Annotated in this window: 42 protein-coding genes (2 of these 42 cut by a window edge); 20 read left to right on the top strand and 22 right to left on the bottom strand. The window is 71.2% G+C overall.

What is annotated here, in order from left to right:
- A protein-coding gene (locus WMF19_RS30505) for a serine/threonine-protein kinase (protein WP_437893593.1) crosses the window boundary here: on the top strand, positions 1-2,429 show its 3' portion. It extends 1,603 nt beyond the left edge of the window; only the last 2,429 of its 4,032 coding nucleotides appear in the window; its start codon lies off the left edge, out of view; its stop codon occupies positions 2,427-2,429.
- A gap of 186 nt (positions 2,430-2,615) precedes the next feature.
- On the opposite strand, the gene WMF19_RS30500 is transcribed toward WMF19_RS30505, so the two are convergent.
- Positions 2,616-4,715: a hypothetical protein gene (locus WMF19_RS30500; protein ID WP_437893592.1), complete on the bottom strand. Its 2,100-nt coding sequence runs from the start codon at positions 4,713-4,715 to the stop codon at positions 2,616-2,618.
- Between the two features lie 436 nt (positions 4,716-5,151).
- Between WMF19_RS30500 and WMF19_RS30495 the strand changes: the two genes are divergently transcribed.
- The 5 genes from WMF19_RS30495 (at position 5,152) to WMF19_RS30475 (ending at position 10,842) form a co-directional block, all read left to right on the top strand.
- Positions 5,152-5,859: an alpha/beta fold hydrolase gene (locus WMF19_RS30495; RefSeq protein ID WP_437893591.1), complete on the top strand. Its 708-nt coding sequence runs from the start codon at positions 5,152-5,154 to the stop codon at positions 5,857-5,859.
- Between the two features lie 116 nt (positions 5,860-5,975).
- Positions 5,976-7,490, top strand: a complete 1,515-nt coding sequence (locus WMF19_RS30490) for an NfeD family protein (protein ID WP_437893590.1) — start codon at positions 5,976-5,978, stop codon at positions 7,488-7,490.
- The gene (locus tag WMF19_RS30485) at positions 7,487-7,960 is read left to right on the top strand and encodes an NfeD family protein (RefSeq protein ID WP_437893589.1); all 474 of its coding nucleotides are present in this window, start codon (positions 7,487-7,489) and stop codon (positions 7,958-7,960) included. The genes WMF19_RS30490 and WMF19_RS30485 overlap by 4 nt, the downstream gene beginning before the upstream one ends.
- 50 nt (positions 7,961-8,010) lie before the next feature.
- Positions 8,011-9,003: a flotillin-like protein FloA gene (gene floA, locus WMF19_RS30480; RefSeq protein ID WP_437323358.1), complete on the top strand. Its 993-nt coding sequence runs from the start codon at positions 8,011-8,013 to the stop codon at positions 9,001-9,003.
- A 180-nt stretch (positions 9,004-9,183) separates the two neighbouring features.
- On the top strand, positions 9,184-10,842 hold the full coding sequence (locus WMF19_RS30475) for a hypothetical protein (RefSeq protein WP_437893588.1): 1,659 nt from the start codon (positions 9,184-9,186) through the stop codon (positions 10,840-10,842).
- Between the two features lie 191 nt (positions 10,843-11,033).
- Here the strand turns inward: WMF19_RS30475 and WMF19_RS30470 are convergent, their stop codons facing one another.
- The 6 genes from WMF19_RS30470 to WMF19_RS30445 all read right to left on the bottom strand — a co-directional run bounded on the left by WMF19_RS30470 (position 11,034) and on the right by WMF19_RS30445 (position 18,880).
- Entirely contained in the window at positions 11,034-11,930 is an 897-nt protein-coding gene (locus WMF19_RS30470; protein ID WP_437323356.1) for a fatty acid desaturase, read from the bottom strand.
- Between the two features lie 809 nt (positions 11,931-12,739).
- Complete coding sequence (locus WMF19_RS30465) at positions 12,740-13,750, bottom strand: FAD-dependent oxidoreductase (protein WP_437893587.1); 1,011 nt, start codon at positions 13,748-13,750, stop codon at positions 12,740-12,742.
- 363 nt (positions 13,751-14,113) lie between these two features.
- Positions 14,114-15,448 carry a formylglycine-generating enzyme family protein gene (locus WMF19_RS30460; protein ID WP_437893586.1) on the bottom strand — a complete coding sequence of 445 codons (1,335 nt, stop codon included), beginning with the start codon at positions 15,446-15,448 and terminating at the stop codon, positions 14,114-14,116.
- Between the two features lie 218 nt (positions 15,449-15,666).
- The gene (gene ilvD / locus WMF19_RS30455; protein ID WP_437893585.1) at positions 15,667-17,583 is read right to left on the bottom strand and encodes a dihydroxy-acid dehydratase; all 1,917 of its coding nucleotides are present in this window, start codon (positions 17,581-17,583) and stop codon (positions 15,667-15,669) included.
- A 216-nt stretch (positions 17,584-17,799) separates the two neighbouring features.
- Positions 17,800-18,036 carry a hypothetical protein gene (locus WMF19_RS30450; RefSeq protein ID WP_272094263.1) on the bottom strand — a complete coding sequence of 79 codons (237 nt, stop codon included), beginning with the start codon at positions 18,034-18,036 and terminating at the stop codon, positions 17,800-17,802.
- A gap of 100 nt (positions 18,037-18,136) precedes the next feature.
- Positions 18,137-18,880, bottom strand: a complete 744-nt coding sequence (locus WMF19_RS30445; protein ID WP_437893584.1) for a class I SAM-dependent methyltransferase — start codon at positions 18,878-18,880, stop codon at positions 18,137-18,139.
- Between the two features lie 978 nt (positions 18,881-19,858).
- Here WMF19_RS30445 and WMF19_RS30440 point away from each other — a divergent pair.
- From WMF19_RS30440 to WMF19_RS30425, 4 genes are all read left to right on the top strand, one after another.
- Positions 19,859-20,374 carry a hypothetical protein gene (locus tag WMF19_RS30440; RefSeq protein ID WP_437893583.1) on the top strand — a complete coding sequence of 172 codons (516 nt, stop codon included), beginning with the start codon at positions 19,859-19,861 and terminating at the stop codon, positions 20,372-20,374.
- Between the two features lie 206 nt (positions 20,375-20,580).
- Positions 20,581-22,428 (top strand): type IV pilus twitching motility protein PilT, encoded by a 1,848-nt coding sequence (locus WMF19_RS30435; protein WP_437893582.1) that lies wholly within the window; start codon positions 20,581-20,583, stop codon positions 22,426-22,428.
- A 1-nt stretch (position 22,429) separates the two neighbouring features.
- Positions 22,430-23,500, top strand: coding sequence for a type IV pilus twitching motility protein PilT (locus tag WMF19_RS30430; RefSeq protein ID WP_272094259.1), 1,071 nt, complete (start codon positions 22,430-22,432; stop codon positions 23,498-23,500).
- 121 nt (positions 23,501-23,621) lie between these two features.
- Entirely contained in the window at positions 23,622-24,437 is an 816-nt protein-coding gene (locus WMF19_RS30425) for an arylamine N-acetyltransferase family protein (RefSeq protein WP_437893581.1), read from the top strand.
- Between the two features lie 96 nt (positions 24,438-24,533).
- Here WMF19_RS30425 and WMF19_RS30420 read toward each other — a convergent pair whose 3' ends face one another.
- Positions 24,534-27,137, bottom strand: a complete 2,604-nt coding sequence (locus WMF19_RS30420; protein WP_437893580.1) for a LamG-like jellyroll fold domain-containing protein — start codon at positions 27,135-27,137, stop codon at positions 24,534-24,536.
- Between the two features lie 649 nt (positions 27,138-27,786).
- The gene (gene cysS / locus WMF19_RS30415; RefSeq protein WP_437893579.1) at positions 27,787-29,325 is read right to left on the bottom strand and encodes a cysteine--tRNA ligase; all 1,539 of its coding nucleotides are present in this window, start codon (positions 29,323-29,325) and stop codon (positions 27,787-27,789) included.
- A gap of 187 nt (positions 29,326-29,512) precedes the next feature.
- On the opposite strand from cysS, the gene WMF19_RS30410 reads away from it, so the two are divergent.
- Complete coding sequence (locus WMF19_RS30410; protein ID WP_437893578.1) at positions 29,513-30,586, top strand: class I SAM-dependent methyltransferase; 1,074 nt, start codon at positions 29,513-29,515, stop codon at positions 30,584-30,586.
- Positions 30,587-30,622: 36 nt separating this feature from the next.
- Here the strand turns inward: WMF19_RS30410 and WMF19_RS30405 are convergent, their stop codons facing one another.
- The 3 genes from WMF19_RS30405 to WMF19_RS30395 form a co-directional block, all read right to left on the bottom strand.
- Positions 30,623-30,829: a hypothetical protein gene (locus WMF19_RS30405; RefSeq protein ID WP_437893577.1), complete on the bottom strand. Its 207-nt coding sequence runs from the start codon at positions 30,827-30,829 to the stop codon at positions 30,623-30,625.
- Positions 30,830-30,915: 86 nt separating this feature from the next.
- Positions 30,916-31,803, bottom strand: coding sequence for a helix-turn-helix transcriptional regulator (locus WMF19_RS30400; protein ID WP_437893576.1), 888 nt, complete (start codon positions 31,801-31,803; stop codon positions 30,916-30,918).
- 119 nt (positions 31,804-31,922) lie between these two features.
- Positions 31,923-33,005: an RNA polymerase sigma factor gene (locus WMF19_RS30395; protein WP_437893575.1), complete on the bottom strand. Its 1,083-nt coding sequence runs from the start codon at positions 33,003-33,005 to the stop codon at positions 31,923-31,925.
- A 350-nt stretch (positions 33,006-33,355) separates the two neighbouring features.
- Between WMF19_RS30395 and WMF19_RS30390 the strand changes: the two genes are divergently transcribed.
- From WMF19_RS30390 to WMF19_RS30380, 3 genes are all read left to right on the top strand, one after another.
- Positions 33,356-34,351, top strand: a complete 996-nt coding sequence (locus WMF19_RS30390; protein ID WP_437893574.1) for a hypothetical protein — start codon at positions 33,356-33,358, stop codon at positions 34,349-34,351.
- A 20-nt stretch (positions 34,352-34,371) separates the two neighbouring features.
- Positions 34,372-36,009: a hypothetical protein gene (locus WMF19_RS30385; RefSeq protein WP_437901695.1), complete on the top strand. Its 1,638-nt coding sequence runs from the start codon at positions 34,372-34,374 to the stop codon at positions 36,007-36,009.
- 556 nt (positions 36,010-36,565) lie between these two features.
- The gene (locus WMF19_RS30380) at positions 36,566-37,588 is read left to right on the top strand and encodes a hypothetical protein (protein WP_437893573.1); all 1,023 of its coding nucleotides are present in this window, start codon (positions 36,566-36,568) and stop codon (positions 37,586-37,588) included.
- 176 nt (positions 37,589-37,764) lie between these two features.
- Here WMF19_RS30380 and WMF19_RS30375 read toward each other — a convergent pair whose 3' ends face one another.
- From WMF19_RS30375 to WMF19_RS30360, 4 genes are all read right to left on the bottom strand, one after another.
- On the bottom strand, positions 37,765-37,911 hold the full coding sequence (locus WMF19_RS30375; protein ID WP_437893572.1) for a hypothetical protein: 147 nt from the start codon (positions 37,909-37,911) through the stop codon (positions 37,765-37,767).
- Between the two features lie 221 nt (positions 37,912-38,132).
- Complete coding sequence (locus WMF19_RS30370) at positions 38,133-38,696, bottom strand: hypothetical protein (RefSeq protein WP_437893571.1); 564 nt, start codon at positions 38,694-38,696, stop codon at positions 38,133-38,135.
- Positions 38,693-39,460, bottom strand: coding sequence for a hypothetical protein (locus tag WMF19_RS30365; protein ID WP_437893570.1), 768 nt, complete (start codon positions 39,458-39,460; stop codon positions 38,693-38,695). The genes WMF19_RS30370 and WMF19_RS30365 overlap by 4 nt, the downstream gene beginning before the upstream one ends.
- Positions 39,457-39,996: a hypothetical protein gene (locus tag WMF19_RS30360; RefSeq protein WP_437893569.1), complete on the bottom strand. Its 540-nt coding sequence runs from the start codon at positions 39,994-39,996 to the stop codon at positions 39,457-39,459. The genes WMF19_RS30365 and WMF19_RS30360 overlap by 4 nt, the downstream gene beginning before the upstream one ends.
- Positions 39,997-40,949: 953 nt before the next feature.
- Here WMF19_RS30360 and WMF19_RS30355 point away from each other — a divergent pair.
- A complete protein-coding gene (locus tag WMF19_RS30355) occupies positions 40,950-41,735 on the top strand; it encodes a hypothetical protein (RefSeq protein ID WP_437893568.1) in 786 nt (261 codons plus the stop codon).
- A gap of 125 nt (positions 41,736-41,860) precedes the next feature.
- On the opposite strand, the gene WMF19_RS30350 is transcribed toward WMF19_RS30355, so the two are convergent.
- Positions 41,861-43,414 carry a serine/threonine-protein kinase gene (locus WMF19_RS30350; protein WP_437893567.1) on the bottom strand — a complete coding sequence of 518 codons (1,554 nt, stop codon included), beginning with the start codon at positions 43,412-43,414 and terminating at the stop codon, positions 41,861-41,863.
- Positions 43,415-43,620: 206 nt separating this feature from the next.
- On the opposite strand from WMF19_RS30350, the gene WMF19_RS30345 reads away from it, so the two are divergent.
- The 3 genes from WMF19_RS30345 to WMF19_RS30335 all read left to right on the top strand — a co-directional run bounded on the left by WMF19_RS30345 (position 43,621) and on the right by WMF19_RS30335 (position 50,078).
- Positions 43,621-47,511 (top strand): serine/threonine-protein kinase, encoded by a 3,891-nt coding sequence (locus WMF19_RS30345; protein WP_437893566.1) that lies wholly within the window; start codon positions 43,621-43,623, stop codon positions 47,509-47,511.
- 215 nt (positions 47,512-47,726) lie between these two features.
- On the top strand, positions 47,727-48,641 hold the full coding sequence (locus tag WMF19_RS30340) for a hypothetical protein (RefSeq protein ID WP_437893565.1): 915 nt from the start codon (positions 47,727-47,729) through the stop codon (positions 48,639-48,641).
- A gap of 513 nt (positions 48,642-49,154) precedes the next feature.
- Positions 49,155-50,078 (top strand): hypothetical protein, encoded by a 924-nt coding sequence (locus WMF19_RS30335; RefSeq protein WP_437893564.1) that lies wholly within the window; start codon positions 49,155-49,157, stop codon positions 50,076-50,078.
- Between the two features lie 52 nt (positions 50,079-50,130).
- On the opposite strand, the gene WMF19_RS30330 is transcribed toward WMF19_RS30335, so the two are convergent.
- The 5 genes from WMF19_RS30330 to WMF19_RS30310 form a co-directional block, all read right to left on the bottom strand.
- Positions 50,131-52,203, bottom strand: a complete 2,073-nt coding sequence (locus WMF19_RS30330; protein WP_437893563.1) for a protein kinase domain-containing protein — start codon at positions 52,201-52,203, stop codon at positions 50,131-50,133.
- A gap of 111 nt (positions 52,204-52,314) precedes the next feature.
- Complete coding sequence (locus WMF19_RS30325) at positions 52,315-52,953, bottom strand: hypothetical protein (RefSeq protein WP_437323339.1); 639 nt, start codon at positions 52,951-52,953, stop codon at positions 52,315-52,317.
- Positions 52,954-52,979: 26 nt separating this feature from the next.
- On the bottom strand, positions 52,980-53,501 hold the full coding sequence (locus WMF19_RS30320; protein WP_272094248.1) for a hypothetical protein: 522 nt from the start codon (positions 53,499-53,501) through the stop codon (positions 52,980-52,982).
- 83 nt (positions 53,502-53,584) lie between these two features.
- The gene (locus tag WMF19_RS30315) at positions 53,585-54,685 is read right to left on the bottom strand and encodes a fibrinogen-like YCDxxxxGGGW domain-containing protein (RefSeq protein WP_437893562.1); all 1,101 of its coding nucleotides are present in this window, start codon (positions 54,683-54,685) and stop codon (positions 53,585-53,587) included.
- Between the two features lie 120 nt (positions 54,686-54,805).
- Positions 54,806-55,978 (bottom strand): PAS domain-containing protein, encoded by a 1,173-nt coding sequence (locus WMF19_RS30310; RefSeq protein WP_437893561.1) that lies wholly within the window; start codon positions 55,976-55,978, stop codon positions 54,806-54,808.
- A gap of 363 nt (positions 55,979-56,341) precedes the next feature.
- Here WMF19_RS30310 and WMF19_RS30305 point away from each other — a divergent pair, with 363 nt between their 5' ends.
- The gene (locus WMF19_RS30305) at positions 56,342-57,241 is read left to right on the top strand and encodes a 1,4-dihydroxy-2-naphthoyl-CoA synthase (RefSeq protein WP_012237941.1); all 900 of its coding nucleotides are present in this window, start codon (positions 56,342-56,344) and stop codon (positions 57,239-57,241) included.
- A gap of 195 nt (positions 57,242-57,436) precedes the next feature.
- Positions 57,437-57,671, top strand: partial view of a glycoside hydrolase family 9 protein gene (locus tag WMF19_RS30300; protein ID WP_437893560.1) — the beginning only. It continues 1,739 nt past the right edge of the window; the window shows 235 of its 1,974 coding nt (coding positions 1-235); its start codon is at positions 57,437-57,439; its stop codon lies off the right edge, out of view.

Below are 57,671 nucleotides of genomic sequence, written 5' to 3'. Positions count from 1 at the left end.
GCCTGTTCGCCGAGCTCGGCAAGCAGCTCAGAGCGCGCCTGCCGCACGCCAAGCTGATCGACCTGCGCGGGCAGGAGCCGACGAGCGGCGTCTCCGACGCGACGCTGAACGATCTCGTGCGCGGGGTGCTCGACGTACCTGACGCGCCGCCGCAGAGCGGCGTCCGCGAGGCCCTCACCGGGCAGCTCGGCCCCGTGCTCGGCGAGGTGCTCGGCTCGGGGCTGGCGATGGCGCTCGGCTGGGTGGACGAGCGGACGGGCAGCGATCTCTACCCCGAGCTCAAGGCGCTCCAGTCCGCGCCGGGCGCGCTGCGCTCGGCGCGCGTTCGGGCGGCGGGCGAGTGTCTGCGCTGGCGAGCGGTGTCGTCGCCCCTGATCGTGATCCTCGACGACGCGCAGTTCGCCCACGACGCGACGCTCGCGGCGCTCGAGTACGCGGCGCTCGAGGACTCGGCCTCGCCGCTGTGGATCTGCGCGATGGGGCGCTCCGCCTTTGCGGAGGCGCACCCTACCTGGGGCGAGCGCGCCGCGCGGCGCGAGAGCATCCGGCTCGGGCCGCTCGATGCCGAGAGCGCGCGAGCGCTGTGCCGGCGGTTGCTCCTGCCAGCCCGCGATGTGCCGGAGCCGGCGATCGAGCGCTTGCTGGAGCGCTCACAGGGGGTGCCGCTGCTGCTCGTCGAGCTCGTGCACGGGCTCAAGCGCGAGGGGATCCTGCGCCGGCATCCGCGGGGCGAGGCGTGGTACCTGGCGACCGATGAGCTCGATCGCTTGCCCATGCTGCCGCTCATCGACCCGCTGGCGCAGGGCGAGCTCGCGGCGCTCGGGCCGGCGCTGGGGGCGCACGCACGGCTCGTCTCGCTGCTCGGCGCCGAGGTGTCGATCGACGAGATCGCGGGTGTGTTGAGCCACCTGGATCGGAGCGGCCATGGTGCGGCCTTTCCGCTCGACGCACGTGTCGGGACCCAGCGGCTGCTCCAAGCGGGCGTGCTGGCCACCGACACGAAGGGCCGGCTCGGTTTCCGGCATGCGCTGGTGCGGGAGGCGATCGCGCGGGGAGTCGACGAAGCGGAGCGGCGGCGGATCCATCGGGCGGCGTACGAGCACCACCGCGAAGCGAACCACGAGAGCCGCGAGCAGCGGCGGTTCAAGCTCGCGTACCACGCGGCCAACGCCGGGCTCGCGGAGATCGCGGAAGAGGCCTACCTGGAGCTGGCCGAGCGGGCGCGGGCGCGGCACGCCTACGTCGAGGCGGAGCTCCACTACAGCCGCGCGCTCGCGCAGCCGGTCGAGGAGCGCGGCGCGCGGAGGAGGGCGGCGTACCGGGGCCGGGGCCTGATGCGCTACCGGCTGGGGCGCTATCACGATGCGCTCGGCGATCTCGATCACGCGCGCGCGATGGCGGTCGAGGGGGGCGGTGATCTCGAGCCGATCGAGATCCTGCTCGACGAGGCCACGGTGCTCGACTGGATGCACGATTATGGGCGCTCGAAGGAGCGGGTGGAGCAGGCGAGCGCGCTCGCGCGGAGCAACCTGCCGCCGGCGCTCACGGCGCGCCTTTCGATGGGGATGGCGCGCTCGCTGCACCGCGAGAGCCGCGAGGAGGAAGCGACGCCGCTGCTCGAGCTCGCGGCGGCGCAGGCCGAGGAGGTCGGCGACGAGGGGTACGAGACGCTGCTGGTGTCGCTGCTCCTGCTGGGCTTCATCTATCAGGGGCTCGGGAAGCTCGACGAGGCAGGGGCTGCGCTGGATCGGGTGGTCCGGATGTGCGAGGCGCGCGGCGACCTCGTGCACCTCGGTCCGGCGATCAACAACCGGGCGCTGCTGCGCGCGTGCCTCGGGGACAACGACGGGATGGTCCTGGACCTGTGCCGCCTTCTCTCCATCGCGCGCGAGCTGGGGCTCGGGGAAATGGAGGTCGCGGGGGAGTTCAACCTGGGCGAGTACCTCTATCTGATGGGCAACCTGGATATGGCGATGCCGCACGTCGAGCGGGCCGTATCGCTGGAACGCCATCAGCGGGGGGAGGAAGCGCGCCCCGTGGTGCAGCTCCTCCTGGCGAGGGTGCTCCTGTACCGGGGAGAAGAGAGCAAGGCGCGAGAGATCATCGAGGCGATCCGGGGTCAGCAGGCGAAGGCCTCGGCGGAGGGGCGCGAGGGCATGGAGATGGCGCCCTCGGAAGAGGTGCAGTGGTCGATGATCGACCTGGCGACACGCGACGCGAGCGCCGAGGCGTGGGACGAGCTGGAGGAGCGGTCTGCCCGGTTCTCCGTGGGGCAGGAGCAGATCGAGGTCATCGAGGCGCGCGCGCGGGCCCTCGCGCGGTGTGGCCGCCACGCGGAGGCGGAGGCGGCGCTCGAGCGGGCGATCGAGGTAGCCGGGCGGATCCCCAATGTCATGCGGGAGCGGCTCCACCGGCAGCGAGGTCGCTAGCCCGGATGCTCGGCGAGCCGCCCACGCCGGCTCGTAATCCACGAGCCCACCGCTGAGCGTACCGGCTTTGCCGACGCGGAGCTCGGCGATGTCGAGCGGGCGGAGTCGATGTTGCGCGCAGCCTGGTAGGAAGGTGGCCGGTCGCGACTGGGGGCCTTGAAGCTCGGTCCCCGCGCAGCCCCGTCCTCACCGCGGGACAGCCGCCGCTGCGCGGCGCGGCGGGGCCTCGCGGTGGGAGACGCCCGTGACGGCGCCCTTCGCGCCCGGATGCGCAGCGGGATCGCCCGTCGCGTCGAACAGGGCGAGCGCCCTCGTATAATCGAGCGCCGCCCCCGCGGTGTCGCCCCGCTCGCAGCGCAGATCGGCGCGCGCGTGGAGCACCGCGGCCTGGCCCGCGCTGTCCCCGAGCTCCTCGAAGAGCCGCAGCGCATCCTCGTAGTCGCGCTGCGCGCCCGGGAGCGCACCCCTCTGGCGGCGCAGGTCGCCGCGCGCCTTGAGCACGGCGGCCTCGCCGCGGCGATCTCCGCTGTCCCGGTACAAGAGGATCGCATTGCCATAGTCGCGCGCCGCGAGCGCCGTCTGCCGCTCTCGCAGGCGCAGGTCGCCGCGCGCCTGCCACGTGCGCGCATGGGTCTGCTCGCACCCGAGCGCCCGGAGGAGATCAGGCTGCGCGAGCACCTCGCGCGCGGCGCGGGCGTGGGAGCTCGGGCCGCGACGCTCATCGCGGCTGCTTGGCGGGGGCGAGCGGAGCTGGCTGAGGACGCGCTCCTCCACGCCCTCGAGGATGTAGAGCGCGCGATCGTAGTCGCGCGCGGCGCCCGCGAGGTCCCCCTCCTTGAAGCACAGATCGCCCTGCGCCTTCAGCACGTTGGCCTCGCCCAGGCGATCGCGGCAAGCCCTGAGGAGCGTGAGCGCGCACCCGTAGTCGCTCGCCGCCCCCGCCAGCTCGTCCTGGTCGAGCCGGAGGTTGCCGCGCGCGAGCAACCCCATCGCCTCTCCGGCCTTGTCCGACGCCGCCTTGAACAGCGACAGCGCCCGCTCGTGATCGCGCGAGGCGGCCGCGAGGTCTCCCTGCCGCCGGCGCACGTCGCCGCGGAGCAGGAGCGCCGTCGCCTGGCCGCGCCCGTGCGTGGCCGCCTCGAACGCGGCGAGCGCTTCGCTGTAGTCCGCGACGGCGGCCTCGAGCGCGCCCTCGCCGAGGCGCCGGTTGCCGCGCGCGAGCAGCTCCTTTGCGCTGCGGAAGACCTCGTCGTCGGCCGGCGGCGAGCTCCGCGCCGCCGCGCGCTGCGCGTTCGCGCGCACCGCCTTGCGGAGGACGTCGCGGTGACCCGGGCGGCCGCGCTCGCGAGCGGCCGGCGTCGCGCGGAGCGTCCCGAAGGTGCCGCGCCGCTTGCTCGCGAGCTCGGAGCGTCGCGCGCTCTCGAGCGCCGCGAGCGCGCGCTCGCGCAGCTCCGGGAGCGCGTCGCCCGAGAGCCGCGCCGCCTCGTCGAGCAAGCGCTGCTGGAGCTCGGCCGGCAGCCCGAGGTCCACCACCGTGCAGGCATCGACGAGCGCTCGTGCCAGCACCTCGGCGCCGCGCTCGCCGTCCCGGAACGGCGCGAGGTCGAGGGCCGCGAAGAGCTCGCAGGCGACGCGCCGGCGTGACGCCGCCTCCGGCCTCCCCTCGACCGCGGCCGTCCAGAAGAGCAGCGCCTGCATCGCGTCCGCCGAGCCCCGGTGGAGCGCATCCCAGCGCCTCGCGTCGGCCGCCGCGTCCTCGCGGGCCGCGGCGCGCACGGGGGGCGTCATCGTGAAGGTCTGCGAGCCCTGCTCGAGCGACACCACCCGCCCATGCACGAGCAGCTGGAGCGGCCGCGCAGCGGAGGGCGCCGGCTTCCCCGCCGCGGCGGCGACCACCTCCAGCGGGACGCCCGTCGGAGGCAGCACGGCGAGCGCATGCACCACCCGGCGCGCCTCCTCGCCGAGCGACTCCAGCGCGTCGCCGAGCACCGCGCCCATGATCTCCCCCTCGGGTCCCCCCGGATCCAGCTGCGCTGCGTTCTTCCGCAAATACACCTCGGCCGACATCCCTGTCCGCCGCAGCGTGGCTGCGGCGATCTCGATCGCGGCCGGCAGATATCCGAGCGCAGCGACGAGCGCGTAGGCCCACTGGACCTCCGCAACGGGCGGCGCGTCCGTCCCCCATGCACCCTGGGAGAGGACGGACATCGCAGCGGATACGGAGAGCGCCGAGACGCTGAGCTCGGGCGGCTTCCGATCTCCGGACGTGGAGCGGAACCTCAACATATCGCCTCTGTCATTCCAGAAGAGCTGGTTATCCGAGCAGGCGCCGTCCGGCTCTCGGCCCGCGGCGACATGCCTGCTGGCCCCCAATCAGCCTGGAGATTGCTATGTCGAAGCCTGTGTCGAGGAGCTTAGCGCGGCGCGCGACAGGCTCAACGGCCTTCCAGGTTTTCACGCGATCCCCGCGGCGAATTCGCGGCGAACCAGCCCGCGCTGGCACGTGTCCGGCAACGGCTCGCCGATCATGGGAAAGCGCGTTCGACGAAGCGGAACGACGGGATCCTGCGCCGGACGCTCGCTCCTCGTCGCCGGCTCGTATGTCCCGCGGTCGGGTCGAGGAGAGAAGATCCTGCCCATCTCCGCGGGCCCCGCGGCGAGGCGGGCTGCTCGGGCGGAAGGCCGTGGGCGTGAGATCTGGGTCGGAGACGAGATCCTTTATGTGACCGAGACGGGCACCGGCAAGCCCGCGGTGCTTCTGCCCAGCATGCTGATCGACGGCGCGACTTACCGGCCCACGGTCGAGGCGATGGCGCGCCACGCGCGGGTGCTCGTCGTGGAGCTGCCCGGCTCGGGCCGCGCCTCGCCGCTCCGCGCGCCGTGGACCCTGGAGCGGTATGCGCGCTGCGTCGCCGAGGCCTTGCGGGCTTTGCGCCTCGAGCGCGTCACGCTGATCGGCCACTCGCTGTCTGGCGCCGTGGCGCTGGTCGTCGCGGCGCTGTACCCCGAGCGGCTCTCCGGGCTCGTGCTCGTCGATTCCATCGGATTCAACCCGCCGGGCTCGGTCCTTTCGCTCGTCCTCGCGCGCGCGGCCGAGGTGGCGCTGGCGCCTCGCTTCATCGCGCGGGGGGCGCCTGCTCTCCTCCATAACCTGCTCTTCCACACGCGGAGCGCGCTGAGCCTCCTGCGGATCGCCGCGACCGCGGATCTGAGCGGCCATGCGGCGCGCGTGCGCGTGAGGACGCTGCTCGCCTGGGGCGCGCGCGATCTCACGGTGCCGATCGGCTCGGCCCTCGCCATCCAACGCTTGATCCCCGACTCGACCCTTGTCGTCTCCTCGAAGGGAAACCACGACTGGATCGTGGAGCGACCAGCCGAGTTCGCGGACGCGGTGGCGAGGTTCATGGCTGGCAGCGGCGGAGCCGCCTGAGCAGGGGGTATCGTGGAGCGCCGCCATGCGCTACCCTCGCCATGCCGTTCTTCGGCGTGAACCTCAAGGAGCATGGCGCGCGGCGCGAGCCGAGCCGCCATAGCAGGGAGCGGGGCTTGACTGGTTTGTGGCGCCTGCTGGAACAGGCCGCGAGGTGGGCGCGGCTCGCGACCCCGCTCCTCGCGCTCCTCGCGACGATGGCGCTGTGCCTTCCCGCCCGCGGCGAGACTGCGACGCCCGCGGGGGGCCCGGGTGGCGCGGCCGCGGCGGGGACCCCCGCGCCGCCGGGCCCGCGACCGCTGCCGCCGATCCCCGGCGCGGGGAAGGTCACCGTGGTCGCGATCTCCGGGACGATCGATCTCGGCCTCTCGCCCTTCCTGGAGCGCGTCGTCGCCGCCCAGGGGGAGGGCGACCTCCTCGTGCTCGACATCAGCACGCTCGGCGGCCGCATCGACGCCGCGCTCGCCATCCGGGACGCGCTGCTCCGGGCGCGCGCCCGCACGGTGTGCTGGGTCAACCCGCGCGCCATCTCGGCCGGAGCGCTCATCTCGCTCGCCTGCGATGTCATCGCGGTCGCCCCCGGCGCCACCCTCGGCGCGGCGACGCCCGTGCAGATCGGCGAGGGAGGCGAGATGAAGCCTGTCGCCGAGAAGGTCGTGTCCTACATGCGGAAGGAGATGCGCGCGACCGCGGAGGCGAAGGGGCGGCGCGGCGACATCGCCGAGGCCATGGTCGACGCCGACGTGGAGGTCCCCGGCCTCGATGAGAAGGGGAAGCTGCTCACGCTGGACGGCGCGCAGGCGCTCGCGTGGGGCGTCGCCGAGGTGCAGGCCGGCAGCGAGGCAGACCTCTTCGGCGCCCTGGGCCGCGCCCAGCCCGCGGAGATCATCCGCCCGCGCCCCAGCTTCGCCGAGCAGCTCGCGCGCTTCCTCTCGGATCCCACGCTCTCCGGGGTCCTCATGACCCTCGGGATGCTCGGCATCCTCCTCGAGCTCTACGCGCCGGGCCACGGCGTCTCGCTCGCCGTCGGGCTCTCGTGCCTCGCGCTGTTCTTCTTCGGGCACCACGTCGTGAAGCTCGCCGGCTGGGAGGAGCTCGCGCTCTTCGCCGTCGGCGCGATCCTCATCGCGGTGGAGATCTTGGTCCCGGGGCACGTCGTCCCTGGGGTTGCGGGCGCCGCGTGCGTGGCGAGCGCCCTCCTCCTTTCGCTCCTCGATCTCGAGCGCGTGCCGGTCGACGTCGCCTGGCACGCCGGCTGGCTGCCGCGCGCCCTCGCCTCGGTGTGCGGCTCGCTCGCGGCGACGGCGGCGCTCGCCGTGGCCGCCGCCCGCATCGCGCCGAGGACGCGCTTCGGGCGGCGGCTCGTCCTGGACGCGGCGATCCGCGGCGTCGCCGTCGGAGGGCCTCCCGAGGTCTCCGCGGCGCCCGCGTCGCTCGTGGACCGGCTCGGCACGGCCGCGACCGATCTGCGCCCCTCGGGCAAGGTCGTGCTCGACGGCCGCCGCGTGGAGGCGCTCTCGGAGCTCGGCTACGTCGAGGCCGGCGCCCGCGTGCGGGTGATCCGCGCGGAGGGGGGCCGGGTCGTCGTGAGGGCGATCGCGCGCGGCGCGGACGAGGAGCGCGGAGCGTGACGCCGGCGCTGCTCGTCGTCGCGCTGCTCGTGGCGGGGCTCGTGCTGCTCGCCATCGAGGTGCTGGTCATCCCCGGCGTCGGCCTCGTCGGGGTCCTCGGCGGCGCCGCCGTGCTCGGCGCGGTCGCGCTCGCATGGGCGTCGCTCGGGATCGGCTACGGCCTGCTCGCCCTGGGCGCCGGCGTCTGCGTGACGGGGCTCCTGTTCTGGGCTGTCCCGAGGACGCCTGTGGGCCGCAAGATGGTGCTGCTCGAGACCCAGCGGAGCGGGCGTGGCCCGGACGCGCGGCTCGCCGCGCTTGCCGGCAAGGAGGGCAGGGCGCTCACGCCGCTCCGCCCCGCCGGCACGGTCGAGATCGAGGATCGCGCGGTCGATGTCGTGACCGACGGCCTCTACGTGGAGGCCGGCACGCCTGTGCGGGTCGCGAGCGTGGAGGGGAACCGGGTCGTCGTCGAGCCGCGCAAGCCCTAGAGAGCGCGCGAGAGGCGACCCTTCACGGACAGGGACGGGTGGAGAGGGATATGGAGATCATCTCGGTCATCGTGATCGGCGGGCTCGTGCTCGTCGCCATCGTCGCGACGCTGTACATGGTGCCGCTCCGGCTGTGGATCGCCGCGCAGGCGTCGGGCGCCGGGGTCTCGATGCTCACGCTCATCGCGATGCGCCTGCGCCGGGTGCCGCCCGATCAGATCGTCAACGCGCGGATCAGCGCCGTGAAGGCGGGTCTCGAGGAGGTGTCCGTCGACATGCTCGAGGCCCACTACCTGGCCCGCGGCCGGGTGGAGGCGGTCGTCAACGCGCTCATCTCGGCGGGCAAGGCGGGGATGGAGCTCGATTTCTCGCGCGCGGCCGCCATCGATCTCGCCGGCCGCAACGTGCTCGAGGCGGTGGCGATGTCGGTGAACCCGCGTGTCATCGAGACCCCGAAGGTCTCGGCCGTGGCCAAGGACGGTATCCAGCTCCTCGCGATCGCGCGCGTGACCGTGCGCGCCAACATCGATCGCCTCGTCGGCGGCGCGGGCGAGCAGACGGTGCTGGCCCGCGTCGGCGAGGGCGTCGTCTCGACCATCGGCTCGGCCGACGACTACAAGCACGTCCTCGAGAACCCCGATACCATCTCGAAGAACGTGCTCAAGAAGGGCCTCGACGCGGGCACGGCGTTCGAGATCCTCTCCATCGACATCGCCGACGTCGACGTCGGCTCCAACATCGGCGCGAAGCTCCAGACGGAGCAGGCCGAGGCGGACAAGCAGGTGGCGCAGGCCAAGGCGGAGTCGCGCCGCGCGCTGGCGGTCGCGCAGGAGCAGGAGATGAAGGCCAAGACGCAGGAGATGCGCGCGAAGCTCGTCGAGGCGGAGTCGACGATCCCGCTCGCCGTCGCGGAGGCGCTCCGCACGGGCAAGCTCGGCGTCATGGACTACTACAACATGCGCAACGTCATCGCCGACACCGAGATGCGCCAGGGCATCGCCGGCACCACGGGGGGCAAGCCCGATCCCGTCGGGGAGTCGTGAGGTGCCGCCGCGTGACCCGCCGAGCCCGCTCCTCGCGTGGCTCGGCCGCCGCGACGCGCTCGTGCGGCGCTTCGTCCTCGCCGAGGTGCTGGGCCCGCCCCGGGCGTTGTCGCCGCGCTCTGCGCGGCCGGAGAGCCGCGCGGCCGGAGGGCCGCGCCCCGACGACGCTGGACGGGCGCCATGCGTGACATCGACCTCGAGAAATACGTCGGCGCCCTCATCGGAGTGATCTGGGCGATCGTCAAGCTCGCGAGCCTGTACGGGGGCGTGCAAGCCAGGCGCGCTGAGCGCGCTGCGCGTGCCGCCGCGCGGCCCGGCGACGCGGACGCCCCGCGGGGCGATACGGCGCCCATCGATGTCGCGCGGGGGAGCGATATGGGGCTCGTTGATGTCGCGCCCCCGAGCGCTGCGCCGTGGGCGGAGATGCCCTTCGGCGCCCCGCGCGCGCCCGACGCCGACCGGCTGCGCGGGGTACTCCTGCGGCTCGGCGAGCTCGAGCAGAGCGCCGCGGCGCTCGGCGAGATGGTGCGCCACGAACGGGCGAACCGGCGCTTCACGGACGTGCTCCTCGGGGCCGTCCCGCACGAGATCGGGTCCCTGCGCGCCGCCGTCGACGCGGGCCTCACGGCGCGCGAGGCGGAGTCCGCGGCGGACCGCATCGAGCTCGTCGTGGGCGAGATCGCGGTGCTCGTGCGGCAGCGCCGCGACCCATCGCTCCTGCCCGATCTCGGCGACGCGGACGCCCTCGCCGACGCCTGCTACGCCCCCGTGATCGCGTTCGCGCGGGCGGAGGGGCTGCCGCTCCGGAGCGGAGCGCCGGCCACGCAGCTCACGGATTTCGATCTCGCGATCTGGACGGGCTTCATCCCGACGTCGATCGCGCCCATCTTCCTCCCTGTCGACTTCTTCTCGACCCCGCTGCGCTGGCCGGCGCTCGCGCACGAGATAGGGCACGATTTCCTGGCCTCGGTCGACGGCCTCGAGCCGGCGCTGCGCCGCGAGCTCGGCCTGGGGGGCGAGCGGGCGCGCCCGCCCGCGCTGGACGGTGATCGCGTCAAGGCTCCCGAGCTCAGGCGGGTGTTCGGCGTGTGGTTCGAGGAGATCTTCTGTGACGTCTTTGGCACGCTCATGTTCGGCCCCGCCTACGTGCTCACGATGAGCGAGCTGTTCTTCCAGGAGGACGAGCCGTACGCGTCGATCGCCGTCCAGACGGACGTGACCGGCGCGCGTTATGACGAGCACCCTCCTCCGCACCTGCGCGTGCTCATCGGGTGCATGGTCCTCGAGCGGGGCGGGCTCAACGAGGACGCGCGCGCCCTGCGGGAGGCGTGGGCGCGCCGCCACGCCGAGGTGAGCCTCGATGACCTGCTCTTGCCCGTGAGGGGGGCGTGGCGCCCGTTCCCGCTCTCGCCCTTCGCCAGCATGGCCGCGTGGATCGTGGAGCGCCTCTATGCCGGCCCGCTCACCGCCCTGTCCGGCTTCGGTCTGCAGGACATCAGCGGGCTCGACTACGGCCCGCACGAGCGGCAGGAGGCCTCGCGCGCGCGCGACGCGCTGCTCGCCGGCCGGGTCCCCGCCGTCCTCGACGCCCGGGCGCTCCTCGCGGGCGCGGTCCTGGCGGCGCATCATGCGCCCGCGCAGTCGCTGTCGATCCTCATCAAGGCGCGCGCTGCGATCCCGGCGCTCGGCACGAGCGAGCGACGGCCCGGCCCGTTCGGATCGCGCCTCGACGCGTCCTGCGTCACGCTGGACCGCCGTGCCGTGACGGAGGCCCTGCTCTTCCGGGAGGTCCTGCTGCCGCCGCGAGCGCTTCGCGCCCGCCGCCGCGCGCGCCTCTAAGAGCGACGGTCACCCGCTTCGGATACGGGCCCATCTCGACGTTTTCGGTGCTCAGCGCACCGGAGTGCGCTTGCGCGCCGAAAACGCCGATCTGGGCCCGTCTCCTGTGCGGGAGACCGCCGCTCGGCGGGGCTTGTGACAGGAGAAGGGGCGGGGGGTGGATACCGCCGTGGAGCGGGGCGCGGCTCGGATCAGATGGCGTCGAGCTCGGCCGCGGCCTGCGGGGGGTGGGCCGTCTGGATCGTGGGCGCCCGCGGCGCGGCGAGGCTGCCCGCCGTGATCAGGGGCAACGGCGCCCGCGGCGGGGGGAGGCTCTCCGAGCGGAGCTTCATGAGCTCCTCGCGCTGGTGCTTCCACACGGTCCGGTAGCGGAAGAACGGCACGGCCGGGTAGAGGTGATGGATCAGGTGATACGTCTGCCCGAAGAGCAGCACGTTGAACAGCGCGCTGTCGACCGCGCGCGTCGCGCTGTACCGGTCCTGCGCCGCCGTGATCTCGTGGGGGTAGTGAGGCAGGTAGTCGAAGGCGAACGCGAGGAAGAAGATCGCCAGCCGCGCCGGCAAGATCCAGTAGAGGAGCGCGAGCTCGCCGTAACCGAGCCCGAAGGCCAGGGCCACGAGGGCGAGCATGGCCGCGAGCGACGCGACCGTCTCGATCCGCTCCGCGCGCTTCTGCGCGCGGTAGGAGCGCAAAAATAGATAGTAGTAGTGGAGATCCTGTGTTGCCCAGCGGAGCGGCAGGACGTACCACGGGCCGCGCCCACTCCAGTAGTCGGGATCCCGATCTGCCTCGTTCGTGTGTTTGTGATGCTCGAGGTGGAAGTGACGCACCGCCAGGAACGGCGCCACGAGCAGCAGCCCGGACAGCCGCCCGATCACGCCGTTCAGCAGCGCGGAGCGCGCCAGCGACCGATGCGCGGCCTCGTGCATCGGCGTGAAGGCGGCATACGCGGCGACGGCCGCTGCGAGCACGGCCGGCACGGTCGACACCCAGCCCGCGACGCCCGCGTAGACGGCCGTCGCCCAGAGGGCGTACGACCCCGCGAAGAGCGCCACCGTCGGCCACTCGATCGTCCGGGTCTGCAGCAAGCCGCTGTCGAGCGGCAGGACGCTCCAGAGGGCCGGCCGCCCGGAAGGTCTCCCCGACGGCCTTCCCGAGGGCCTCCCCGACGGCCTGCCCGAGGGCCTCCCCGACGGCCTTCCCGAGGGGCGGCTCGGGCAATTCTCGTCGTTGTTCCTCGTGAAACTCCAGACGGCTGGCCGCCCCGATGGACGACTGAGTCGGTTCTCGTCGTTGTTCATGGCGCTCAAAACTCCCGGGGGAAGCTTCGGATCTTCACGTTGGTGACAGCGGACGGTGTACGCCGGATCAAGCGCAAACGAACGTTCGACCACTCGGGACCGTTCCACGGATGGCACCGAGAGGTCGTCAGGGGTTAGCGACCTCCAGAGCGAGGCCGTCCACGGCCATTCTCTCGGACGAACAGGGGAGCGCCACGGGCGGTTCCACTGCGAGAGAAGGCGGGAGACACTCGCAGACGAGCACGAATCCAATCTAGCAGCCTAGCAACAGGAGCACAACGGGACTTTCGGAGCGTCGCGTTGGGCTTTCTGGTTGGCTGGATTCCAGAAGCACCGTCGTTTGTTTCGGTTTGTGACGGTTGTGGCCGTTACGAGCGTTGCGACCGTTGCGACCGTTGCGACCGACGCAACCGTTGCGTCGGTTTGCGATGACGTCGTCCGCCTGCGTCAGCCTGCGTTGGTTTGCGGCGGCGTTCGCGGCGGCGTGCGTGAGCTGGCGTTGGCGCCGCTGCCTTTGTCCGAGGAACAGGCCCGGAGGCGCCGTTCTGACGCTGACATCACGGCGCGCGTCAGAACAGTGCGCTCGGCACATTCCACTAGACATGGCCGTATGTCGAGGCGTTGCCGTCCCGCAGCATGGCGCTCACCTCGTGGGCACAACCCCATGCCAGCGTGTATCCCGAACCGCCGTGGCCGTAGTTGTGGATCACGCGGCCTTCACGCTCGAGCCGCACGGTGCTCCGATAAGGGCGCAGCCCGGCACGTGAACCGAGCAAGCGGCCCGGCCTGAGCCCGGCCGCGCGCACCCGCTGGAGCATTGCGTCAGCGAGCTCAGGATCAGGCGTCAACGGGCGATCATCGGGCGACGGGATGAAACAACCGCCAATCACGATCTCGCGACGCCTTGGGATAACATAGACGAGCGCCGATTCGTCCCTTTCATCACCCAGTGCGACATCTGGGGGGATCTCGCCCGGTTCGACGATCGCTACCTGGCCATAGACGCCGATGAGCTCGCTGTCGCCGGTGAGCGCGCGCGCCCCGAGCCCGGTGCAATTCACGACGCAGTCGCCCTCGACCTCGGCGAGCGATCGCACGTGCTCGGTGCGCACTGGACAGTCGAGCTGCGCCTCCAGCCAGGGCAGGTGCAACGATGGCTCGATGCGCGGCGCCGTGAATCGCAGGCTGTACGGCGCGCCCAGCGGGTGGGGTCCAGGCTCGAGCGCGAGGTCCGGGACGCTCGGAGCCCACCACGGCAGGCGCGTGTCGTCCTCCGCCTCGCGCGCGGTCAGGAGATCCACACCCGCCTCCGGGTGTTCGTTCGCGATGCGCGTGAGTTCATCGAGGCTCCTCGAGGACCACGCGTTGACGCGCTCGGGCGGGTTCGCCAGGAAAGGGTGCCACAGCGCGGCCGCGACCGCGGACGTCGTGCGCTCGCCGCGCGCCGCTGCGATCACCTGCACCCGGTGGCCGTCGCGCTGGAGGACGACCGCCGTGGTCAACCCGATCACCCCTGCGCCCACGACGGTGATCCGCTGCGCCTGAGCCTGGCCCCTCGATGACGCCACGATCGCGCGCTCTAGCACGCCGCGCCTCACCGTCGACATCGCACACCACGCCCGGCGTCGAATCCGGTCACGTGGACGTCCCGCGACGTCCCGCGACGTCCCGCTGCGTCCAGCGCCGTCCCGCTGCGTCCAGCGCCGTCCCGTGATGTCCGATCCACAGCCGTTTCCGCCCACCGCTGCTACACGCCGAGCAGAGCGACGGCATCCCTCCGCCCCCCTCTGCCACGTGCCGAGCAGAGCGACGGTCTCCCTCCGCCCCCTCTGCCACGTGCCGAGCAGAGCGACGGTCTCCCGCACAGGAGACGGGCCCAGATCGGCGTTTTCGGCGCGCAAGCGCACTCCAGTGCGCTGAGCACCGAAAACGTCGAGATGGGCCCGTCTCCGAAGCGGGCGACCGTCGCTCTAGCGGGCGCAGCGGGCGCCGATGTTGTTTACGCGGTCGATGGGATAGCTGAAGTCGCGGTTGCCCGCGCGCACGTCGGCCGCCGGCGCGCGGTAGCTCCCGCCGCGGGTGACCCGCGTCGCGTCGCGATCGCCGTCCACGCGATGCACGCAGTCGATGCACGGCGTGGGGGGCGCATCCCGCCACCAGTCCATCGTCCACTCCCACAGATTGCCGGCCAGATCCGAGTGCCCCCATCGCCCGTCGCCACGCGGCTTCGACCCGACCGGCAGGATGTCGCTCAGCGCGCAAGCCCCCGCGGCGCTCCCATCCCCGGTGCAGCTGTACGACGCGCGATCGCCGTCGATCTCGGAGCCCCAGGGGTAAGGTCGATGCTCGTCGCCTCCCGCAGCCGCATAGTTCCACTCCGCCTCCGAGGGCAGGCGGCCGCCGTCCCACGCGCAGAACGCGAACGCCTCGAACCAGGTGATGCAATTGATCGGCAGCTCCTCGTTCGCCCCGGGGGCGTCGGTCCACGTCCAGAGGCGATCGCCATTGCACTGCAGCGCCGCCTTCAACGCCGCGGTGTTCGGCGCGAGCCGCGTGTTCCACCCCGCGACCCACCCGCTGCCGTTGACGTGGGGGTGCCGGCCAGCGCCGATGGCCGGCGGGCTCTCCTGGACGCCCTGCCCGGCATCCACGAACGCTCGGAATCGCCCCACCGTGATCTCGTACTTGTCCAGGCGGAAGTCGCTGACGGCGGCGGGGAACGAGTCGTCCGTGCTCGGCGTCCCGTCGTAGCCCCTCAGGAAAGTGCCACAGGGGACCATCCTGTTGCCGCAGCAGCTCGCGTCGCCCGGCCCGCAGCTGTCCCCGGCGCCCGGCCCGCCCCCCGCGCAGCTCGGAGGCATGACCATCACGTCCATCGATCCGCACGTGTTCGGGCATCCCGGCTCCCCGCACTCGCACGCCATGCCGCCCGCGCATGTCACGCAGTCCCCGGTTCCGTCACACTGCGCGCTGCCGTCTGCCCCGCAGGGGGTCCGCGCCGGCCTCGGCCGCTCCGCACACTCCCCCTCGCTGCACACCGCTTCCATGCAGGCGCCCTGCGCTGGCGGGCAGTCCTCCGCTGGGTCGACGCAGCTGTCTGTCCCGCCGCCGCCGCTGCTGCTGCTCGCGCCGCTGCTGGTGGCGTCACTGCTGCTGGCGGTGTCACTGCTGCTGGTGGTGGCACCGCTGCTGCCACCGGCCCCGCTTCCACCGCTCCCGACGTCGTGGTCACCAGGGAAATCACGCACCTTCGGGCTGCAACCCGAGACGAGAGAGGTGGCCACGATGAGCGCCAATGTTCTCATGTACGGCATCATACGCGACCGGGCGCACCCCCCGTCGCTGTTGATGCCGGACCGGCCCGGAGCGTTGCAGCGCTCGACCCGCGCCGGGCGCGCCGGCCTCCGGGTGGCCGGCGCGGCGGCCACCGTTCCATCGACGGCGAACGCCGCGCTGCGTGCGCTGTGGCCCCGTTCGCGCCTCGCCAGCGCGGCACGGCGGCTGGACGGCGCCTGGAGCTCCGTTACCTGTGCTGCCCGGAGCTGCTCGCGGCCGCGCCGTCCCCGGCGCGCCGGCCCGGCTCGATCTGGCCGACGTCGCGGACAGCGCCGTTGGCGGCGCTCGTGGCCATCAGCGCGTACGCCCGCAGGGCAGGGGAGACCTTCCGATCGCGGTTCGGCCTGAACGCATCGGCGCCGCGCGCCTCGGCGGCGCGGCGGCGGCGATCGAGCTCCGCCTCGCTGACGAGGACATCGATCGTCCGGGCGGGGATGTCGATGCGGATGCGGTCGCCCTCCTCGATGAGCCCGATGGTCCCGCCCTCGGCCGCTTCGGGCGAGACGTGCCCGATGCTCAGGCCCGACGTCCCGCCGCTGAACCGGCCGTCGGTGATGAGGGCGCACGCCTTCCCGAGCCCCTTCCCCTTCAGGAACGACGTCGGATAGAGCATCTCCTGCATGCCGGGGCCGCCCTTCGGCCCCTCGTAGACGATCACAACAACGTCGCCCGAGCGGATCTGGTTGTCCCAGATCGCGTCGCACGCCGCCTCCTGCGAGTGGAACACCCGCGCGGGCCCCTCGAACTTCCAGATCTCGGGATCGACGCCGGCGGTCTTCACGATGCAGCCGTCCACCGCGATGTTGCCGTAGAGCACGGCGAGCCCGCCCTCGCGGCTGTACGCGTGATCGACGTCGCGGATGCAGCCCTTCTGGGCGTCATCGTCGGTGTCGGCGAAGTACTTGTCTTGCGAGAACGCGACCGTGGTCGGCACGCCGCCCGGCGCGGCGAGCGAGCGCTTCTTCGCGGCGGCCGTCGCCGTGGGGCGGCGGATGTCGTTCTCGTCGATGGCCTCGCCCAGCGTGCCCGTGTGGACCGTGCCCACCTGCCGGTGGATGAGCCCAGCGCGATCGAGCTCGCCGAGGATCGTCAGCACGCCGCCCGCGCGGTGCACGTCCTCGACGTGGTAATGCGACGACGGCGCGACCTTGCAGATGTTGGGCACCTTGCGCGACATCCGGTCGATGTCCGCCATCTTGAAGTCCACCTGCGCCTCGCGGGCGACCGCCAGGATGTGGAGCACCGTGTTCGTCGAGCCGCCCATCGCGATGTCGAGCGCCATCGCGTTCTCGAACGCCTCGAACGTCGCGATGCTCCGCGGCAGCACCGAGGCGTCGCCGTCGACGTAGTGCCGCTGCGCGAGCGCGACGACGCGCTTCGCCGCCGCCTCGAAGAGCTCCCAGCGCGCCGCGTGCGTCGCGAGCAGCGTGCCGTTGCCGGGCAGCGCGAGGCCGAGCGCCTCGTTGAGGCAGTTCATGCTGTTGGCCGTGAACATGCCGGAGCACGAGCCGCAGGTCGGGCACGCGGACCGCTCCATCGCGGCGAGATCCGCGTCGGTCACCTTGTCGTCGCTCGCGGCGATCATCGGATCGATGAGGTCGAGCTTCCGGATGAGGGGCTTGCCGTCGCGGTCGTGCGTCCCGACGAGCTTGCCCGCCTCCATGGGGCCGCCCGACACGAAGACGGTCGGGATGTTGAGCCGCATGGCGGCGAGGAGCATGCCGGGCGTGATCTTGTCGCAGTTCGAGATGCACAGCAGCGCGTCGGCGCAGTGCGCGTTCACCATGTACTCGACGCTGTCGGCGATGAGCTCCCGGCTCGGCAGCGAGTACAGCATGCCGGCGTGGCCCATCGCGATGCCGTCGTCGATGGCGATGGTGTTGAACTCGACGCCCCACCCGCCCGCGGCGTCGATGACCTTCTTCGCCCGTTGCCCGACGTCGTGGAGGTGGACGTGCCCCGGAACGAACTGCGTGAAGCTGTTGGCGATGGCGACGATCGGCTTCTCGAAGTCCGCGTCCTTCATGCCGGTGGCGCGCCACAACGCGCGCGCCCCTGCCATGTTGCGCCCCTGGGTGGATGTACGACTGCGGTATCCGGCCATGCCGGGAACCTACTCCGTTCCGGCCCTCGCGCCTAGCCGGCAGGCGGGGCCGGCGCTCGTGGGACCACCGCGCCCGCCGCGCCTACCGCGCCCGCCGCGCGCTGCGTCCACGAGCGGCGAGGTCGTTCGAGCGGCCAAGGCGGCGCGCTCACCAGGTCTCTCCGGGCTTTGCCTCGCGACTCCGGGCGTCACCGCAGCCCGGGGCAGGCCCTCCGGTCATCGGCCTCGTGGCTTGGACCACCGATCCACGGCGACCATCGCGGCGCCGAGCCCGTCGATGTAGGTGCCGTGCCGGAACGTCGCGCGCTTGAGCGCCACGACCAGCGTGGCCAGGAGCTCGCGCGCCTCGTCTCGTTCTCGCCGCAGGTCCTGGACCTCATCCCGCGACGGCCGGTTGACGACCGCAGCTTGCCCCGCGTCGTTCGTGCCTGTCTGACTTGCTCTCTCGGACATGGGTCTGATCCTCCCATATCAAGTTAGCGCCGCGTCGGCCGCATCATCAACCTCCACAGGAGGTATTTGAATGGGTGTTCGTATCCCGGCCCACGTCAGCTCAGGAGCGCGCGGCGAGGGTGACGAGGCCGCGCGCGATCTCGCGATGGATGACGCGGAGTCCTGCCGCGTCGAGCCTGTCGCAGACCCAATCGGGGGAGAGGCGCAGCTTGCGATAGAAGCTCGCTGACAGCGTCCACCGGCCGTCGTCTCGGCTGCGGGTGTGAACGAGATCGTGCACCTTGACGGTCTCGGGTTCGTACTCGAGGAAACAGGTCATGATCACATCTGCCGAGTCGTGTACTGGGATGAACCGGTCGACCCCTTCGAGCTCGCGGGTGAGGTCGCGGAACGTGAGCACGAGATGGCCGCCGGGCGCGAGTCGCCGGGCGCAGCCGGCGAACATCCGCTCCACGTCCGACTTGCTGCCGAGGTGGGGGAGCGTGTCGCCCATGCACACGGCGAGCGCGCAAGGGGGCCCCGAGCGCTCCAGCGCGTCCAGGAGATCCTCTCTCACGATCTCGACGGCGAGCGGCCCGCGGCGCGCGTCGAGCTCGGCGAGGAGCCTGTCCGAGGTGTCCACGGCCGTCACCCTGAACCCGAGCTGCGCCAGCGCGATGGACTGAAAGCCGGAGCCGCACCCGAGGTCGATGGCCTCGGGTGAGCCGCCGGACGGGCCTTCGGAGCGCAGGCCGAGGCGCTCGAACAGCGCCCGCTGCTCGGCGACCTTGGCGTCGTAATCTCCGAACATCCTCGAATAGTGCTCGGCGAGCAGCGTGTCGTAGTGAGCGGCGACCGTGGGCATGGGCTTTGTTCCTCCGCGGCCATCCTACAGCCGCAGGGCCCGCCGGCGCCGGCACACATGGCCAGACGGCGCACATGGACGCTCGCTCGCTCGCGCGTGCGCCCTGCGCCGGCGCGCGTCACACATGCGCGCACGGGGGCGCACCAGAATCGATTGGGTCCGAAAATTTCTGCTCTGCTTTGACGAAGACATGATATCTTGGTTGAAACGCGACTCTTACTCCGACATCGATTTTCGGGTCGGCGGTGTTGGAAGGCACCGGGAAGGTTCCCGGAGCGAGGTTGGAGAGGGAGAGGTCGCGCTGCTGTGCGCAGCTGGTTTGGTCGGACGGGTGAGAATGAGGCACGGCGGGCTTGGACCGAGCCAGCCTGTCGCTCGCGTGGGTGTTTCGCTCTTCGAGAGCGCGCCTCGCGAAGCGCGCTGATGGACCTGTCGGAGAACCAGCGAGGCGAGCCGGAGAGCCCAGGCAGGCGGTCAGGCCGGGCAACCAGGCAGCCGGAACGACGGGCGAGCCAGAACGACAGGCAAGCCAGATGACCTGGTGAGCTCAGGCGAGCCGCGCCGCACTCCTGTGTGCGCCGCGCAGCCGGAGCCCGGTCGGCCTCTCGCCGAGGCGGCCAGCACCGGAATCTGAGCGAGGCGCGCCAGACGCCCAGGGACGAAGCGGACGAGCCGCCGACGATGAAGGTGAAGCTGCGCGGCGCGCGGGAGCAGCCACGGCTGGGCGCCGGTGATACGGGCCGCGCCGGGGACACCCGCGATGATGACGGATGCGGATGCGGATGTGGATATGGATGTGAATGTGGATGTGGATGTGGCCAATGGTTCATGATCGCAAACCCCGTCGAGATCGAGAAATGAGTTGCGGAGGGGGCCAGTCTGCGTCACGATGAGAAGTTTTGTAACTGCGGTGTTTGCGAACCTGCGTAGTTCGCGCGGGTCGTGGGATCGCTTCGAAGTAACGAAGGAGCGTGGTGCATGAAGACGGTTGGTGATTGGCTCTCCAGGTGCTCGCGATCGCTCGTCGCCGCGGGCGCGGCCGCGCTCCTCTCCGCCACGCCGACCGCGGCCTCGGCAGAGCACCCCGCCACGCCGCGGCAGGCTGCGCCGGTGGCTGCCGGCGCGGAGAGCGCGCCTACGGCAGAGCCCGCCTCGGCCTCCGGCGCGGGCGAGTGGGAGAGCTACTCCATCGAGGTCTACGGCAGGCTGGTCTCGCGCACGGGGAAGGTCGCGACCCTGCTGCCGCTCGTCTCCACGACCGAGAAGCCGGTCGTCGCGGGGACCAAGGCGGTGCTCTTCCGCAAGGTCGAGGACCCCGACGGACCGAGATCCTCGAAATGGGTCGAGATCGCCAGGGTGACCATGAAGAAGATCGAGTCGACCGGCAACATGCAGCTCACCATCGACTCGGAGCAGCAGGCGCCTCCCGGCGAGAAGGGCAAGACGCCGGGCCACTTCGTGAAGGGCGCCAGGCTCAAGCTCGCGATCCAGTAGCCCGGCGGCGCGCCGCGGGCGTGAGCCGGGTCGCACCGCTCCGAGGAGGACCGGCGCGGGCGCCGCGAGCGGTGGCGGTGGGAGGGAGTCGGCGCGGGGCCGCGCGGCGCGGGTCGCCGCCGCCGAATGTCGCCGCCGTCGCACGACATTTTGAAACGCGGCGCCTCATCGTTGATAGAGTCGGCTTGCGGAGACGAGCGACGACGATGAACGCCCTTCGATCCTGGCTCTCGCAACTGAACCGCCCCGAGGTGACAGAGTTCGCCGTGGCGACCGGGCGCATGCCCAGCGTCAAGGTCTCGGGCGCCTTCCAGGCCGTCGATCCCGGCGCCCTCTCCACGGAGGACATCCTCATGCTCCTCAGCGCGCTCGGCGGCGGCCGCCACGTCGAGGCCCTCGGCGCGAAGCCGTCGCAGTGGCACATCCGCATCGAGGGCATCGGCGCCATCTCCGTCGTGGCCGCGCGCCAGGGGGACCTCGTGCACGCCCGCATGACGCGGATGCAGTCGTCCGCCGCGTCGGGGACCGCGGCCGCCGCCGCGCCTCCCGCCCGCCCCTCGCAGCAGTTCTCCATGCGGGAGCACCTCGCGCCCGAGGAGGGACAGCGCCCTCCGCCGCGCGAGGCGGACGCGAAGCGCACGAGCTCCTCGGAGGTCGCGCTCGACCTTCGCTCCCCGCCGCCGCCTGCAGAGCCTCGCGCCAACCGGCCCTCGGTGGCCCGCTTCGAGGCGCGCGCCGACGACGCGCCGGCCGCCGAGCGCGCCGCGCCGGCCGCCCGCCCGTCATCACCGTCCCCGGAGCCCCGCGCAGCCGCGCGCGCGGTCGCGGCGGGCGGGCGCGCGCGGCCCTCCTCCGCCGAGGTGCCGTCGGCCGCCCTCGATGGGCTGCTCGCCATGGCGCGCGATCAGGGCGCGAGCGATCTCCACCTCGTCGCCGGCCGCCCGCCGCTCCTGCGGGTGGCGGGCGAGCTCATGCCCCACGGCGAGCCGCTCGACCCGGCGGCCGTCGAGTCCCTCCTCTTGCCGCGCGTCCCGGCGCGCCTCTCGCCGGTGCTCGAGGCCGAGGGCTCCTGCGACTTCGCCCTCGAGCTCGGCGCGCTCGGCCGCTTCCGGGTGAACATTTCGCGCCACCGGCAGGGGTACAAGGGCTCGTTCCGGCTGATAGCGCGCAGCATCCCGACCCTCGCGTCGCTCGGCCTGCCCGACGCCATCGGGCTCGCCACCCGCCACCACCAGGGCCTCATCGTGATCACCGGGCCGACGGGCCACGGCAAGACGACGACGCTCACCGCGATCATCGATATCCTGAACCGCGAGACCAGCCATCACATCATCACGGTCGAGGATCCCGTCGAGTTCGTCCACGCGCGCGGCAAGGCGATGATCAGCCAGCGCGAGGTCGGCACGCACACCCGCTCCTTCGAGAACGCCCTCAAGGCCTCGCTGCGCGAGGATCCCGACGTCATCGTCGTCGGCGAGCTCAGGGACACGGCGACGGTCCGCATGGCGCTGGCCGCGAGCGAGACTGGCCACCTCGTCCTCGGCACCATGAACACCCCGAGCGCGGCGAAGACCATCGATCGGCTGATAGACCTCTTCCCGCCCGGCGATCAGCAGCAGGTGCGCGTCACCCTCGCGGGCGGCCTCCGGCTCATCGTCAGCCAGCGGCTCCTGCCGAGCGAGGGCGGCAAGCGCATGGTCGCCGCCGCCGAGGTCCTGCCCGGCTCCGTCCCGCTCTGGAACCTCATCCGCGACTCCAAGACGTTCCAGATACCGAGCCTCCAGCAGCGAGGGAAGGGCCTCGGGATCATCCGCCTCGACGACTCGCTGGCCGAGCTCGTCCGCGCCGGCAAGACCACGCTCGAGGCCGCGCTCAAGGTGGCGGAGGCCCCCGAAGAGCTCGAGGCCGTCCTCGCCGGGAGGCGGCAGCCCATGCTCACGCCGGACAGGAGGCCGCCCGCCCCACCGCCCGACGCGTCGAAGTCCGCGCCCGTCGAGGCGGGCAAGGGCCTCTTCGAGCGCGCGGGCGCGCTCTTCGGGAAGAAGGGAGCGTAACGTGGCCCGGATCGACCGCCTCTTCGACGAGCTGCTCTCCAGGAAGGGCAGCGACCTGCACCTCGGCATCGGCTATCCGCCGCTCGTGCGCGCCCGCGGCGAGCTCCTCGCCCTGCGCGACACGCCCCTCGACGCCGCCGAGATGGAGGCGCTCCTCTTCGAGATCACGACCCCCGAGGAGACGCGGCGGATCGTCGACGAGCTCGATCTCGACTTCGCCTATTCCTACGCGGACAAGGCCCGTTTTCGCGCGAACTACTTCTACAAGACCACCGGGCTCGCGGCCGTCTTCCGCACCATCCCGAGCAAGATCCTCTCGCTCGACGATCTCGGCTGCCCCGAGATCATCCGCCGGCTCTCCGAGCGGACGAGCGGGCTCATCTTGATCACGGGGCCGACCGGCTCCGGCAAGTCCACGACGCTCGCGGCGATGATCGATCACATCAACCGCTCGCGCGCCTGCCATGTCCTCACGATCGAGGATCCGGTCGAGTTCGTGCACAGCCCCATCAAGGCCCACATCACGCACCGCGAGGTCGGCCCCGACGCGGGCAGCTTCGCGAGCGCGATCCGCAGCGCCGGGCGCGAGGACGCCGACGTGATCCTGATCGGCGAGCTCCGGACCAACGAGACCATGAAGCTCGCCTTGCAGCTCGCGAGCTTCGGTGTCCTCGTCTTCGGCACCGTCCACACGAACAGCGCCGCCGCGACGATCGACCGCATCATCAACGCGTTTCCCGCCGACGAGCAGCTCCAGGTCCGCGGCATGCTCGCCGAGAGCCTCGCCGCGATCATCGCCCAGCAGCTGCTCCGCACGAAGGACGGCACGGGCCGCGTCGCCGCGCACGAGATCCTCGTCGGATCGAGCGCGCTGTCCTCGATGATCCGCGAGGGCAAGACGTTCCAGATCACGAACCTGATGCAGGCAGGCCGCTCCGCCGGCATGCAGACGATGGACATGGCGCTGGAGCGGCTCGTCAAGAAGGACACCATCTCGGTCCAGGCGGCGCTGGAGAAGGCGATCGACAAGGACAGCTTCCAGAAGCTCTTCCCCGACCCGCAGGGGCCGTGACGCAGAATCGAGCCGCGGAGACGCCGGGAGGAAGGCGGAGGGCGACTCCACCGCCGTCAATGTGCTGGCCGGCGCGTTGACGGTCGAGCGAGGGGCCGCGTATCCTCGCTGCACCGATCCAATGCAACCTTCGACACAGGACAGCGCATCGCTCGACCTCGACGCCTACCTCGCACGCATCGGCCATCGCGGCGCGCTCGCCCCCACGCGGGAGGTCCTCGACGCGCTCCACGCGGCGCACGTCTACTCCATCCCGTTCGAGAACCTCGACGTCCTGCTCGGCCGACCGATCCGCCTCGACCTGGCCAGCGTCCAGGCGAAGCTCGTCGGGGCGCGCCGTGGCGGCTATTGCTTCGAGCACAACACGCTGTTCGCCGCGGTGCTGCGCCGGCTCGGATTCAAGCTCACGACGCTCATCGCGCGGGTGCGGTTCCAGCGCAGCGACACGGGCCCTCGATCTCACATGCTGTCGCTGGTCGAGCTGCCCGAGGGGCCGTTCATCGCGGATGTCGGCTTCGGCGGTCCGGGGCTCCTACAGCCGCTCCCGCTCGCCGAGGGCGAGGGCCGCGCGCGGGTGCTCGACGTGATCGGCTTGCGCCGGGAGGGCGCGTCATGGGTGCTCGTCTCCAGTGCGGGTGAGGCGTGTCAGGACATCTATGCGTTCACGCTCGAGGAGAACCTCCCGATCGACTACGAGGTGGCGAACCATTACACGTCCACGCACCCGAGCTCGCTGTTCGTGAACAACCTCATCGCGGCGCTCCCGTCGCCGGAGGGCCGGGTGACGCTGCGCAACCGTGAGCTGGGTATCTGGAGGAGGGACGGCGTCGAGCGCGTCCTTGTGCGCGACGACGCGCTCGTCGACGTCTTGAGAGAGCGCTTCGGGCTGGAGCTCCCGGCCGGGACGCGGCTCTCCTGCGCGGGCCTCGACAGCTGAAGCGACAGCGCGTCTTCCTCGGGGCCTGCCCGGGAGGCCGGGCGGGCGCGGCTCGCTGGCCGCGCCCGCCGCCCCTCGCGCCGGGGCGCTTCCGGATCAGTGCACGCGCCCGATGCCGCGGCGGATGAACGCCGAGCGGCTCGCGGCCGCGCTGGCCGACACGCCGCCGCTCGGCGCGGCCCTGAGCGCCGCGGAGGTCGGGGGCTCGCAGACAAGCGCCGTGAGATCCTGGTTCCGGCGCCTCAGATCGTTCAAGGTGCGCGGCTCGCCGGTCACCGGATCAGGGATGGTGGTCCCGGTCATGAAGCCCGACAGCGACGCCTCGTTCCCTGGCGACCTCGGGTTCACGTGCAGGAACCCCGTCCCGGTCTCCGCCGCGCCGTGGCACCCGTTGCAGGTGTTGAGCGAGAACTTGTGCCGTGCCTCGTTGTTGAGGATGCCAGGAGCGGTCCAGGCCGTGAGGTTGTTGAACGACGATCCGCCGAGGAACGGGCTCCCCTGGAACGTGTCGGGCACCGTGTGCTGCTCCGCGATGATCGAGGCCTCGTTCTGGTTCACGAAGGCAGCGAGCGTGGGCGATCCGTCGAACCCGAGATCCGGCGTCAGCTTGACGGTCTCCGGCCGCAGGAAGCCCGTCTGGGGCGAGAGGACGAACTCGCGCAGCTCCCACGGCCCCGCGAGCGCGATCTCGTTCGTGCGGAGCTGCCCGAGCGAGCTCCCGTTCGGCTTGCCGGGCGCGGCGTTCCGGCCTGCGAACCGCGTGGTGATGTCCTGGAGCGCCGCGTTGTACGCTTCGGAGGGGAAGGGCAGGCTGCCGAGGGCGTGCCAGTCGTTGGCCCAGTCGAGCACGTCGGCCTCGGTCGACGCGGGGAGCTTGTACTCCAGGATCACGGTGAACTGCTGCGAGAAGCCCTGGCTGACGACGCCGAACACGAACCTCCCTTCGCCGGCGTTGCCTTCGGCGAGGTTGCGCACGTCGATCCTGTTGACGATGCCGAGCAGCAGGAGCGGCGCCTGCTGCAGGTCGAGCGACCCGTCAGGGCTCCTCGGCCACTCGTCGAGCACGACCTGCTGAATCGTCGGGCGTGCCGGCACGGTGAAGCCGTTCACGACCTGATCGGTCAGCCAGGTGCTGAAGAGCTCCTCGACCATGGCCGGCGCCTCGGCGGGCGTGGGCGCCATGTCCTCCATCAGGCGCGCGAACGTCCATGCGCCCGTGCGCGGATCGCCCGGCGGCCCGTTGAACGTCGTGCGGAGGGGATCCTCGACCACGCTGAGGTGCTTCACGAAGATCTCTCGGCTCGTCCGGACGAAGCACCCCGTCGGCTCGATCAGCTCGAAGTCGAGGGCCCCCGAGGCGACGACGAACTCGGGCGAGTTGAAGTTGATCACGGAGAAGGGGAGCTCGTGGGCGCCTGGCTCCGCGTCCTCGGTGCCGGTGACGGTGACGGGGAACGTCGCCGTGTTCCCGGGCAGGACGCCGGGGATGAACGCGGGATCCACGGAGAGGTCGATGCCCGCCGACGGGCTGGAGATATTGAGGAGGTAGTCGCCGGGGCGGCACGAACCGACATCGTTGTTGGTGACGTCGACCTGGTACGTCACCGGCGTGTTCGGGGCGACCGGGCCGCTGCTCTCCGGCGTGACGACGACCGTCACGGGGCGCCTCAGGCAGGAGAGCTGGGCGATCTCCGAGCCGGTCGTCGGTGAGGCCGAGAGCCAGACCTCGTCGAGCACGCCCGTGAAGCGCTCCTTCTGCACGTTGTTGCCGATACGGATGGGCGCGTCGATGTCGTGGAGCGTGCCCGCCGCGCTGATCTGGCCGACCTGCTCGCCGTTCAGGAAGAGCCGCACGAACCTGCCGTCGTAGGTGCCCGCGACGTGGGTCCACACGTTGGCCTGGATGGGGGCGCGGGAGGTGACCGTCCGCCCGTTGGTCAAGGTCACGGTGAACCGCGCCTGGCTGTTCTTGATGTCGAGCGAGAAGCTCGTCTCTCCGCCGCCCTTCTCTTGCACGATGGTCCGCGGCGTCGACCCCGACACCGCGGTCGGCTTGACCCACGCGGCGACCGCGAGGTTCTGTCCGAACGTGAAGCTTGCATCGTCGTCGACCAGGATCTTGTCGTTGTCCTTGTTGAAGGCGACCCCGAGGCCGCTGATCCCTTGAGCGCACGCCGCGTTGGCCGAGCGGGTGGCCGTGTTGCCGTTGCCCGACGAGTCGAACAGCGCCGTCGTCGCGGCGTTGCAGTCGTCGAGCTGCCAGAAGCCGACGGCCGGCGGCCCGACCGGGGGCGGATCGCCGGGGTCACCGCCGCCGACGCCGACGCCGCCGCCGGTGGTGGTGGCGGGGTCGCCGCCGCCGACGCCGGCGATGGACGAGGTGCTGCTGCTGCCCGAGCCGCCGCTGCCGACGCTGCTGGAGCTGGCGACCACGCTGCTGCCGGAGCCGCCGCCGCCGACGCCGGTGGTGGAGGTGGCGACCGAGCTGCTGCCGAAGCCGCCGACGCCGGTGCCGACGCCGCTGACGGCGCTCGACGCGCCGACTGTCGCTTCGAGGGCTAGTTCTGCATCGCCGAGTGAGCCTTCATCGACGCCATAGCTTCCGCACGCGGCGGCGCCCGAGGCGAGCAGGGCGAGGACCGCGGCCGAGCTGGTTTTGATTGAGAGAGGATGGGCGAAGCCGAAGGAGAGGTTCCGCATCTGCGTTCTCGTTGGGTAAGAGTTGACTGCACGAGCGCCGTCCGGCCGCAGCTCGAGCTGCGGCCGGCGACGCGAACAGGCGTCTGTCAGACCCGACCGGGCTGTTCGGGTTTGGATGCCGGTGCGGAGCACCCGATTGGCAATTGATATGCCCGGCTCAAGATCGAGGTTTTCGCCTTGTCGCGTCGATCCCAGCGTGCCTGGCCATGTCGTTGAACCCCGACACTGGCACATCTGGCACACCCATTTTGCGGTCCCAGGCGGCTGCTCGAGATCAAACAAGCACGCTTCCGACGCGTCCAAATGGTGCGCAGCTGCGCGCGGCCAAGAGGGACAACAAGGTTCCTCCTCGCAGCCGCGCGCCCGTCACACTTCGTCCCGACCGCAGCTCCGCCGTCGAGCGACCATCCATTGCGCCGCTTCTATATGCCGCGCCGCCGCATCCACCTTCGCCGCGCGGCACCTGCCCCCGGCAGGTTTCCGCCGCGCGATCCTCTCCGCTCTTTCTCCGGCCTCTGATACACCCGTTTGCGGAGCTCTCCCGCACAGGAGACGGGCCCAGATCGGCGTTTTCGGCGCGGAGGCGTACTCATGTACGCCGAGCACCGAAAACGTCGAGATGGGCCCGTCTCCGAAGCGGGAGAGCTCCTCAGGAGGAAGACCAGCGGGGGCCTTGGGGGGTGTCTTCGAGCACGACGCCTGCCTCGGTCAGCAGGTTGCGGATGGCGTCCGCCTTGGCGAAGTCCTTCGCCTTCCGGGCCGCCTGGCGCATGGCGATCAGCCGGTCGATCGCGGCGTCACCCCCGCGCCCCGCCGCGCCCTCGGCAGGGGCGAGCGCGTAGTCCGGGACGAGCTCCGGATAGAGCGCCGGCTCGGCGATCTCCACCCCGAACACCGCGAGGTGACGCACGATGGCCCGGTAGACAGCGAGCATCGAGGGGCGATCCTCGCACTGCTCGATCCCCGCCGAGTAGAGCGCGCTCACGTAATCGAAAAATGCAGCCACGGCGTTCGGTGTGTTCAGGTCGTCGTCCATCGACTCGATGAAGCGCGCGATGAACCGCTCGGTGAGCTCCCCGAACTGGCCGTGAACGTACTGGTGGCGCATCCTCGGGAACCGCTCTTCCTCGGGGCGCTGCGACGCGTACGCGCCCGGGGCGAGGGGAGCCTCCGTCGCGCCGCGCAGCTTTTCGGCGAGGACCGTCGCGAGCTTCTTGATGCGCGCATAGCCCGAAGCGGATTGCTGGAGCAGCTCCCAGCCGAACGGGAGCTTGCAACGGTAATGCTGCGTCACGAAGAACCACCGCGCCTCGTCGTGCCCGTGCCTCGACAGGAGCTCCTCGATGGAGATGACGTTCCCGAGGCTCTTCGACATCTTCACGTCCTTGAGATCGAGGTGCTCCGGGTGCAGCCAGTAGCGCACCCAGGGCCGCCCGCAGAGCGGCTCGCTCTGCGCGATCTCGTTCTCGTGATGAGGGAACATGTTGTCGATGCCGCCCCCGTGGACGTCGAAATGGTCGCCCAGGAGCGCCGTGCTCATCGCCGAGCACTCGATGTGCCAGCCGGGGCGCCCGGTCGGCCACCCCTCCTCGCCGGTGCGCCAGCTCGGCTGGCCCGTGCCGGTCGGCTTCCAGAGGCTGAAGTCCGCCGGGTGCCTCTTCCGAGCGAAGTCCTCCTCGACGCGGCCGCTCGCCCCGACCTCCTGCTCGTCGACCTTGCGCCCCGAGAGCTCACCGTAGGACGCCCACGTGCCGACCTCGTAGAAGACCTCGCCGTTCACCGTGTAGGCGTGGCCCTTCTCGATCAGGCGCTTCGCCATGTCGACCTGCTCGTCGACGAAGTCGGTGGCGCGCGTGTAGACGGCGTAGTCCTTGATGTGGAGCTTGCGGCAGTCGCGCCGGAACGCCGCGATGTTCCGCTCGGCGACGTCGACGGCGCCCTCGCGCTCGCTCGCGCGCTGCATGATGCGATCGTCGATGTCCGTGTAGTTGATGATGCTCAGCACATGATAGCCGCGGTACTCGAGGTAGCGGCGGAAGACGTCCCAGAAGCAGTAGGTGCGCGCATGCCCGATGTGCATCGGAGCGTAGACCGTGAGACCGCACGTGTAGATGCGCACGACCTTCGGCCGGGCGGAGACGAAAGGCTCCTTCTTCCTCGTGAGCGTGTTATGGACCTTGAGCGGCATCGGCCACCTGCGTGAGTGTGCGAGCACCCCCCGGGACCGCGTACGCTACCCTGGCCCCGTCGCCCGGTCAACGCGGAACCTCGCCGGTTTTCCCTGTGGTTTCGCGGTGTCTTGCCTTGCTTTGCGTCGTCTCGCCACGTCTTGCGACGCCTTGCGGCCGTCCTCCCTCCGGTCTAGGCAACCGCGCATGCACATCACTTCAAGGACCTTGCTGTTCGTCCTCGCTGGCGCGCTCTCCCTCTCCGCTTGCGCGGGGAGCCCCCCGCCCGTCGAGAGCGCCCCGCCCCCGCCGCCGGCCCCCGCGCCGGCGCCGCCGGCCGCCGCGCCGGCCGCGCAGCCCGAGGCGGCGACGCCGCCCAAGGCGGACCCGGAAGCCGAGAAGAAGCAGGCGGAGCTCGCCAAGCTCGCCGAGGACACGAAGGCCATGGAGGCCAAGGCCGACAAGGAGGCGGCGCGGTTCGACGACGCGCTCAAGGCCCAGGTCAAGGCGCTCATCGCGGCCAATTACCCGAGCGCGGGCGCCGCGCTGCGGGCGGCGCTCAAGGGGAAGCACCGCACCCCGGGCAACGCCGAGCGCGACGCCGCCCGGCACCCTGTCGAGACCCTGGAGTTCTTCGGCCTCAAGCAGACGAGCACGGTCATCGAGCTCGGGGCCGGCGAGGGCTGGTACACCGAGCTGCTCGCGCCGGTGCTCGCGAAGAAGGGCAAGCTCCTCATCACGGCGTTCGATCCGAACGGCCCCGAGGACTCGCGCAACACGCTCTATGGAAAGCGCGTGAAGCGCATGCTCGAGAAGTCACCCGATCTCTTCGGCAAGGTCGATGTCATCGTGATCGATCGCGACAGCCCGAAGCTCGGGATCGAGGGCAAGGCCGACCTCGTCATCGCCATTCGCGAGGCGCACAACTGGCACCGGAACGGCAAGTTCGACGCCTACGTCGCCGAGGCGTTCAAGGCGCTCAAGCCGGGCGGCGTCTTCGGTGTCGAGGCGCACCGCGCCAAGCCCGACGCCAACCCCGATGAGAGCGCGAAGCAGGGATACCTCCCGGAAGCGTGGGTGATCCAGAAGATCGAGTCGGCGGGCTTCAAGCTCGGCGGCAAGTCCGAGGTCAACGCGAATCCGAAGGACACGAAAGACTACCCCGAAGGGGTCTGGACCCTGCCGCCGAACTTCCGGCTCGGCGACAAGGATCGCGCGCGTTACGCCGCGATCGGCGAAAGCGACCGCATGACCCTCAAGTTCGTCAAGCCCGCCCGCTGACCCGCCCTGCGCCCCGCCAGCGCCGACGCATTAGTACTACAGCCGCACTTGGTCCGAGGTGCGGCTGTAGGCATCAAAATCGTCGAGAAATCCGCGTCCGTCCGCCCGTCTGCAGCCGCAGATGGGCCGCAGGTGCGGCTGTAGTACTAGCCGCGCCAGCCAGCGCAGCACGGCACGCATCAGCATCGGGCAAAACAAGCGGTCGTGCGCGGCGCCGCCCTCGTCTCTCTTCGGACGAGACATAGACTTACCCTCCTTGGGCAATCTACTGCCCGGCGCGTACTCCGGCTCGCATGTCCACGTCGACGGGATGCGAGGCACGACTGCGCTCACCCATGGCTCCCTACTCCCGGAAGCGTCGTGTTCAGCGGAGAGCGCTCTGCTTCCTCCCAATCGGACCCGTTGGCGGAGCTCGCCCCTCCTTCGTCGCGCTGTAGCGGGAAGCTCGTCAGCGTCGCAGCGCGCCGGGCGGGCTCAGTCCCCGTGGCGGCGCGGACAGCGAGCGGCGACCGAAGCCGCGGCAGTGGAGGCGGCGGGAGCTTCGCTCGCGGGCTCCTGGCCGCAAGCTCGGGAGACGGCACCACAGGAGGGGGAACGTCGAGCGCGCGGGGAGGTACCGTCGGCGGTGTCGAGCTCTGCACCGGCGACGACGCGGGACGCGCCGAGTTCTCGCGCTCGGTGACGGGCTCGCCAACCTGGATCACCACGCTCTCCTCGGCGTCCGTCCGGTAGTCGTCGTGCAGCCGCCACAGGCGCTCCCAGTACCGCGCCGGCGTGCCGGTGAAGGTCTCCAGCTGCCGCGCGAGGCCGGGCGTCATGGGCAGGTCGCTCCTCAGCAGCCGCTCCACCTCCCTCGGTTCCAACCCCGTGCACTCGGCCAGCTTCCTCCTCCACGAAGGCGTCGTCGCACAGAACGACTCGAGGACCCTTCCCGGCCAGGGGACGGGGCGCCCTCGGGCGTCTCTCAGCTCCGCGAGCGCCGCGTCGACGTGACAGTCCAGAAGGCGCCGGTATCGATCCCGGTCCCCCACGGCCTGCTCCTTCGCATCGGTGAGAGCTGCCTCCTCGTCATCACGCGCGTGCTCGCGCGCCTCGCGAAGCCCGCGCTCGCGTCCCAGCGCTTCGCGCGCGGTGACCGCGAAGCCGATCGCGACGCACGCGATCATCGCGAGCCCGAGCGGCGACACGAGCCACATCGCACCCAGCATGTCCTCCATGGTAATTCTCCTCCTGGATGTAAGCATTCCTACGCAAGACAGATCTCGGCCCTGTGCTGTCTGCTCTGAAGACACCATCAGCGTCACCGTCAGCTCGCCGTCGATCGACGGCCGACGATTCAGCGAATGTGCCTGAACAGCGCTTCGCGCTCCGCTGCGAGCCGACCGCGCGGAAACTCCCGCGCATGGGCTTCGAGCAGCAGGCGCGCCTCGTGATCGCCCTCTCCGTCGTTGTCCTCGATGGCCCTTCGGGCCTGGCTGATCAGGCGCATCTCGCGTGCGGTGACCGCTGGCCACACGGGGCTCCCCGGGGACGAGATACGACGTGCTGTCGTCACAGAGGGTGCGGGCGTGCTGCTCACCACAGCCTCAGCGCGCGCGCTGCCTGTTGCCGCCGGCGCCGAGCTCTCGTGCGCGGCGGGCGCGGCAGCGGAATGCGCGCTAGCACGTGAGCCTTGCGCCGTGACGTCGTCTGGTGCGGGCGCGCGCCCCGGTGCGCGGAATGCCGCCGGGGGCAGCCACGATTCCGCGCTGGGCAGCGGCGGCACCGCCGAGAGGAGCGCGCCGGTCAACACGACGAACGCAACCTGGACGACGATCCTCACGCCCAGCCGGCGCAACCAGGCCGTCCACGACGCACGGCGGGCCAGCCCGAGCACCAGCGGGACGCAGGCGCTCTCGTCCCTACCGTGCGCGGGTTGCCGGGCCGTCCACCGCTTGAAAGCCGCAACGAGTCGATCCCAAGCCCGGCGGTGCTGCGCCCTCACCGTATCCAACGGGACGTTCAGCTCGGCGGCGATCGTGGAGAGCGGTGTCCCCTCCAGCTCGTGCTTGACCAAGAGATCCCGGTACTTGGGGCCGACCCGGTCGAGCAAGTCCCGGGCCAGCTTTTCCCGCTGCCGCAAGCGCAGCAGTTCCTCCGGCGTGGGGCATTCGTCTCGGGGATCGCGCTCCGCGAACGACGTCAGCACCTCTCCGCGGCGGCGCTCGTTCCGCCTGTGCTTCCGTGCCTCGTTGAGGGCGATCGTGACGAAGTACCGCGCCGGATCGCCGCTCAGCTCGACCCGCCTCGCCACTTCCAATCCCCGCAGCAGCGCGTTCTGCGCGACGTCCTCGGCGTCGCGCGCCGGCACGCCGTGAAGCCTGGCCAGGCGCCGGAAGCGGTTGAAGAAGTTGAGGAGATGGGTCGCTGGCTTGCCCACGGTAGGTAGCATCCCTGAGCCGCTCGAAACGGTGCAGGAAAGTGCAAGGAGCGGCCACTTTGGTAGCACCAGGTGGCACGCGATACATGCGTTCAGGTGCTCGAGTCTTCGCTACGCTGCCGCGAATAGGCGGTCGCATTGCCGCACCCGAACGCAATTTGCCACTGCCAGGGCCACTTTGCATCGATTCGCTCCCGTTGACGCCGCGCGGCTGGCGCGAGTACCGTCCAACCATGCGATGTTCCGCACGCGCTCTGCTCTTCTCTGCGCTCCTCGCCGCAGCCGGCGCTGCGAGCTCGGCCAGCGCGGAGGACGCCTATCCGGAGCCAGGACCACGTGACGGCGCAACGGTGAAGGACCATGTTCGCCGCGGTCGCAGGGCGCGCGACGCCGGGCAGTGGACCGAGGCATACGCCTCCTACAAGGCCGCCTTCGAGGCAGCAGACCCGGCGTCCAGCACGGAGCGAGAGCGCGCGGAGCTCGCCGGCGAGCTTGGCCTCTGCGAGCTCGCGCTGCGCAAGTACCGCGATGCCGCCGAGCACCTGGCCTTCAGCCTCGAGCAGCGCACGGCGCTGCCGCTCGCGCTTCAGCTGCGATTCGAGAAAGGAGAGCGCGAGGCAACATCGCACGTCGCGACACTCGTGCTCTCCGTCGATCCGCCGGATGCCGAGGTGCTCGTCGACGGCAAGTGGGTAGGCCGGGTCGCGCGGACGTACAAGCTGTTCTTGGAGCCCGGCCAACGCATCGTGCGGGCCAGCGCCCCGGGCCGCCAGGATGGGTTCCATGAGTTCGGGGCTGTGGCCGCCACGGCGTACAACGTCAGAATGCCGTTGGCGCGTATGGCGGTGAGCCAAGTTCCGGAGAGCGCGCCGGGTTCACCGAAGGAAACGCCGGAGACCAGGAGCTCTTCACCCGTCGTGCGCGCGCAGGCCCCCAGCCCGTGGGCTTCCTGGCCGGGGACGCTGCGTATCGCGGGAATCACCGCCACGACGGCCACCCTGTCGACGGGCGCCGTCCTGATGATCAGGGCCAGCACGCTGGATGGTGACGCGAGCGAGCAACGCGACGGGCTCACGCGTGGTCGGACGTCCAGCTCGTCGATGTGCTGGCAAGCGTCCCAGCGCTCCTCGTGCGGCGCCCTGCGCCGCCTCCTCGACGAGCGCAATCTCTCCGACGGCTTGGGCACGGCCCTGCTCATCACGGGGGGTGTCCTCGGCGCAGCGACGGCCGCGTCCTTCTTCACCGACTTCTCCTTCCTGGGGCTCTCGCCGGCTCAGGAGCGGATCCACGTCTCGCCCGTGGCGACCGGGCGTGAGACCGGCGTGAGGATCGAGGGACGGTGGTGAGGTCAGGCGGGGCGGTGGAGATGCGTTCGCAGGGCGGCCGAAGCGCTCGAGCTTCCGTTTTCGCCGTGGTGCTGTGCGCGTGGAGCGCGGGCGCGTCGACCGCGTGCCGTTATTCCGATGCTTGCTGGGAAGGGCTGGACTGCGCCCCCGATCCGGAGCCTCCGCCCGACCCCTGCGCAGGAGAGCCTGGTACCGCGCCGGCGCTGGACGAATGCGGGGTGTTCGTCAGCGCGTCGTCAGGCAACGACAGGCACCCCGGCACGAAGGACGCGCCGGTGAAGACCCTGCAACACGCGATCGGGCTCGCCGCGCACGGGCGAGGCCACGACGAGGCGGCGACCCGGCGCGTGTACGCGTGCGGCGGGTCGTTCGAGGAGGCGATCACGCTGCCTTCCGGGGTCGACCTCTGGGGCGGGCGCCTGTGTGACGGCGGGGATTGGTCGTATGCGGGGTCGTTCGACGGACCGGATCACCCGACGATCATCGCTCCGCCGGTGGGGATCCCTCTGCGGGTCCTCGGGGGGAACGACGCGGTCATCGCAGGGGACGACGCGACGTCCGTGATCTTCGGCGTGCGCGCCGTGGCGGCCGACGCCTCCGCGCGCGATGGAAAGTCGTCGATCGCGATGATCTTGAGCACGGCGGCCGCGGCGATCGTGCAGGACAGCGTGATCGTCGCCGGCAACGGCAAGGACGGGGAGCCGGGGGAGGACGCGCGCAGCGATCCGGCCAACAACGGCGTGCAGGGGAATGACGGCGCGGACGCCTGCACCGCGGACTTCGCGAAAGGTGCTCTCCCCGTCGTGACGGTGTGCGACGACGGCATCGAGTCGGCGGGCGGACCTGGGGGCTACGGCGACATCGAATCGGGGGGCGATGGCGCCGCGGGGCAGCCGGTGCCCGCGGAGAATCCAGACCGCTACGGGCTTGGAGGCACTGGCGCGGGGAGCGAGCATTGCGGTGCTGGCAAAGGCGGGAAGGACGGCCTTGACGGCGGTCGCGCGGCCGGCGCGGTGGGCATAGGCCAGCTCAGCATCAATGGCTGGATCGGCGTCCGGGGTCAGGACGGGAAGAAGGGCGGCGCCGGCCAGGGGGGCGGCGGCGGTGGCGGCAGCAAATCGCGAGGCGAGATGATGGCGTGCCCGGCGGGCCGACCTCAGGCCGGGGCGGCCGGCGGCTCGGGAGGAAGCGGCGGCTGCGGCGGCCAGGGAGGCAAGGGCGGCGGCTATGGCGGGGCGAGCATCGGCATCGTTGCGTTGCAGGGGAGCGCGCTGACGCTCGAGCGCACGGAGGTGTTTGCAGGCAACGGCGGCGGCGGTGGGGTTGGCGGGACGGGCCAACTGGGGGGCGTTGGGCTTCAGGGCGGTTGGGGTGGGGTCGGCTATAACAATATGTGGCCCGCGTGCAGAGGCGGCCGTGGAGGCAACGGCGGCCGCGGAGGCGATGCCGGAGGTGGCCTTGGCGGCCCTTCGTATGGCGTCGCGTCCATCGCTGCCTCCGTGACCTTCGGTCCGGACGCGCCCGCAACGGCCGGAAGAGGTGGGGACGGGGGTCTCGCCGGCTATGCAGCGCCTGATGACCCCGTCGGGATGGGCCTGCAAGGCGAATCCATGACTTATCGGCAATTCGAAGTCCCCGATCCCCCACCGCCCCAGTGAATGCCCCCCCTTCACGACACGACATCGAGGGAGAACGATGCGAACCACAAGAGCGATCCATCTGTCCCCCGCGCTGCTGCTCGTCGCGGCCGGCTGCGGCACCGCACCGGGTCCCAATGAGCCGGGCGGAACGGGGTGCGACGGCACCTCGTCGTGTCAGGGGGACGCGCCGCCAGAGTCGTTCTGTCTCGATCGCCTCGCCGCGGACGTGTGGGAGGATGGCTGCGGGGTGTTCGTGGCCGGCGTTTGGGGCGACGGCGACGACGCGAACCCGGGTACGAAGGAGCGGCCCGTGCGCACGTTGCAGCGCGCCGTGGAGCTCGCGCGTGCCGCACGCGGGCGCGTGTTTGCGTGCGCCGACGGCTTCTTCGGGCCCCTCGCGCTGCCTTCCGGCGTGGACCTGATCGGCGGCTTCAGCTGCATCGACTGGAAGCGGATGCCCCGCTTCGCGCCCTCGATCCTTCAGATTAGAGCTACCGACGGCATCGCTCTGACCGTCGTACCGGCGAGCGCCGGAGATACGGGAGCCGCGGACGGGGTATCGACGATCATCGACATGCGGCTCCAGTCGGGCGGCCCGATCGGAATGCTCGTGCAATCCGGCACGGTCGTGGAGGTCATCCGGAGCGAAGTTCGCACGTCGTACGGATGGGCAGGTCACGAAGGGGAGAAATGGGGCGGGCTAAATGAGGCAGCGACAGGACCGGATGGCATGTACGGCGGCGATGCGTGCTCGGCAGACACCGTCCCCGGCGGCCCGGCGGTGGTGAATCGGTGCGACGGCGGAATCCCGAGCGTTGGCGGCAAGGGAGGCGATGGGCTCCCCGACGGCGCGGAGGACGGGGACGACGGGGAGCCGTCGCCAACGCCAAACTCCGGGTATGATGGGCGGGGAGGCGTCGGGGGCGTGTCCACCCACTGCAGCAGTGGACACAACGGGCGCTCCGGCCGGTACGGCGCCGTCGGCGCCGCGGGTCTGGGCATCGGGCGTATCACCGAGACAGGATGGGAGAGCGACTGGGCAGGCGACGGCGAAAGGGGGATGCCGGGCCAAGGGGGCGGCGGGGGCGGCGGCCGTCGAGGGGGGCTCTCCACGTGCGGCGTGGCCTCCAAGGGAGGCGCCGGCGGCGGCTCGGGAGGCGTCGGCGGCTGCGGCGGCAGGGGCGGTCGCGGGGGCGAAAACGGGCACCCGACCATCGGCATCGTCGCGCTCCACGCCAAGCTGACGCTGCGCGATAGCGTCATCATCACCCTCGGCGCGGGCCCAGGTGGCAACGGCGGGGAGCCCGAGGAAGGCGGCGATGGGGGCCGAGGCGAACTAGGCGGCGCCGTGGGGGACGGCACGTGGTCCTGCGAGGGTGGCGACGGCGGCCATGGGGGCGACGGCGGCTACGGCGGCCCCGGGCGCGGCGGCGACTCGATCGGCATCGCCTACCTCGACGAGGACCAGCTCACGCTGGAGGGCGTGACCTACGAGCTGGGACCGCCGGGCAAGGGCGGCGTGAGCTGGGATTGGTCCGGCGAAGAGATCCACGGGGAGGACGGCATCCAGGTCGAGACACAGCGCTTCCCTGACTAGGATCACGACACATCAGGCGAACCCTGCAAACGGTGTGAAGCGCATACGCCTCGGGCGATCCGCCATGGCGTGATCGCGGGAACCATCGCCGCGCTCCAGCCGATTGCGGCGACGGCCACTGCCGACCGGAAGGACAAGGGAGCGGGCCCCCTCCGGGGTGCGGGCGGCCTACCGCTTCAGCGACGGCGCGTGAAGCCGAGGACGAGCGCCGCGCCCATGCCGACGAGCACGAGCAGGGCCACGGCGACCCACACCCAATCCCGGGGCTCCGAGCTGAAGGAGACAGCCACCGCGCCGCACCCGGGAGAACACGCTCTTTTCATCAGGCAACCGTCCTTTTCATCAACCACCGCCGCCGGTCCGCCGGAAGGTGCGGACCACGCCGCGATATTCCTTGACGCCGCGGCCCCGCTATCTGCTCCGGCGCCATGGTCGACGCCGGCGTCATCGCGCGCCTGCGGGCGTCGACCTCGACGCGCGCGGCCGCTCCGCAAACCGTGGCGCCGAATGCGGTCACGTGGACGACAGCCGCCCGGGGCTGTGGTTACGGATCCACCCAAGTCCAGACGTCCGAGAAGAGGCACACGTAGATCGTCGCCTCGCCCATCATCACCCCGTCCATCGCCACATCCGGCACCACTTCGTTCCCGAGCTCCGGCGGGATCGGCTGGTAGCCGGGGTACGTGGCCTCGATCTCTTCTGCGACCGCCGCCGGTATCTCGTCGGGCTCGCCCCTGCTGTGGATTCCATAATAAGGCCCGAGAAGGCTCACGTGGAAGCTGAGCGAAGCCCTGCTGCTGAGCGAAGGAGCGGGCTCGAAGTCCTTGGGGCGATAGATGCGGGCCGAGTACGCCGGGTCGATCCCCCCCGCAAACAGGTTGAGCGACTCGTTTTGAAGGCCGTATCGTTCGTACATACGGTGGATCATCGCTTCCCACCTCGGGTACTCCGCTCGCCCGCGATTTGCGGCTTCCACCAGGCGGCCGTGCTCCTCCGTGTCCTCGTAGACGGGCTCGCCCGGAGGCACATAGATGCGCATGATTTGTTGCACACCCCGCGGGTAGAATCGGTAGATAACGTCGAGCAGCTCGGAGCGAGTTGTCTTCATGGACTCGTCACCGACGCGCCGAGTAGCGGGTACTTGGACTTGAACGCGGCTTTTGCCTGAGTGCCAAATCTTGTACAAAAGATCCCTGGCGGCAGGTTGTAGTCCATGACGTTGGCAACATCCTCCGTGATCTCTTCGCTGAGGCTGGCTGCACGAAGTGGATCGATTTTCCCCATAAATTCAGTCCGGATCGGCATTTTGATGGTGACAGCGCAGGACCACTCGGTGGTGCCGCCTGAAAATACGTGCTTGAAATTCAGGTTTGTCTTGGCCTGTTGCCACCCGCCCGCCTTCCCCCGGCCGTCATCCTCGACAATGGTAACAAACGTAAAGAACGACGAATCGAAATCTACCCAGACAAAGTGGGCCATTCCAGGCTTCGGACACTTCGAGCTGCATGCACCGCTACAGCTCAAGAAGGTCGCTCCGGCTCCCGCCACATCGCCGGCTCCGGGGCACTGGTCTCGCGGGCTCTCCGGGCGGTATGTCGTTGGGGTCTCCGAGCTGTCGCTCGGTCTCTCCTCTTCGTCTTCGAGTTCCCACTCGTTGCAGGCGATCTTGCGCTCGCCGCCGCCTTGGGGGTCGGCCCCGAAGTCACCGGATGCGGAGGAGGTGAAGACGGGACGTGGCTCGGAGCCCGGACCGGCCCCTGCACCCGAAGTTCTTTCCCCCACAGGATAGCAGTCGCCGAACGTCATGTTGCACGCCGCCAGCGCCCAAACCGCGATGACCAAGATCAATAATAGAACTTTTCTCACGTTCATTTCTCACTCCATCGAAGCACAGGACCAGCAACAATGACGACGGACACATAGCCCGGGAGCACCAGGCTGCCCCGACCGACCCAATCCACATTGACGCTCGCCGACACCCCCAGCGGTCCAGCGACGTACGCGTTGGTCTGCGCGTGGCCGCCTACGGCCAAGCCACCGACGTGGCCGCACAAGGTGACGCCGCACGCCGGCATGAGGTAGAACGCGACAGACGGCCCCGCGCCGACGTTGCCGTCCTTCCACGCGTACCCGATGTCAACCGAGGTCTGGTTGTAGATCCCAAGCCCGTCCTCCTGGATCGGGGGTAGGATCGTGCACAGGTCGTGCACCGTGAACAGGATGTCTCGCTGGATGGGCCAAGATATGCTCGCGTGCGGCCCCACCGCGAGGCGCGGAACGGTACCGGCCTGGAGCCACCCGAGGCTCACACCGGCGCTCAGCTCGGAGGCCTCTCCTTGCGTCGGTACGGCGACGAGCAGCGGGATGACCAGGATCCCCCATGGGATCCGCCGCCTTCTTGTGCCCATCGTCCCCTTCCCGTCTTCCGCAACTCGTGAGCAACGTGCCGACGCGGGGCATTCTTCTGATAATAGAGATCCGCCGTCAAACGGAATCTGGACGAGCACACACCACGGACCAGGGGTCGTCCCGTCCAAAGCGCACGCCAATGCGCAGCTGCCTGCGCGGCTCGCGTGCTCGTCCACCTGCCGGCACCGGAAGCCCGTCCACGTCGCGGTAGGATCGGGTATCTCTCGCAAACCGCATTGCAAGTGCGCGACATGTCTCGTAGTCGTCGAGACCACTCTCCGCCGCTGAAAGGCGGCGGCCCCTTTGAAGCATCGCGACGGCCTCTTTTCTTCCGCACCGACCCGCGGCGGTCGACGGGGCGGCCTCCGTGCCTAGCACGGCTCCCGCGGTGTGCGACGCGCGGGGCGAACTCGGAACCCCGCCGCCTCCCTCCGCAAGCCCCGTCGGCCGCTGCGGAAGGCCACCCCCCGCGTCCCGGAGGGCATCCCGACGCCTCCCGAAGCCTTGGCGACCCCTCCCGAAGCCTTGGCGACCCCTCCCGAAGCCTTGGCGACCCCTCCCGAAGCCTTGGCGACCGCTCCAAAGGCCATGTCAGCCGCCCCGGAAGGTCATCCCCGCGTTCCGGAGGCCTTGTCGGGCGCTCCGGAGGCATGTCGGTCCGCCCGACATGCCCTCCACGCCGCCAGATCCGGCTCAAATCCCGGCCACCCCGCCCTCCAGCCGGCCACGGAGGCCCTCGAAGCCGCGCGCCATGCCTTACGAACCCGCGCGCCATGGCTTAAAAACCGCCCCCTTGGCCCTTCAGGACCGCGCGACGACGCTCCGGACCAGCCGACATGGCCTCCTCCGCGCGCTGGACACCTCCTCCCTCGACGCCGGGTTCATGCGGCGCCGTACCGCCGGCTTGCCAGTCAACGGGGCACTGTGCTCACCTCGCATCCGGGAGGTTGACTTGAGCTCAGAGATCGACGTCGACGGCGAAGGTCCCAGCCGGCAGGTGCTCGCCGAGATCCCAGCGCGTGCGCTGAAGTTTCTGTCCGCAGCAGGCAAGAACAAACAGATCCGCGCGCTCCTCCGGGAGCGCGGCTACACCGACGAGGACCACAGGGAGGGCTGGGACCTGCTCCACCGCGCCTCCGGCTTCGGCATCGGCGAGCCCGACGAGGTCGAGGACGCCGAGGTCGGCAAGGCGGTCGCCGAGCTGGACGCGTGGGACGAGCCGCACTTCCGGATCATCCGCGCGATGCTCGAGCGGCGGCACCCGCTCCAGGAGAAGTTCGTGTTCGACAACCTCACCCCGCAGGTCGGCGCGGGCGCGGTCGTGTCCGTGAAGACGCTGCTCGACCGGCTCGACGCCCTCGAGAAGAGCGCGAAGCGCAAGGCGACCCGCAAGGACGACCACGCCGCGCTGGAGACGCTCGCGAAGCGCGGGTACCCCAAGGAAGAACGAAGCCGCCTGCGGCAGCTCGTCGACATCGCGTCGGGCGACGGAACGGCGGCCGTCGAGGGCGACGGAGAAGAAACCGGCGACGCCGAGCAGGTGAGGGCGGTCGTCGACAGCCAGGAGCACGTCGATGCGCTCCGCGCCCTCTACGGCTGGTACCGCGAATGGTCGGAGACGGCCCGCGCGGTCGTCAAGCGGCGCGACTTCCTGGTCCGGCTGGGGCTTGCGCACCGCAAGACGAAGGCGAAGGCCAAGTCGGGCCCCGCCGCGCCGCCTGCGCCCGGCGTGCTCTGAGCTCGACCTCCAGCACTACAGCAGCAGTTGGTCCGAGGTGTGGCTGTAGGCATCAAAATCGTCGAGAAATCCGCGTCCGTCCGCCCGTCTACAGCCGCAGATGGGCCGCAAGTGCGGCTGTAGTACTAGGCGGGCGCCGCGGCGCGGCCCGGCGGCCGCACGAACACGCGGCGCATCGGGATCGTGGCGCCGGCGGCCCCCGAGACCCGGTGTGACAGGAAGGCGACGCCATCGAGCATGGCCGGCGACGCGTACACGCCCGGCTCCGCCGTCTCCGGGAGGCACGAGGAGAGCTCGAGGAGGTTCCCGCCCACCAGGGCGCCGTCCTCGGTGAGCACCGCGTCGCCGGCGTGGAGGCAGAAGCGGACGCTGATCCTGGGATCGCGCTGGCCCGGCCCGGCGAGCCGCGTGTGCAGCTCGATGGCGGCCGCGATCGCGCGGTGGCGCGCCTCTTCGGTGCCGCGCTCGCCGCGCCGGAGGTCCGCCGCGAGAAGCACGCTGGTGCTCGTGATCGCGAGCGGCGAGAACCCCGAGGGCGCGAGCGCGGCCACGGCGTCCGGGACCACGGCCTCGAAATCGGCCAGGAAAGCGTCGGTGGGGGCCTCGAGCGCGCGGCTCTCGGCGAGGACCTCGACGAGCAGCCCGATGGCGAGGCGCCGGATGTGACCCGCCTCCACCGCGCCGGTCCGCGCGATCCGCGCCGTCGCGGCCCGCACGTCGCCCAGGAACGCGGCGACGTCCGGGTGGCGGCCCGCGGGATCCTTGCTCATGGCCCGCACGACGATATCGTCGAACGCCGGGTCGACCGGCGCGTGCAGGCTCGGGCGGGGCGGCGCCTGGTGCAGGTGCAGGTGGCGCAGCACCGGATACGTGGTCGCCAGGAACGGCATGGATCCCGCGATCATCGTGTAGAGCAGCGCGCCGAGCGCATAGACGTCGGTCCGCATGTCGACAGGCCGGTTGAGGAGCTGCTCGGGCGACATGAACGCCGGGGTCCCCACGACGTGCCGTGACGACGTGAGCGAGAGATCCGTCGCGCCGAGCAGCTTCGCGATGCCGAAGTCGAGCAGCACGACCCTGAGCTCCCCGCCGCGCTCGCACAGGATCACGTTCGAGGGCTTCACGTCGCGGTGGATGATCCCGAGCGCGTGGACCGCGGCGAGCGCGCCGCAGAGCGGATCGAGGATCGCGAGCGCCTCGTCCGCCGGGAGCCGCCCGCGCGCGAACAGGTGCTGCTCGAGGCTCTTGCCCTGGAGGAGCTCCATCGCGAAGTAGGGCCTCCCGTCGTCGAGCCGCCCGACGTCGAGGATCTCCACGACGTTCGGGTGCCGGATCCGCCCGATCGCGTCCACCTCGCGCTGGAAGCGGAGCACGACGTCGGCGCGTGAGATCAGGTCGGCGTGCATGATCTTGACCGCCGCCGGCGCCTTGCTCGCCGCGTGCACCGCGCGGTGGACGACGCCGAACCCACCCTCGGCGATGACGCCGTCGAGGAGGTACTCGCCTGCCCGCAGCGTCGCGGCGCGCGGGGCGCCCGGACCGGCGCCCTCGCGATCGCGCGTGTCGGGCGTGTTTTGTTTCCATGTCCGCGACGTGACGATCAGCGGCTCGCCCGCCGCGGGGGCGTCGGCCGGCGGCGCGGCGGGAAGCGGCTCATCGTTCTGGCCAGGGTTCTTCATCGGATATGCGACAGCCGCTTACTTCCTCGATGACAACTGCTGAGCCCGCGCATTACAGTACGCGCAGGCCGGTGTCGAACGCGACCCCCGGTTGCCGGCAGACGAGCCGAATCATGCACCGTTGCTCCGTATGTCGCGGGCGGCTCGCCGCTGATGCTCCGTGTGTCAGAGATGGCTTTGTCCCGCCGCCCGCTGAGCGTGACACCGTGGAGCGCGCGGCGCCCGCGATCGAGGGCTTCTCGCTGCTCGGTCCGCTCGGTCATGGCGGCTTCTCCGACGTCTGGGCCGCGCAGCAGGACTGCGATGGAGCGCCGGTCGCCATCAAGGTGGGAAGGCACGCGGCGTGGGACCTGCGCGAGCGGTTCCGGCGGGAGGCCGCGCTGCTCGAGCGCGTCGGCGTGCCGCACGCCCCGCAGCTGGTCGCTTGCGGCGAGCTCCCCGGGGGGCGGCCCTATCTCGTGATCGAGCGGCTCTTCGGCCAGACCCTCGCCGAGGAGCTGGCGGCGCTGCCCGCGCCGCTCGATCCGGATCGCGCCGCCGGGCGCGCCGACGCGATCCTCGCCGTGATCGAGGCGGCGCACGCGCGCGGCGTCATCCACCGCGATCTCAAGCCGGAGAACCTCTTCCTGCTCGGCTCGAGCGACCGCGCGGTGCTGCTCGATTTCGGCCTGGCGAGGCCCGCCGAAGGCGGCGAGCCGCAGGCGGTGTCCGTCGGCGTGACGCGCGCCGGCGACATCGTGGGGACGCCGGAGTACATGGCTCCGGAGCTGCTCCGGGGCGACGCCTCGCGGATCGACGCGCGCGCGGACATCTACGCGTTCGGCGTGATCCTGTTCGAGCTGCTCACCCTGCGCCCGCCGTTCGTCGGGGGCGAGACCGCCGTCGAGCACGGCCACCTGGCGCTGCGCCCGCCGCGCCCGAGCGATCTCGTGGACGTCCCCGAGGGGCTTGAGGCGCTGACGCTCGCCTGCCTCGCCAAGGACCCGAGCCGCCGCCCGGACAGCGCCGCCGCGCTCCGGCGCACCCTGCACGCCCTGCGCGCGCGGCCTCGCGCCGACTCGATCCCGCCTCCGTCCGCGCCGCGATCGCAGCGGCAGGGCGACGGCGCTGCGGCGGCCGTCGCCGAGGGGCTGCAGCCGGTCGCGCTGCTCTTCGCGGAGGGCGGTGCCGGGCCGGTGATCGCGGCCATCGGCGGCCGCCGGGGGTTCGTCGCGCGGCAGCGGGGGCAGCGCTGCCTCGCCGTGTTCTCCGCGAGGGACGTCGACGATCCAGCCCGCGCCGCGCTGGCCGCGGCGCGCGATCTCGCGCTGAGCGGCGGCGCGCGCGTGGCGCTGCACCTCGCCAGCGTGCGCCTGCGCAGGATCGCCGGCGGGCTGCACGCCGCCTACGGCGCGCCGGTCGAGCGCCCCGAGGCGTGGTTGCCGGCCGAGCCCTGGGGCGGCCTCGCGATGACCGAGGAGTTCGAGCGCGCGCTGCCCGACGACGAGCTCGCCCCCACGCCGCCAGGCGACCCGGAGAGCCTGCGCGAGCCGGCGCTGCTCGGCCGCGACGACGTGCTCTCGGCGCTCGCGGCCAGCGCGACCGACGCCTTCGACGGGACGTGCCCCGGCCTGTTCACGCTCATCGGCGACGCCGGTCTCGGCAAGACGCGCCTCGCGGCCGAGGCGGCCAGCATCGCCGGCGTGCCGGTCCCGGACGTGCGCGTGGTGGCCGTGCGCGCGCTCCACCCCATCCACGGCGGCGCCGCGCAGGCCGTGCGTGCGCTCCTCTCCGTCGCGCTCGACGCGCCGAGGGAGAGCCCCGGAGATCCGCGGCAGTTCTGCGTGGAGCGGCTCGGCGAGACGCTCGGCGGCGCGACGTGGGAGGCCGTCGCCGCGGCGCTCGGCTGGGCCGGGCCCCGCGGCGGGCGCCTGGCCGGGGAGGCCCGCAACGGCCTGATGCTGGCGCTCGCCGAGGCGCTCCGCCGCGGGGCGCGCCGCGGCCCCCTCGCCGTGATCCTCGACGACGCCGACCAGGCGGACGACGTCCTGCTCGACGCGCTCGAGTACGCCACGCTCGACGGCGAGGGCACCCCCCTCTGGGTGGTCGTGACCGCGCGCCCTCGCTTCGAGCAGGCCCGTCCCAGCTGGGGTCAGCGCAACCAGCGCCACACCCGCGTGACGCTCGCGCCCCTCGCGGAGGAGGCGGCGATGGATCTCGCCTCGCGCCTGCTCTTGCCGGCCGAGTACCCGCCGGCGGAGATCCTCCGCCGGCTGGCCGACTGGGCGGGGGGCAACCCGGATTGCCTGCGGCAGCTCGTCCGCTCGCTCAAGCGCGCGGGCGTCGTGCGCCGGCGCGCCGGCGGCGGCTCGTACGTGGCGACCGCGGAGGTCGAGGCGCTGCCGCCGGCGCCGGCGTGGCAATGGCTCGCGGCGCAGCGGCTCGACGATCTGCCGCCGGAGCTCGCGACGTGCGCCCGGGTCTGCTCGGCGCTCGGCATGTCGTTCGATCGCGCCGAGCTCGAGGCGGTGCTGGACGGCCTGGAGCGCGCGGGCGGCGCCGGAGCGATGGTCGACGCGGGCTTCGGGCTCGCGGCCCTCGTCGAGCGGCGGATCCTGCTGCGCGACGGCGAGGGCCGCGGCGGCGGCGTGGACGACCGGCACGCGTTCCAGAACGCGGTCCTCCAGGAGGCGGTCTACGAGATGCTCGACCCGGCGCACCGCGCCGCGATCCACCGGAGCGCCCTCGCGTACTGGCGGGCGCAGGTGGCGGCCGGCTCGACCGACGGCCTCCGCGCGCTCGCGCGCCACGCGGCCGTGTGCGGCGAGCGCGCCGAGGCGGCCGACGCCTACCTCGCGCTCGGCGATCTCGCGTCCGCGCGGCACGACGCCGTCGAGGCCGACCGGCGCTACGACGCCGCGCTCCAGATCGCCGAGCAAGGCGACGCGCCCCGGCGCGCGCGCGCGCTCGCGGGCCGCGGCAGGAGCCGGTACCGGATGTGCCGCGTCCGGGAGGCGCGGAGCGATTTCGGCGACGCGCTCGCGCTGGCCGAGGCGCTCGGCGACGCGCAGGCGAGGGCGAGCCTCCTGCTCGAGGACGCGACCGTGCTCGACTGGGCCTTCGAGTTCGAGGCGTCGGCGCGCCGGGTGGAGGAGGCGCGGCCGCTCGTCAACAACGCGCACGCGCACGCGCAGGGCTCGCCCGAGCTCGCGCTGCGCCTCCGGGTCGCCGAGGCCCGCACCTCGTGGCGGCGGGGGAAGATCGAGGAGGCCATCGCGGAGCTCACCGCGTGCGCCGATCGCGCCGCGGCGTCGGGAGACTACGACGCGCGTGTCCCTGCGTTGATCATGCTGTCGTTCCAGCTCGCGAGCGCAGGTCGCCGCGAGGACGCCGAGCGCGCCTCCGACGACCTGATCGCCCTGGTCACGGCGGCCGGCGATCGATTTCACCTCTGCGGGGCGTACATCAACCGCATCGCGCTGTGGGCCTGGCGGTGGTCGCTGCCGGGCGCGGTCGGCGACCTGCGCCGCGCCGTCGATCTCGCGCGCGAGATCGGCAATCCGTGGCTGGAGAAGATGGCCTCGTACAACGTCGCCGTGCTGCTCCACTGGAGCGACAGGCAGCGGGAGGCGCTCGCGCTCCTGCGGCGCGCCCGGTGGCTGGAAGAGCAGGCCTCCGAGCGCCCGATGCCCCAGACGGCGATGCTGCTCGCGCAGATCCACCTGGCGCTCGACGAGTACGAGCAGGCGAGCCAGCTGGTGCTGTGGATCCAGCGATCGTGCGCCCTCGAGCCGGGCGATCTCACGGAGTACGGCTTGCTCGAGCTCGTGCTCTCGGAGGTCGGGCTCCGGCCGGGACCTCCGTCCTCTCTCGCGTGGGGCGAAGCGATCCGGCGGGCGAAAGACCAGTCGATCGCCGAGCAGACGCTGATGTTCCTTTACTGGCGTGCTCGCATGGCGCTACGTCGCGGACACGTGCGTGAGGCGGAGGAGGCGCTCGCGAGCGCGCGGGAGCACCGCGGGGAGAGCCCCCTGTGGCTGTCCCGCTTCGTCGAGCTAGAACGCAACCTGGAGGAGACATTGCGGACACTCGACGTTCGTCCAGCCGTGTCGCAGTGACTCGATCCTGGCTTGATCCTGACTCGATAAGGCGCGTTCCGCTCGATATTCCGGCGAGCCCGGATACGGGCGACAAACCTCCGTATGCTGCTTTTCACTATTGCGCATCTTCCTGGAAAATGAAAGACTGTTAATTTAAGGAAGAGCGAGATCGCTGGTCGGTGTCGGAGCACGGCCCCGTGCGTGGCAGCGCGCCTTTCTCGGAGGAGAGCTGAATGTCATCGATCCGTTTCATTGCGGCTGGTCTGCTTGGCGCCGGTTTGTTCACGGCGGGGTGCGTCGCCCCGTCGGACACCGACCCTGACGCTCCGTCGGACACCGAGCCCGTCGAGACGGCGGAGCTGCCAATACGGCGCAATGCGGTGCCCATCGGATGTAACGGCCTGCTCCCCAGCGACTTCTGGGCGCCGGCGAACCGCACGGCGTTCCAGGCGCTCGGTCAGGCTGCGCTCGCCGGCGCCAACGACGTCGTGGTCCCGACGGCGCTGCTCGGCACCTCCGGTGGAAAGAGCGTGCTCGACTACACCGTGCGCTGCGCGCTGTCCTCTGAACAGGTCGTCTACGGTCCGGACGGCTCTCCGTTCCACGGCACCTTGGGGTTCGCGCCGGAGTGGACGGAGCGTGGTCTCACCCCGTCGGAGCAGCGCTGGGTCTCGGCGTGCATCTTCCAGCACCTGAACGGCTCCGGCGAGCATGTGGAGATCTTGCTGAAGGGCAGTCACACGGCCCTCGAGTCCTCCCCGGACGAGGAGCCCTTCACGGAGTTCGTCGTCCACGACGCCACGATGTACGGCAACGCGTTCCTTGCTTCGGCCATCGCCGGGTATGCCTGCATCGATCCCGATCTCGCCGGGGAGCTCTCGGCGCTCTCGCTGAGCTGCCCGCTCGATCTCAGCCTCCTCGCGCGGGAGCGGCTCTGCGGCCACGTGCCGACGTGCGGTATCGCCTTCCTCGGGCTCTGCGATCTGACCTGCCTGGAGGACGCCGATGGGGATCAGACGTGCCGCACGCTCCCGCTGCTCGGGCCCCTGCTGGGTTCGCTGCTCGGGCCGAGCTACTCGGAGACGATCCGGACCGAACTGCGCGACAGGGATCTCCTGCCGCTCTACCCCGGCTGCGGCCTGCTCTGAGGGCAGCGCCTCTGTGGCGGGGCCCGGCGGAAAGGAGGCGCGCCGCGCGCGCCGGCCACGTCCCGAGGCGCGTCTTCAGCTGCTGGATGGCGTCGGCGATCGCCTTGTCGTCGCGGAAGCAGCAGGGATCGCTCCGCCTGCACCGCGCGCCGTGCAGCACCTGGAGCTCGGCGTGCGGCGGAGGAGGCCCTCGCGAGCGCGCGGGAGCACCGCGGGGAGAGCCCCCTATGGTTGTCCCGCTTCGTCGAGCTAGAGCGCGCGTTGGCGGAGACGTCGCGGGCTCCGGACGTTCGTCCACCCGTGCCGGACTGATGCGAGCCTGTTGCGATAGGGTTCATCCCGTGTCGTGCTCGGGTAAGCCCGCAGTTTCATACAACCACCGTGTGCCGATTTTCAGCATTGCGCGCCTTTCTTGAGGGTGGGAGATTGCCAATTCAAGAAAGCGCGATATTGCTGGTCGATGTCTGATCTGGCCCTGTACCTGGCTGCGCGACCACCTCGGAGGAGAGCCGAATGTCATCGATCCGTTTCATCGCAGTTGGTCTCCTTGGTGCCGGTGTGTTCACGGCGGGATGCGCCGCCCCGCCGGACACCGACCCCGACGCCCCGTCGGACGCCGACCCCGTCGAGACAGCGGAGCTGCCAATACGGCGCACTGCGGTGCCCATCGGATGTAACGGCCTGCTGCCCAGCGACTTCTGGGCGCCGGCGAACCGCACGGCGTTCCAGACGCTCGGCCGGGCTCCGCTCGCCGACGCCAACAAGGTCGTGGTCCCGACGGCGCTGCTCGGCACCTCTGGCGGCAGGAGCGTGCTCGACTACACCGTTCGCTGCGCGCTGTCTTCGGACCAGGTCGTCTACGCTCCGGACGGCCGTAGGTTCTACGGCTCCTTCGGGTTCGCGCCGGGATGGACGACGCGTGCTCTCCTCCCCTCGGAGCAGCGCTGGGTCTCGGCGTGCATCTTTCAGCACCTGAACGGCACCGGCGAGCATGTGGAGATCTTGCTGCAGGGCAACCACCCGGCCCTCGATTGCTCCCTGGACGAAGAGCCCTACTCGGAGTTCGTCGTCCACGACGCCACGATGTACGGCAACGCGTTCCTTTCTGGGACCATCGCCGGGTATGCCTGCATCGATCCCGATCTCACGGGGGAGCTCTCGGCGCTCTCGCTGAGCTGCCCGCTCGATCTCGGCCTCCTCTCGCTCGAGCGGCTCTGTGGCCACGTGCCGACGTGCGGTATCGCCTTCCTCGGTCTCTGCGATCTGACCTGCCTGAAGGACGCCGCTGGCAACCAGACCTGCTACCCGCTCCCGCTGCTCGGGGCGGTCCTGGGCCCGCTGCTGGGGCCGCGCGTCCAGAGCTACTCCGAGACGATCCAGAGCTACGTGCGCGACAGCGATCTCCTGCCGCTCTACAACGGCTGCGGCCTGCTCTGAGCGGCGCCTCTGCGGCGGGCCCGGCGGAAAGGAGGCGCGCCGCGCGCGCCGGTCACGTCCCGAGGCGCGTCTTCAGCTGCTGAATCGCGTCGGCGATCGCCTTGTCGTCGCGGAAGCAGCACGGATCGCTCCGCCTGCACCGCGCGCCGTGCAGCACCTGGAGCTCGAAGAGCATGCGCTCGTCCCCCTCGGCCGCGGCGCGGGCGAAGAGCGCCCGCTTGCCGCCGCAGCTGGCCCTGCGGAACGCGAAGATGACGCGGAGCGCGGGGGTCGCGCGCGCCATCACGTCGGGCCGGGCCAGGATCTCGCTGGCGCGCCGGGCCGCCTTGGTGCCTCCGCGCGCGCGCACGAGGTCGAGCAGCACGTCCAGCCCGCCGCTGCCGAGCCGGTTCGTGAGCAGGTCGAAGACCTCGTCCGCCGCCGGGTTGTCCTCCTCGAACCCGATGCCCGCCACGGTGGAGAGCACCTCTTCGCGCAGGCCCCTGCTCAGGGCGAGCTCCGGATCGGCCTCCGCGAGGGCCAGCAGCGCCCGCGCCCCGAGCACCCAGTTCCTGGTCGCCACGGCCCGGCTGAGCTGCGCGCGCGGGCTCGGGGCGCTGCGGGCGTCGTCCTCGGGCGCCGCGCTCGCCGAGGCGGGAGGGGGGGCTGCCGGCGCCGGCAGGGGCTCGACGGAGGCGACGGCGGGCGTCTCCGTGGTCGCTGCGGGCCGCCGGACGACGAGCCAGAGCGCGACGCCGATCGCGAGCGCCGCCAGGGCCGAGAGCGCCGCCGCGAGGGGCACCCAGCCCGGCGAGGCCGCGGGCCGGCGGTGCGCGCGCGCGAGCAAGGTCGCCCGGGGCCCCGGCCAGGCAGACGGCGCCTGAGCCCTGGGCGCCGCGTTCGCAGCCTGCTCGGCGGCCCCGCCCGCCGCGGTGGCCCCGCCCGCGGTGGCCTGGCCCGCCGCGATGCTCGGGCCCGCTGCGGTGCTCGGGCCCGCCGCGGTGGCGGCTCCCGCGGCGGCCCCGCTCGCCGCGATGGCCCCGCCCGACGGGGCCTGGCCAGCCGCGGCGATCCCGCCGCCTGCCGACGCCGCGGCGCGCGTGATCGCCGCGAGCCCCTCATCGAGCGCCGCGATGGCGTCGGCCGCCGTCTGGAAACGGAACGACGGATCCTGCTCCATGAGCCGCATCACGGCCTGCTCGACCTCGTAGGGCACCTCCAGATCCGGAGCGCGCGCGCGGAGGGCCGGCGGACCTTCCGGCCCCTGCTGCTTGAGCCGCTCCACCACGTTCTTCGTGCCGAAGGGGTGCTGTCCGGTGAGCATCTCGTAGAGCATGAGCCCGAGCGCATACAGATCCGCGCGCGCGTCCACCGCGTCCATCCCGCGCAGCGCCTCCGGCGCGAGGTACGCGAGCGTGCCGAAGACCTCGCCGGCGCTCGTCAGGGCGGGGGTCGGCGCCGCCGTCTTGCGGCTCTGGCTGGACAGGAGATCGACGTTCACCTTCGCGAGCCCGAAATCGATGAGCCTGACCTGATCGTGCGCGTCGAGCAGGACGTTCTGGGGCTTCACGTCCCGGTGGACGATGCCCTTCTCGTGCGTCGCCGCGAGCGCCGACGCGATCTGGCGCGCGATGCGGAGCGCCCGCGCGGGCGGGAGCCGTCCCCCCGCGATCGCCTCCTTGAGCGGCGTCCCCTCGACGTACTCGAGGACGAGGAAGAACGACGCGTCGTCCAGCTGACCGAAGTCGATCGCCGCGACGACGTTCGGGTGCCGGATGTGCGCTCCCGCGACGGCCTCGCGCTCGAACCGCGCCACGAGCTCCGGCATCCGCCGGGCGAGGGGCCGGAGCAGCTTGATCGCGACCTGCTTGCGGAGGTGCACCTGCTCGCCCCGGTAGACGGCGCCCATCCCGCCCTCCCCGATGAGCTCGTGGACGCGGTAGCGCCCCGAGATCAGGCTCCCGATCAGCGGGTCGCCGCCCGCGCCCCCGGCCGCCGCCGCCTCGATCGCCTCGATGTCCTCGGTGAGCGCCGAGCTCGAGAGCTCCTCCATGGGCTGCGCGGCCGGCGCGCCGAGCCTCGGGACCGTGAGATCCTCGACCAAGGCCGAGCCGAGCGTCTCTTCGGATCGCGGCGTCTCCGGCATGCGGCGCAGGATATCAGGTCGGCCGGCGTCGCGGGGAAGCGGTGCGTGGGCGCTCCACGAGCGGAAGGGGCGCGGGGGCGCACGACGCGGGCGTCCGCGAGCGCGCGAAATTCACAGGAGGAACGAGACGCCCAGCGAGAACGCCGGGTATCCGAGCCGCATCGTGAGCGTCACGTTCTCCGTGAAGTGGAAGCGCCCGCCGACGAACAGGGCAGGTGAGACCCCGAAGACCCCGTCGCGGCCCACGTCGCCGAGGTACAGCGACAGCCCCGGCTCGCCGAAGACCGACCACTTCCTGTGAAGCCAGAAGTTCCACTGCATCACGACCGAGCCGAACACGTAGTTCGAAGGCGCACCGTACCGGTCGACCTCGGTGCAGATCCGCGTGCCCGCGGGCCCGTTCTCGAAGCGGGTGCAGACGCCGCGGTAGTCCGCGTCCCCTCCGTAGTGGATGCCGTCGAGGCCAAAGCCGATCCCGACCGAATCGTTGAGGCGCTTGATGAAGCCGTCGGGCGCGATGTCGATGGTGGCGCGGAACCCGGCGCCGAGGCCGTTCCCGGCGCCAGGGCCGCCGAGCGGCTCGAACGGCGTGAGGAGGAGGTGCGGCTCCAGCTCGACCTTGTAATCGGGGCGATCGCCGGGGCGCTTGATCGTCATCTGCGCCTCGCCGACCTCGGCCCACCCGATCGTCAGCGCCACGAACGAGAGCGCGGCGGCCAGGAGGCGCGGCGCGCGAAGCTGCGATGTCATCGCTCTCTGCATCGGTCTCGGTCTCCTCAGCATCCGCCGCACGAGCGCGAGCCGTTCGGGCACATGACCGCAGCATCGCCGCCGGGGCAGGTGACGCGGCACTCGCCGCCCACGTTGTCGCAGAACACCTCGCATGAGCCCCGGCACTCGACCTCGCAGGTCGCCACGTTCCGGCAGGTCACGACGCTGCGCGAGCCGACGACGACGCCGCACCGGCTCGTGTCGTGGCACTCGTACCGGCAGTCGCGATCGCAGATGGCCCCGCACGCCGCCGTGTTATGGCAGTTGAGGTCGCAATCGTCCCCGCAGGAGGCCGAGCACTCGTCGACATCGAAGCACTCGAACGAGCACCCGTGCTCGCAGACGGCGCCGCAGCGATCCATCTGGAAGCAGCGCTGGTCGCAATTGTCACCGTCGCAGCCGAGGTAACACTCATCCCCGTTGGAGCACTCGCACGCGTCTCCCTCCACGCAGGCGCCGCTGTTCCAGCAGCTCGCCAGGCAGAGGCTCGCGAAGAGCGTCAGCAAAGTCAGTGCATAGAAGCGCATGGCCGGGCGAGCATACCCGAGCCTCCCGGAAATTGTCACAAAATCCGCGGAGGTACACGCGGAGGTGCGCCTGAGGCCCCGGCTCACCACCGTGTCCAGCGCGAGATTCGCCGCACGCGGGTATACCGCGTATCGTCGTTCGCGAGGCCGACCTGGTCCGCGACGTGCGTACCGAGGTGGGGACCCCAGCCGCCGTCGTCGAACGGCGCGTCCCCGTCCGCGCCGAGGTTGTAGTCCCAGCACTGCGCGTAGTGCTGCGTGACGTTCAGGGATTCGACCGCGCAGTTATTGTCCGGGGCCGTGTCACCGTCGTGGTCGGGCGACGACCACCCCGAGAGGAAATGGGAGAAGAAGACGTCGGCGTCCCCGGAGCGGTGCAGGGGGCGGAGGAACTTCATGGTCGTCGTGTCGATGCCTTCGGCGGTCGCGCGCAGGACCTCCGCGACGGTGCCCTCGATGTCCTCGATCTCATCGCGGTACTCCCGGCCGACGAGGTAGAGAGAGCCCCTGTAGAAGTTCCGCGTGAGCGCCGGCTCGCCCTTGGTCCCGAGCCGCTCGGCGTACGGGATGTCCCAGAACGCCAGCGTCGTTCCCTCCGCCGAACCAACGCTGTTGTAGACGAGCGCCCACCCTCCACCGGCCGTCTCCAGATCGCACACCACGGGGAACTCCGGATCTCTCCCGGCGCCGTCCAGATCGAGGGTGTACACGCCGCTCGGCAGGCCGCGGGGGACGTCGGCGCACCGGGCGTAGACGCACCCCGCGTTGACCGCGCCGTCGCAGTCCTCGTCCTCGGCGGTGTCGCAGCGCTCGGCGGCGGGCAGCACCTCTCCGGCGCACGGGCCGAACCCGTTCCCTTCGTCGTCGCAGATCTTCATGCCGGCGCGGCAGGGTCCGCGGTTCAACGTGGCCGGCGCCCCTTCGTAACAGGCCTCCTGGCGGCCGGGCTCGCACCCGCCCCCGCCGCTCGACGCCGAGGCGCCGCCATCGGCGCTCCCGGCCGAGCCGCCCTCGCCGGTGCTCGCGGCCGAGCCGCCGCCGGCGCTCGACGCCGAGGCGCTCCCGCCGCCTCCGGCGTCGCCGTCTCCGAACCTCCGCACCCTGGTCGAGCAGGCCGACACGGCGGCGAGCAACACGATGGCTGCGCAGCAGGCTCCTGCGACCGAACCTCGGCCGAGCGACATGCGACCTCCACGGACACGAACACACGCCACGCGGCCTTATACACCAGCCGCCCCGGCGCGCGCATCCGCCCAGCGCGGTCGGCTGCTCCGCCGCCGGGCGCCGGCACGTTTCCGACGCTCTTATCGGGCGAGGGCCCGTGGCGCGCCCTGGTCGCTCTGCAGCGCAAAGGCGATGGCGCTCTGGAGGGTGCTCTTCGTCACGAGGCCCGCCAGGTCGAGCGAGAGCCCGACGAGCGTCTGCGCCACCGCTGGCCGGATGCCGGTCAGGATCGTCCGTGCGCCGAGCAGCTGCAGCGCCTTCGCTGTGTCGACGAGCCCGGCGGCGACCCGCGTGTCGATTTCCTTGAGCCCCGTCACGTCGAGGATGACCACCTGAGCCTGGGTGGACTGGACTCCAGCGAGCGCGGCCGACATCACCTGATCGATCCGCTCCGAGTCCATCTGGCCCACGAGGGGCATGACCATGATGCGATCGGTGATCGGGATGAGCGGCGTCGACATCGCCTGCATCGTGTCGCGGAGCCGCGCGAGCGTCCGCTCGAGCTTGTCGAGCAGCTCCCTGTAAGGCGTGACGTCGTGGGCGGTGCCGTAGACGAGGCGGCGCGACGGCTCCTCGGCCGCGTCCAGGTGCGCGGTCCACGCGAGCCACCTGTAGGAGCCGTCCTTGCACGCGTACCGGTTGTCGAACTTGATGGTCGTGTGGCCCTGGAAGAGCGCGGCGGCCTCGGCGAGCGTGGCCTCGCGGTCGTCGGGATGGACGAACTCGATGAACGGCTTCGAGATCATGTCCGAGGGGGACCAGCCGAGGGTGCGCTCCCAGGCCGGGTTGGCGTGGCGGAAGTACCCCTCTGCGTCCAGGGTCACGAGCAGGCCCACGGACACCCGGAACAGCTTCTCGTAGACCGTGGTCAGCTCCGCCGCCTGCGTGAGCTGCGCCGTCCGCTCCCGGTCGCTCGTCAGGTCGAGCGCCGTGGCGACCATGAGGCGTTCGGAGGGCGCTCCGTCCATGTCCACTCGGGCGGTCCAGCCGAGCCACCGGTACGAGCCGTCCTTGCACACATAACGATTGTCGAACCGGCCGTTCGCGCGACCCTGGAAGAGGGCGGCGGCCTCGGCGAGCGTGGCCTCGCGGTCGTCGGGGTGGACGAGCTCGATGTAGGGCCTGGCCCTGAGCTCGTCGAGGGACCAGCCGAGGGTCTGCTCCCACGCAGAGCTCAGATCATGGAAGTAACCGCGCGCGTCCGCGGTGGCCAGGAGTCCTGACGAGACCTGGAAAAGTCGTTCGTAGCTCAAGCCCATATCGTCCCCCTCGCGGGCAGGCTGATGCGCGCCCGTCGTCGAGGCCGCCCGCCATCAGCGATTCTCCTGTCCGAACGCCGGCGAGCGCCTCGCGCGCCGCCTGGCCAGAGCGCGCACGCGCAATGCCCAGGCGGCGCGACGTCGACCTCACCGCGCGTCGAAGCCTGCTTGTCCACGAGAACGGCTTATGTGTCAAGGGTATCGGGAGGCTCGTTAGCGGGCGTGCTGGGCCGGCCGCGCCAGAAGGGACGCCCGGGCCTGGCGAAGCGCGCGGGCTCGGAGGTCGCCACTGTCATGTCGCCGAGGTTGCCAGCCCACGATGAGGCGAGTACGGTCCGCGCCCCAAAGGAGTGGACCATGACCGTCTCTGCGATTTTCAACCCGGCGCGCTGGCGCGAGGTCGATGGGTTCTCGTTCGAGGATCTCACCTACCACCGCGCCGTGGACCAGGGCACCGTCCGCATCGCGTTCAACCGTCCCGAGGTCCGCAACGCGTTTCGTCCCCGCACCGTCGATGAGCTGTACACCGCGCTCGAGCACGCGCGCACGACCTCGGACGTGGGTTGTGTGCTGATCACCGGCAACGGGCCCTCTCCGAAGGACGGCGGCTGGGCGTTCTGCTCCGGCGGCGATCAGCGCATCCGCGGGAAGGACGGTTACAAATACGAGGGTGAGAGCGCGGGGCAGGCCGACCCGGCGCGGCTCGGCCGGCTCCACATCCTGGAGGTGCAGCGGCTCATCCGGTTCATGCCCAAGGTCGTCATCGCGGTGGTGCCCGGCTGGGCGGCGGGCGGCGGCCACAGCCTCCACGTGGTCTGCGACATGACGCTGGCGAGCCGCGAGCACGCGATGTTCAAGCAGACGGACCCGGACGTCGCGAGCTTCGACAGCGGGTATGGCTCGGCGCTGCTCGCGCGGCAGGTCGGGCAGAAGAAGGCGCGGGAGATCTTCTTCCTCGGGCTCGATTACACGGCGGAGCAGGCGGCGGCGATGGGCATGGTCAACGCCGTCGTCCCTCACGCGGAGCTCGAGGAGGAGGCGCTGCGGTGGGGCGCGATCATCAACTCGAAGAGCCCGACCGCGATGCGGATGCTGAAGTACGGCTTCAACCTGCCTGACGAGGGGCTCGTCGGACAGCAGCTCTTCGCCGGCGAGGCGACGCGGCTCGCCTACGGGACGGAGGAGGCGAAGGAGGGCCGAGACGCCTTCCTGGAGAAGCGCCGCCCGGACTTCACGCGTTATCCCTGGCACTACTGACGACGGCGAGCCGCCGCTCCACGCCCGGAGCGCACAATAGCGCTTGACACCGACATCCACTTCCTTGATGGTGGCGGCGTTGTAAGATTCCGTGCGCGGCATCTGGTCGCGCGGCTTCAACTTTACCTGGAGATACACATCATGCTTTGTCTTTCGGCTGCGAAGTCGGCTCGTCGGGAGCGTTCTTGGCTTTGGTTGGGAGGGTCTCTTCTTCTGGCGCTCGCGGGCGGCCTCACCGCTGTTGGCTGCGGCGACGACAGCCCCTCGGACGGCGCGGGCGGTGCGGAGGCGTCGGGCGGCGCGGGCGGTGCGGGTGGCGCCGGCGGTGCGGGTGGCGCCGGCGGTGCGGGTGGCGCCGGCGGTGCGGGTGGTGCCGGCGGTGCGGGCGGCGCGGGCGGCGCGGGCGGCGAGGCGCCGGTCGAGACGGTGC

It is taken from the genome of Sorangium sp. So ce124 (genome assembly GCF_051525235.1).
Lineage (GTDB): Bacteria > Myxococcota_A > Polyangia > Polyangiales > Polyangiaceae > Sorangium > Sorangium atrum.
This window is presented reverse-complemented; position numbering and strand designations above follow the sequence as displayed.

Coding starts and splice junctions, on each gene's coding strand:
- floA (WP_437323358.1), top strand. CDS start 8,011: ATGGAGATCATCTCGGTCATCGTGATCGGCGGGCTCGTGCTCGTCGCC.
- WMF19_RS30370 (WP_437893571.1), bottom strand. CDS start 38,696: ATGAAGACAACTCGCTCCGAGCTGCTCGACGTTATCTACCGATTCTAC.
- WMF19_RS30325 (WP_437323339.1), bottom strand. CDS start 52,953: ATGACATCGCAGCTTCGCGCGCCGCGCCTCCTGGCCGCCGCGCTCTCG.
- WMF19_RS30425 (WP_437893581.1), top strand. CDS start 23,622: ATGCAACCTTCGACACAGGACAGCGCATCGCTCGACCTCGACGCCTAC.
- WMF19_RS30375 (WP_437893572.1), bottom strand. CDS start 37,911: ATGAAAAGAGCGTGTTCTCCCGGGTGCGGCGCGGTGGCTGTCTCCTTC.
- WMF19_RS30350 (WP_437893567.1), bottom strand. CDS start 43,414: ATGAAGAACCCTGGCCAGAACGATGAGCCGCTTCCCGCCGCGCCGCCG.
- WMF19_RS30360 (WP_437893569.1), bottom strand. CDS start 39,996: ATGGGCACAAGAAGGCGGCGGATCCCATGGGGGATCCTGGTCATCCCG.
- WMF19_RS30465 (WP_437893587.1), bottom strand. CDS start 13,750: ATGTCGACGGTGAGGCGCGGCGTGCTAGAGCGCGCGATCGTGGCGTCA.
- WMF19_RS30305 (WP_012237941.1), top strand. CDS start 56,342: ATGACCGTCTCTGCGATTTTCAACCCGGCGCGCTGGCGCGAGGTCGAT.
- WMF19_RS30365 (WP_437893570.1), bottom strand. CDS start 39,460: ATGAACGTGAGAAAAGTTCTATTATTGATCTTGGTCATCGCGGTTTGG.
- WMF19_RS30410 (WP_437893578.1), top strand. CDS start 29,513: ATGCACATCACTTCAAGGACCTTGCTGTTCGTCCTCGCTGGCGCGCTC.
- WMF19_RS30405 (WP_437893577.1), bottom strand. CDS start 30,829: ATGTCTCGTCCGAAGAGAGACGAGGGCGGCGCCGCGCACGACCGCTTG.
- WMF19_RS30380 (WP_437893573.1), top strand. CDS start 36,566: ATGCGGCTCCAGTCGGGCGGCCCGATCGGAATGCTCGTGCAATCCGGC.
- WMF19_RS30315 (WP_437893562.1), bottom strand. CDS start 54,685: ATGTCGCTCGGCCGAGGTTCGGTCGCAGGAGCCTGCTGCGCAGCCATC.
- WMF19_RS30320 (WP_272094248.1), bottom strand. CDS start 53,501: ATGCGCTTCTATGCACTGACTTTGCTGACGCTCTTCGCGAGCCTCTGC.
- WMF19_RS30475 (WP_437893588.1), top strand. CDS start 9,184: ATGCGTGACATCGACCTCGAGAAATACGTCGGCGCCCTCATCGGAGTG.
- WMF19_RS30445 (WP_437893584.1), bottom strand. CDS start 18,880: ATGCCCACGGTCGCCGCTCACTACGACACGCTGCTCGCCGAGCACTAT.
- WMF19_RS30340 (WP_437893565.1), top strand. CDS start 47,727: ATGTCATCGATCCGTTTCATTGCGGCTGGTCTGCTTGGCGCCGGTTTG.
- WMF19_RS30460 (WP_437893586.1), bottom strand. CDS start 15,448: ATGAGAACATTGGCGCTCATCGTGGCCACCTCTCTCGTCTCGGGTTGC.
- WMF19_RS30330 (WP_437893563.1), bottom strand. CDS start 52,203: ATGCCGGAGACGCCGCGATCCGAAGAGACGCTCGGCTCGGCCTTGGTC.
- cysS (WP_437893579.1), bottom strand. CDS start 29,325: ATGCCGCTCAAGGTCCATAACACGCTCACGAGGAAGAAGGAGCCTTTC.
- WMF19_RS30420 (WP_437893580.1), bottom strand. CDS start 27,137: ATGCGGAACCTCTCCTTCGGCTTCGCCCATCCTCTCTCAATCAAAACC.
- WMF19_RS30335 (WP_437893564.1), top strand. CDS start 49,155: ATGTCATCGATCCGTTTCATCGCAGTTGGTCTCCTTGGTGCCGGTGTG.
- ilvD (WP_437893585.1), bottom strand. CDS start 17,583: ATGGCCGGATACCGCAGTCGTACATCCACCCAGGGGCGCAACATGGCA.
- WMF19_RS30400 (WP_437893576.1), bottom strand. CDS start 31,803: ATGGAGGACATGCTGGGTGCGATGTGGCTCGTGTCGCCGCTCGGGCTC.
- WMF19_RS30435 (WP_437893582.1), top strand. CDS start 20,581: ATGAACGCCCTTCGATCCTGGCTCTCGCAACTGAACCGCCCCGAGGTG.
- WMF19_RS30500 (WP_437893592.1), bottom strand. CDS start 4,715: ATGTTGAGGTTCCGCTCCACGTCCGGAGATCGGAAGCCGCCCGAGCTC.
- WMF19_RS30440 (WP_437893583.1), top strand. CDS start 19,859: ATGAAGACGGTTGGTGATTGGCTCTCCAGGTGCTCGCGATCGCTCGTC.
- WMF19_RS30450 (WP_272094263.1), bottom strand. CDS start 18,036: ATGTCCGAGAGAGCAAGTCAGACAGGCACGAACGACGCGGGGCAAGCT.
- WMF19_RS30385 (WP_437901695.1), top strand. CDS start 34,372: ATGCGTTCGCAGGGCGGCCGAAGCGCTCGAGCTTCCGTTTTCGCCGTG.